Origin of the sequence: Collimonas sp. OK242, assembly GCF_900107095.1 — a bacterium.
Classification (GTDB): domain Bacteria; phylum Pseudomonadota; class Gammaproteobacteria; order Burkholderiales; family Burkholderiaceae_D; genus Collimonas.
In genome coordinates this window covers 170,151-224,762 of record NZ_FNOR01000009.1, presented here as the reverse complement: position 1 = coordinate 224,762, position 54,612 = coordinate 170,151, and the positions used below count along the sequence as shown (strand labels likewise).

General features: G+C 55.6%; 64 protein-coding genes (2 of these 64 running past the window's edge). 49 read left to right on the top strand and 15 right to left on the bottom strand.

The window, feature by feature from the left end; all coding sequences use genetic code 11:
* The 28 genes from rplB to BLV81_RS12150 all read left to right on the top strand — a co-directional run.
* Positions 1–433, top strand: the 3' portion of a protein-coding gene (rplB, locus tag BLV81_RS12285) for a 50S ribosomal protein L2 (protein WP_092356328.1). It extends 395 nt beyond the left edge of the window; the window shows 433 of its 828 coding nt (coding positions 396–828); its start codon lies off the left edge, out of view; the stop codon is at positions 431–433.
* 10 nt (positions 434–443) lie between these two features.
* Complete coding sequence (gene rpsS, locus BLV81_RS12280) at positions 444–719, top strand: 30S ribosomal protein S19 (RefSeq protein WP_014004397.1); 276 nt, start codon at positions 444–446, stop codon at positions 717–719.
* Between the two features lie 6 nt (positions 720–725).
* Complete coding sequence (gene rplV, locus BLV81_RS12275; protein ID WP_014004398.1) at positions 726–1,058, top strand: 50S ribosomal protein L22; 333 nt, start codon at positions 726–728, stop codon at positions 1,056–1,058.
* 9 nt (positions 1,059–1,067) lie between these two features.
* Entirely contained in the window at positions 1,068–1,922 is an 855-nt protein-coding gene (gene rpsC / locus BLV81_RS12270) for a 30S ribosomal protein S3 (protein ID WP_092356325.1), read from the top strand.
* A 2-nt stretch (positions 1,923–1,924) separates the two neighbouring features.
* Positions 1,925–2,344: a 50S ribosomal protein L16 gene (gene rplP, locus BLV81_RS12265; protein WP_092356322.1), complete on the top strand. Its 420-nt coding sequence runs from the start codon at positions 1,925–1,927 to the stop codon at positions 2,342–2,344.
* A gap of 12 nt (positions 2,345–2,356) precedes the next feature.
* Positions 2,357–2,548, top strand: a complete 192-nt coding sequence (rpmC, locus tag BLV81_RS12260) for a 50S ribosomal protein L29 (protein WP_014004401.1) — start codon at positions 2,357–2,359, stop codon at positions 2,546–2,548.
* Positions 2,548–2,820 carry a 30S ribosomal protein S17 gene (rpsQ, locus tag BLV81_RS12255; protein WP_014004402.1) on the top strand — a complete coding sequence of 91 codons (273 nt, stop codon included), beginning with the start codon at positions 2,548–2,550 and terminating at the stop codon, positions 2,818–2,820. The genes rpmC and rpsQ overlap by 1 nt, the downstream gene beginning before the upstream one ends.
* A 223-nt stretch (positions 2,821–3,043) precedes the next feature.
* A complete protein-coding gene (gene rplN, locus BLV81_RS12250) occupies positions 3,044–3,412 on the top strand; it encodes a 50S ribosomal protein L14 (protein ID WP_014004403.1) in 369 nt (122 codons plus the stop codon).
* Between the two features lie 9 nt (positions 3,413–3,421).
* Complete coding sequence (gene rplX / locus BLV81_RS12245) at positions 3,422–3,736, top strand: 50S ribosomal protein L24 (protein ID WP_061538669.1); 315 nt, start codon at positions 3,422–3,424, stop codon at positions 3,734–3,736.
* 6 nt (positions 3,737–3,742) lie between these two features.
* Entirely contained in the window at positions 3,743–4,282 is a 540-nt protein-coding gene (rplE, locus tag BLV81_RS12240) for a 50S ribosomal protein L5 (RefSeq protein WP_061936382.1), read from the top strand.
* A gap of 7 nt (positions 4,283–4,289) precedes the next feature.
* Positions 4,290–4,595: a 30S ribosomal protein S14 gene (rpsN, locus tag BLV81_RS12235; RefSeq protein WP_014004406.1), complete on the top strand. Its 306-nt coding sequence runs from the start codon at positions 4,290–4,292 to the stop codon at positions 4,593–4,595.
* A 14-nt stretch (positions 4,596–4,609) separates the two neighbouring features.
* Positions 4,610–5,005 carry a 30S ribosomal protein S8 gene (gene rpsH / locus BLV81_RS12230; RefSeq protein ID WP_092356317.1) on the top strand — a complete coding sequence of 132 codons (396 nt, stop codon included), beginning with the start codon at positions 4,610–4,612 and terminating at the stop codon, positions 5,003–5,005.
* 10 nt (positions 5,006–5,015) lie between these two features.
* Positions 5,016–5,549, top strand: coding sequence for a 50S ribosomal protein L6 (rplF, locus tag BLV81_RS12225; RefSeq protein ID WP_061936388.1), 534 nt, complete (start codon positions 5,016–5,018; stop codon positions 5,547–5,549).
* A gap of 12 nt (positions 5,550–5,561) precedes the next feature.
* The gene (gene rplR, locus BLV81_RS12220; RefSeq protein WP_041741098.1) at positions 5,562–5,924 is read left to right on the top strand and encodes a 50S ribosomal protein L18; all 363 of its coding nucleotides are present in this window, start codon (positions 5,562–5,564) and stop codon (positions 5,922–5,924) included.
* A 12-nt stretch (positions 5,925–5,936) separates the two neighbouring features.
* Positions 5,937–6,455, top strand: a complete 519-nt coding sequence (rpsE, locus tag BLV81_RS12215; protein WP_014004410.1) for a 30S ribosomal protein S5 — start codon at positions 5,937–5,939, stop codon at positions 6,453–6,455.
* A 10-nt stretch (positions 6,456–6,465) separates the two neighbouring features.
* Entirely contained in the window at positions 6,466–6,645 is a 180-nt protein-coding gene (gene rpmD, locus BLV81_RS12210) for a 50S ribosomal protein L30 (protein WP_041742931.1), read from the top strand.
* 26 nt (positions 6,646–6,671) lie between these two features.
* Positions 6,672–7,103: a 50S ribosomal protein L15 gene (gene rplO, locus BLV81_RS12205; RefSeq protein WP_092356311.1), complete on the top strand. Its 432-nt coding sequence runs from the start codon at positions 6,672–6,674 to the stop codon at positions 7,101–7,103.
* 34 nt (positions 7,104–7,137) lie between these two features.
* Positions 7,138–8,469: a preprotein translocase subunit SecY gene (secY, locus tag BLV81_RS12200; protein ID WP_092356307.1), complete on the top strand. Its 1,332-nt coding sequence runs from the start codon at positions 7,138–7,140 to the stop codon at positions 8,467–8,469.
* A 35-nt stretch (positions 8,470–8,504) separates the two neighbouring features.
* The gene (infA, locus tag BLV81_RS12195) at positions 8,505–8,723 is read left to right on the top strand and encodes a translation initiation factor IF-1 (protein ID WP_014004414.1); all 219 of its coding nucleotides are present in this window, start codon (positions 8,505–8,507) and stop codon (positions 8,721–8,723) included.
* A 25-nt stretch (positions 8,724–8,748) separates the two neighbouring features.
* Positions 8,749–8,862, top strand: coding sequence for a 50S ribosomal protein L36 (gene rpmJ, locus BLV81_RS12190; protein ID WP_014004415.1), 114 nt, complete (start codon positions 8,749–8,751; stop codon positions 8,860–8,862).
* A 27-nt stretch (positions 8,863–8,889) separates the two neighbouring features.
* Positions 8,890–9,255, top strand: a complete 366-nt coding sequence (gene rpsM, locus BLV81_RS12185) for a 30S ribosomal protein S13 (RefSeq protein ID WP_014004416.1) — start codon at positions 8,890–8,892, stop codon at positions 9,253–9,255.
* A 66-nt stretch (positions 9,256–9,321) separates the two neighbouring features.
* The gene (rpsK, locus tag BLV81_RS12180; RefSeq protein WP_014004417.1) at positions 9,322–9,726 is read left to right on the top strand and encodes a 30S ribosomal protein S11; all 405 of its coding nucleotides are present in this window, start codon (positions 9,322–9,324) and stop codon (positions 9,724–9,726) included.
* A 179-nt stretch (positions 9,727–9,905) separates the two neighbouring features.
* Positions 9,906–10,529: a 30S ribosomal protein S4 gene (rpsD, locus tag BLV81_RS12175; protein ID WP_092356384.1), complete on the top strand. Its 624-nt coding sequence runs from the start codon at positions 9,906–9,908 to the stop codon at positions 10,527–10,529.
* Between the two features lie 142 nt (positions 10,530–10,671).
* Complete coding sequence (rpoA, locus tag BLV81_RS12170) at positions 10,672–11,649, top strand: DNA-directed RNA polymerase subunit alpha (protein ID WP_014004419.1); 978 nt, start codon at positions 10,672–10,674, stop codon at positions 11,647–11,649.
* Positions 11,650–11,846: 197 nt separating this feature from the next.
* A complete protein-coding gene (rplQ, locus tag BLV81_RS12165; protein WP_092356304.1) occupies positions 11,847–12,242 on the top strand; it encodes a 50S ribosomal protein L17 in 396 nt (131 codons plus the stop codon).
* 172 nt (positions 12,243–12,414) lie between these two features.
* A complete protein-coding gene (gene cutA / locus BLV81_RS12160; RefSeq protein WP_092356301.1) occupies positions 12,415–12,747 on the top strand; it encodes a divalent-cation tolerance protein CutA in 333 nt (110 codons plus the stop codon).
* Complete coding sequence (gene dsbD / locus BLV81_RS12155) at positions 12,740–14,614, top strand: protein-disulfide reductase DsbD (RefSeq protein ID WP_092356298.1); 1,875 nt, start codon at positions 12,740–12,742, stop codon at positions 14,612–14,614. Before cutA ends, dsbD begins: the two co-directional genes overlap by 8 nt.
* A gap of 120 nt (positions 14,615–14,734) precedes the next feature.
* On the top strand, positions 14,735–15,376 hold the full coding sequence (locus BLV81_RS12150) for a peroxiredoxin (protein ID WP_092356295.1): 642 nt from the start codon (positions 14,735–14,737) through the stop codon (positions 15,374–15,376).
* A gap of 101 nt (positions 15,377–15,477) precedes the next feature.
* Here BLV81_RS12150 and BLV81_RS12145 read toward each other — a convergent pair whose 3' ends face one another.
* The 4 genes from BLV81_RS12145 to yihA all read right to left on the bottom strand — a co-directional run bounded on the left by BLV81_RS12145 (position 15,478) and on the right by yihA (position 20,063).
* Complete coding sequence (locus BLV81_RS12145; protein ID WP_092356292.1) at positions 15,478–16,656, bottom strand: magnesium transporter CorA family protein; 1,179 nt, start codon at positions 16,654–16,656, stop codon at positions 15,478–15,480.
* The gene (locus tag BLV81_RS12140; RefSeq protein ID WP_255365155.1) at positions 16,634–17,890 is read right to left on the bottom strand and encodes a sterol desaturase family protein; all 1,257 of its coding nucleotides are present in this window, start codon (positions 17,888–17,890) and stop codon (positions 16,634–16,636) included. Before BLV81_RS12140 ends, BLV81_RS12145 begins: the two co-directional genes overlap by 23 nt.
* A gap of 196 nt (positions 17,891–18,086) precedes the next feature.
* Positions 18,087–19,100, bottom strand: coding sequence for a porphobilinogen synthase (gene hemB / locus BLV81_RS12135; RefSeq protein ID WP_092356290.1), 1,014 nt, complete (start codon positions 19,098–19,100; stop codon positions 18,087–18,089).
* A 234-nt stretch (positions 19,101–19,334) separates the two neighbouring features.
* Entirely contained in the window at positions 19,335–20,063 is a 729-nt protein-coding gene (gene yihA, locus BLV81_RS12130) for a ribosome biogenesis GTP-binding protein YihA/YsxC (protein ID WP_092356287.1), read from the bottom strand.
* A gap of 198 nt (positions 20,064–20,261) precedes the next feature.
* Here yihA and BLV81_RS12125 point away from each other — a divergent pair, with 198 nt between their 5' ends.
* The 6 genes from BLV81_RS12125 to BLV81_RS12100 all read left to right on the top strand — a co-directional run bounded on the left by BLV81_RS12125 (position 20,262) and on the right by BLV81_RS12100 (position 26,815).
* Complete coding sequence (locus BLV81_RS12125) at positions 20,262–20,927, top strand: c-type cytochrome (protein WP_092356284.1); 666 nt, start codon at positions 20,262–20,264, stop codon at positions 20,925–20,927.
* A gap of 75 nt (positions 20,928–21,002) precedes the next feature.
* Entirely contained in the window at positions 21,003–23,165 is a 2,163-nt protein-coding gene (locus BLV81_RS12120) for a cytochrome c biogenesis protein ResB (protein ID WP_092356281.1), read from the top strand.
* Between the two features lie 82 nt (positions 23,166–23,247).
* Complete coding sequence (ccsB, locus tag BLV81_RS12115; RefSeq protein WP_092356278.1) at positions 23,248–24,393, top strand: c-type cytochrome biogenesis protein CcsB; 1,146 nt, start codon at positions 23,248–23,250, stop codon at positions 24,391–24,393.
* A gap of 4 nt (positions 24,394–24,397) precedes the next feature.
* Positions 24,398–25,069, top strand: a complete 672-nt coding sequence (locus BLV81_RS12110) for an HAD family hydrolase (RefSeq protein WP_092356275.1) — start codon at positions 24,398–24,400, stop codon at positions 25,067–25,069.
* 74 nt (positions 25,070–25,143) lie between these two features.
* A complete protein-coding gene (msrP, locus tag BLV81_RS12105; protein ID WP_092356272.1) occupies positions 25,144–26,130 on the top strand; it encodes a protein-methionine-sulfoxide reductase catalytic subunit MsrP in 987 nt (328 codons plus the stop codon).
* Between the two features lie 16 nt (positions 26,131–26,146).
* Positions 26,147–26,815: a protein-methionine-sulfoxide reductase heme-binding subunit MsrQ gene (locus BLV81_RS12100; protein ID WP_092356381.1), complete on the top strand. Its 669-nt coding sequence runs from the start codon at positions 26,147–26,149 to the stop codon at positions 26,813–26,815.
* Here the strand turns inward: BLV81_RS12100 and BLV81_RS12095 are convergent.
* From BLV81_RS12095 to BLV81_RS12085, 3 genes are read right to left on the bottom strand one after another with little or no spacing between them, the layout of a single operon-like run.
* Entirely contained in the window at positions 26,782–27,549 is a 768-nt protein-coding gene (locus BLV81_RS12095) for a transporter (protein ID WP_092356269.1), read from the bottom strand. The two genes, BLV81_RS12100 and BLV81_RS12095, sit on opposite strands and share 34 nt — an antisense overlap.
* Before the next feature lie 19 nt (positions 27,550–27,568).
* Positions 27,569–28,855 (bottom strand): diaminopimelate decarboxylase, encoded by a 1,287-nt coding sequence (gene lysA, locus BLV81_RS12090; protein WP_092356266.1) that lies wholly within the window; start codon positions 28,853–28,855, stop codon positions 27,569–27,571.
* An 8-nt stretch (positions 28,856–28,863) separates the two neighbouring features.
* On the bottom strand, positions 28,864–29,121 hold the full coding sequence (locus BLV81_RS12085) for an LPS translocon maturation chaperone LptM (protein WP_255365153.1): 258 nt from the start codon (positions 29,119–29,121) through the stop codon (positions 28,864–28,866).
* Positions 29,122–29,162: 41 nt separating this feature from the next.
* Here BLV81_RS12085 and cyaY point away from each other — a divergent pair, with 41 nt between their 5' ends.
* From cyaY to BLV81_RS12060, 5 genes are all read left to right on the top strand, one after another.
* Complete coding sequence (gene cyaY / locus BLV81_RS12080) at positions 29,163–29,489, top strand: iron donor protein CyaY (RefSeq protein ID WP_092356263.1); 327 nt, start codon at positions 29,163–29,165, stop codon at positions 29,487–29,489.
* A 334-nt stretch (positions 29,490–29,823) separates the two neighbouring features.
* Complete coding sequence (locus BLV81_RS12075; RefSeq protein WP_176992826.1) at positions 29,824–30,357, top strand: hypothetical protein; 534 nt, start codon at positions 29,824–29,826, stop codon at positions 30,355–30,357.
* A gap of 52 nt (positions 30,358–30,409) precedes the next feature.
* Positions 30,410–31,549: a DUF2827 domain-containing protein gene (locus BLV81_RS12070; RefSeq protein ID WP_092356260.1), complete on the top strand. Its 1,140-nt coding sequence runs from the start codon at positions 30,410–30,412 to the stop codon at positions 31,547–31,549.
* 37 nt (positions 31,550–31,586) lie between these two features.
* Positions 31,587–32,732, top strand: coding sequence for a DUF2827 domain-containing protein (locus BLV81_RS12065; protein ID WP_092356257.1), 1,146 nt, complete (start codon positions 31,587–31,589; stop codon positions 32,730–32,732).
* Positions 32,729–33,865, top strand: a complete 1,137-nt coding sequence (locus BLV81_RS12060; protein WP_092356254.1) for a DUF2827 domain-containing protein — start codon at positions 32,729–32,731, stop codon at positions 33,863–33,865. Before BLV81_RS12065 ends, BLV81_RS12060 begins: the two co-directional genes overlap by 4 nt.
* 85 nt (positions 33,866–33,950) lie before the next feature.
* On the opposite strand, the gene BLV81_RS12055 is transcribed toward BLV81_RS12060, so the two are convergent.
* Positions 33,951–36,323, bottom strand: coding sequence for a penicillin-binding protein 1A (locus tag BLV81_RS12055; RefSeq protein ID WP_092356251.1), 2,373 nt, complete (start codon positions 36,321–36,323; stop codon positions 33,951–33,953).
* A 429-nt stretch (positions 36,324–36,752) separates the two neighbouring features.
* Here BLV81_RS12055 and BLV81_RS12050 point away from each other — a divergent pair, with 429 nt between their 5' ends.
* From BLV81_RS12050 to BLV81_RS12015, 8 genes are all read left to right on the top strand, one after another.
* Entirely contained in the window at positions 36,753–37,832 is a 1,080-nt protein-coding gene (locus BLV81_RS12050) for a pilus assembly protein PilM (protein WP_255365152.1), read from the top strand.
* Complete coding sequence (locus BLV81_RS12045; RefSeq protein ID WP_092356245.1) at positions 37,832–38,506, top strand: PilN domain-containing protein; 675 nt, start codon at positions 37,832–37,834, stop codon at positions 38,504–38,506. Before BLV81_RS12050 ends, BLV81_RS12045 begins: the two co-directional genes overlap by 1 nt.
* Positions 38,503–39,162 carry a type IV pilus inner membrane component PilO gene (locus tag BLV81_RS12040; RefSeq protein ID WP_092356242.1) on the top strand — a complete coding sequence of 220 codons (660 nt, stop codon included), beginning with the start codon at positions 38,503–38,505 and terminating at the stop codon, positions 39,160–39,162. The genes BLV81_RS12045 and BLV81_RS12040 overlap by 4 nt, the downstream gene beginning before the upstream one ends.
* Positions 39,159–39,707 carry a pilus assembly protein PilP gene (locus BLV81_RS12035; RefSeq protein ID WP_092356239.1) on the top strand — a complete coding sequence of 183 codons (549 nt, stop codon included), beginning with the start codon at positions 39,159–39,161 and terminating at the stop codon, positions 39,705–39,707. Before BLV81_RS12040 ends, BLV81_RS12035 begins: the two co-directional genes overlap by 4 nt.
* Entirely contained in the window at positions 39,704–41,884 is a 2,181-nt protein-coding gene (gene pilQ / locus BLV81_RS12030) for a type IV pilus secretin PilQ family protein (protein ID WP_255365151.1), read from the top strand. Before BLV81_RS12035 ends, pilQ begins: the two co-directional genes overlap by 4 nt.
* A gap of 63 nt (positions 41,885–41,947) precedes the next feature.
* Complete coding sequence (gene aroKB, locus BLV81_RS12025; protein WP_092356233.1) at positions 41,948–43,690, top strand: bifunctional shikimate kinase/3-dehydroquinate synthase AroKB; 1,743 nt, start codon at positions 41,948–41,950, stop codon at positions 43,688–43,690.
* Positions 43,687–44,829 carry a deoxyguanosinetriphosphate triphosphohydrolase gene (locus BLV81_RS12020; RefSeq protein WP_092356230.1) on the top strand — a complete coding sequence of 381 codons (1,143 nt, stop codon included), beginning with the start codon at positions 43,687–43,689 and terminating at the stop codon, positions 44,827–44,829. Before aroKB ends, BLV81_RS12020 begins: the two co-directional genes overlap by 4 nt.
* A 94-nt stretch (positions 44,830–44,923) precedes the next feature.
* A complete protein-coding gene (locus tag BLV81_RS12015; protein ID WP_092356227.1) occupies positions 44,924–45,613 on the top strand; it encodes a DUF4197 domain-containing protein in 690 nt (229 codons plus the stop codon).
* Positions 45,614–45,745: 132 nt separating this feature from the next.
* Here the strand turns inward: BLV81_RS12015 and hpf are convergent, their stop codons facing one another.
* The 7 genes from hpf to BLV81_RS11980 form a co-directional block, all read right to left on the bottom strand.
* Positions 45,746–46,096: a ribosome hibernation-promoting factor, HPF/YfiA family gene (hpf, locus tag BLV81_RS12010; RefSeq protein ID WP_092356224.1), complete on the bottom strand. Its 351-nt coding sequence runs from the start codon at positions 46,094–46,096 to the stop codon at positions 45,746–45,748.
* 167 nt (positions 46,097–46,263) lie between these two features.
* Positions 46,264–47,754, bottom strand: a complete 1,491-nt coding sequence (locus BLV81_RS12005; RefSeq protein WP_092356221.1) for an RNA polymerase factor sigma-54 — start codon at positions 47,752–47,754, stop codon at positions 46,264–46,266.
* 110 nt (positions 47,755–47,864) lie between these two features.
* Positions 47,865–48,611, bottom strand: coding sequence for an LPS export ABC transporter ATP-binding protein (gene lptB, locus BLV81_RS12000; RefSeq protein ID WP_092356218.1), 747 nt, complete (start codon positions 48,609–48,611; stop codon positions 47,865–47,867).
* Positions 48,608–49,162: a lipopolysaccharide transport periplasmic protein LptA gene (gene lptA, locus BLV81_RS11995; protein ID WP_176992825.1), complete on the bottom strand. Its 555-nt coding sequence runs from the start codon at positions 49,160–49,162 to the stop codon at positions 48,608–48,610. The genes lptB and lptA overlap by 4 nt, the downstream gene beginning before the upstream one ends.
* A gap of 80 nt (positions 49,163–49,242) precedes the next feature.
* A complete protein-coding gene (gene lptC / locus BLV81_RS11990) occupies positions 49,243–49,836 on the bottom strand; it encodes an LPS export ABC transporter periplasmic protein LptC (RefSeq protein WP_092356212.1) in 594 nt (197 codons plus the stop codon).
* Entirely contained in the window at positions 49,833–50,417 is a 585-nt protein-coding gene (locus BLV81_RS11985) for a KdsC family phosphatase (protein ID WP_092356209.1), read from the bottom strand. The genes lptC and BLV81_RS11985 overlap by 4 nt, the downstream gene beginning before the upstream one ends.
* On the bottom strand, positions 50,417–51,448 hold the full coding sequence (locus BLV81_RS11980; RefSeq protein WP_092356206.1) for a KpsF/GutQ family sugar-phosphate isomerase: 1,032 nt from the start codon (positions 51,446–51,448) through the stop codon (positions 50,417–50,419). Before BLV81_RS11980 ends, BLV81_RS11985 begins: the two co-directional genes overlap by 1 nt.
* A gap of 134 nt (positions 51,449–51,582) precedes the next feature.
* Between BLV81_RS11980 and BLV81_RS11975 the strand changes: the two genes are divergently transcribed.
* Both BLV81_RS11975 and BLV81_RS11970 read left to right on the top strand, forming a co-directional pair.
* A complete protein-coding gene (locus tag BLV81_RS11975) occupies positions 51,583–53,607 on the top strand; it encodes a monovalent cation:proton antiporter family protein (protein ID WP_092356203.1) in 2,025 nt (674 codons plus the stop codon).
* A 71-nt stretch (positions 53,608–53,678) separates the two neighbouring features.
* On the top strand, positions 53,679–54,612 hold the 5' portion of the coding sequence (locus BLV81_RS11970; protein WP_143036324.1) for a PepSY-associated TM helix domain-containing protein. Its footprint extends 242 nt past the window's final position; only the first 934 of its 1,176 coding nucleotides appear in the window; the start codon lies at positions 53,679–53,681; its stop codon lies beyond the right edge, outside the window.

Sequence of the window (54,612 nt, the reverse complement as noted above, 5' to 3'; positions counted from 1 at the left end):
CCGCAACATTCCGGTTGGCACGATTCTGCATTGCGTTGAAATGCTGCCAGGTAAGGGCGCCCAAATGGCCCGTACCGCCGGTGCCGGCGTGGTGTTGATGGCTCGTGAAGGTACTTACGCTCAAATTCGTTTGCGTTCCGGTGAAGTTCGCCGCGTTCACATCGAGTGCCGCGCTACCGTAGGTGAAGTCGGCAATGCCGAACACAGCCTGCGCAAGATCGGTAAAGCGGGTGCGATGCGTTGGCGTGGTGTTCGTCCTACCGTTCGCGGTGTGGTCATGAACCCGGTCGACCATCCTCACGGTGGTGGTGAAGGTAAGACCGCAGCTGGTCGTCATCCAGTTTCGCCATGGGGTCAACAGACTAAGGGTAAGAAGACACGCAGCAACAAGCGTACTACTTCCATGATCGTCTCGCGCCGTGGCAAGAAATAAGGGGTAACACATGACACGTTCATTGAAAAAAGGGCCGTTCTGCGACGCCCATCTGGTGAAAAAAGTTGAAACTGCGCAAGCAGTCAAAGACAAGAAGCCAATCAAGACTTGGTCCCGTCGCTCGACCATCATGCCGGATTTTATCGGTCTGACGATTGCTGTGCATAACGGCAAACAACACGTCCCGGTATATGTGTCCGAGAACATGGTTGGTCACAAGCTCGGCGAATTCGCGCTGACCCGTACGTTCAAGGGTCATGCCGCTGATAAGAAGGCTAAGAAATAAGGTCCGATGATGGAAACTAAAGCTACCCTCCGCGGTGTGCGCCTGTCGGCCCAAAAGGGCCGTCTGGTCGCCGACCTGATTCGCGGCAAAAAAATTGATCAAGCACTTAACATCCTGGCCTTCAGCCCGAAAAAAGGTGCAGCTATCATCAAACGTGTTCTGGAATCTGCAATTGCGAATGCAGAACACAATGACGGTGCTGATATCGACGAGCTGAAAGTCACGACGATATATGTGGAAAAAGGTTCGGTCCTCAAGCGCTTCACAGCGCGTGCTAAAGGCCGTGGCGATCGTATCTCGAAGCAATCCTGTCACATTTACGTGACTGTCGGAAACTAAGGAGTCACGATGGGACAGAAGATTCATCCAACCGGTTTCCGTCTTGCGGTTACACGTAACTGGGGATCCCGCTGGTATGCCGGCAATAGCAATTTTGCCCAAATGCTCGGCGAAGATTTGAAAGTACGCGCTTTCCTCAAGAAGAAACTGAAGAACGCATCGGTCGGCCGCGTTGTTATCGAGCGTCCTGCAAAGAACGCACGCATCACGATTTACAGCTCGCGTCCTGGTGTCGTTATCGGTAAAAAAGGCGAAGACATCGAAGTATTGAAGTCGGCGCTGACCAAGCTGATGGGTGTGCCGGTTCACGTTAATATCGAAGAAATTCGTAAACCTGAAATCGACGCACAACTGATCGCTGATTCGATCGCGCAACAGCTCGAAAAACGTATTATGTTCCGCCGCGCGATGAAACGTGCGATGCAGAACGCAATGCGTCTGGGCGCGCAAGGGATCAAGATCATGTCGTCCGGTCGTTTGAATGGTATCGAAATCGCACGTACCGAATGGTACCGCGAAGGTCGCGTGCCACTTCACACACTGCGCGCTGACATCGACTACGGTTTCGGCGAAGCTGAAACCACCTACGGCATTATCGGCATCAAGGTCTGGGTTTACAAGGGCGATCGTCTGGCTAACGGCGAAGCGCCGGTAATCGACGTACCTAACGACGACGACAAGAAACGCCGTGGTCCACGTCGCGATGATGGCAAGCCATCTAGCCGTCCACGTCCTAAAACTACGGCAACTGCCGGTGCGCCTGGTGCGCGTCCTGCACGTGCCAAGAAGCCGGATGGCGCTGCTGATGGTGTTGTAACTGCAGTTGCTGCAGTTGCTGCGCCGGCCGAGAAAGCAGGAGAATAATCATGCTGCAACCAGCACGCAGAAAATATCGTAAAGAGCAAAAGGGCCGCAACAAAGGCATTTCGCATTCGCGCGGCACTGCCGTGTCGTTCGGCGAATTTGGCTTGAAGGCGATTGGCCGCGGTCGTATCACTGCGCGTCAAATTGAAGCAGCTCGTCGCGCAATGACCCGTCATATCAAACGGGGTGGTCGTATCTGGATTCGTATTTTCCCAGATAAGCCAATTTCGCAAAAGCCTGCCGAAGTCCGGATGGGTAACGGTAAGGGTAATCCCGAGTACTACGTGGCTGAAATTCAGCCGGGTAAAGTGCTGTACGAGATGGATGGCGTCGACGAAGCTCTGGCGCGTGAGGCATTCCGTTTGGCTGCAGCTAAATTGCCGCTTTTGACCACGTTCGTCGTGCGTCAAGTTGGCCAATAATTGGAGTGAATCATGAAAGCATCTGAACTCCGCGACAAAGATCAAGCGGCCTTGACGAAAGAGCTGAACGAGTTGCTGAAGGCGCAGTTTAGCCTTCGCATGCAAATCGCTACTCAGCAATTGAGCAATACGTCGCAATTGAAGAAAGTTCGTCGCGATATAGCACGGGTCAAGACCGTCATCAATTCGAAGGGCGCCCTGTAATGAACGATCAAGTGAAACAAGCGCTCAAGCGCACGCTGGTTGGTAAAGTTGTGTCCGATAAAATGGACAAGACTGTTACCGTCCTGATCGAACGCCACGTCAAACATCCTCTGTATGGCAAAATCATTGTGCGTACTAATAAGTACCATGCACATGACGAAACCAACCAGGCCAAGGAAGGCGACGTAGTCGAGATCCAAGAAGGCCGTCCGATTTCCAAGACTAAAGCTTGGAGCGTGACACGTGTGGTACAAGTAGCACAGGTATTATAAGTATTTGTTGCGAGCCAAGCATTTTGATGTAATAATGCTTGGCTTCGCTCCTGTTGGCTTCCGACAAGAGCGATAGCAGTAGAAAACACCCTGCAGTATCTAGCAAGAAGTTTTGGAAGTCGTCCACCTAAGCAGTGCGCTCAGCAGAGTTGCCCTGACAGGACCAAGACTGACCGTAAATCCGCATCGTGCGGCAGCGAGTTAAGTTGGGAAAGAAAATATTATGATTCAAACGGAAAGCCGGCTCGAAGTAGCCGACAACACTGGTGCACGCGAAGTTATGTGTATCAAAGTTCTGGGTGGTTCCAAGCGTCGCTATGCCAGCATTGGTGATGTGATCAAGGTTACCGTCAAAGTGGCAGCGCCACGTGGTCGCGTCAAAAAAGGCGAGATCTATAACGCCGTTGTCGTACGGACCGCTAAAGGTGTTCGTCGTCAAGATGGTTCGTTGGTCAAGTTCGATGGCAATGCAGCAGTGCTGCTGAACGCGAAGCTTGAGCCAATTGGTACGCGTATTTTTGGACCAGTCACTCGTGAATTGCGCACTGAGCGCTTCATGAAGATTGTGTCGCTCGCGCCTGAAGTGCTGTAAGGAGTCGAGATGGATAAGATTCGGAAAAGCGACGAGGTAATCGTCCTGACTGGTAAAGACAAGGGCAAGCGCGGTGTTGTTAAGCAACGCGTTGATGCTAACCACGTTGTCGTAGAAGGCATTAACGTTGCTAAAAAAGCAACCAAGCCAAACCCGATGACTGGTGTAACTGGTGGCATCATTGACAAGTTGATGCCAATTCACGTGTCAAATGTTGCGTTGTTCAATGCAGCAACTGGCAAGGCAGATCGCGTTGGTTTTAAAGATGTGGATGGCAAGAAAGTCCGCGTTTTCAAGTCCAGCGGCGAAGTTGTTAAGGTTTAAGAGATCATGGCCCGTCTCCAAGAATTCTATAAAGAAAAAGTCGTTGCCGACTTGACAGCGAAATACGCTTACAAGTCCGTGATGGAAGTGCCGCGCATCCTGAAGATCACCCTGAACATGGGTCTGTCGGAAGCGATTGCGGACAAGAAGATCATTGAACACGCTGTTGGCGATTTGACCAAGATTGCAGGTCAGAAGCCAGTCGTGACCAAGGCGCGGAAAGCTATTGCGGGTTTTAAAATCCGTGAAGGCTATCCAATCGGTTGCATGGTTACACTGCGTGGCGCTCATATGTACGAGTTCCTGGATCGCCTGGTTACCGTCGCGCTGCCGCGCGTTCGTGACTTCCGTGGCGTCTCCGGTCGTGCATTTGACGGTCGTGGTAACTACAATATCGGTGTGAAAGAGCAGATCATTTTCCCCGAAATTGAATACGACAAGATTGATGTGTTGCGTGGTATGAATATCAGTATCACGACGACTGCAAAGACCGACGACGAAGCAAAATCGCTTCTCGCCGCATTTAAATTTCCGTTCAGAAACTGAGGTTGCCATGGCAAAACTGGCACTGATTAACCGTGAACAAAAGCGCGCTGACCTGGTGAAGAAATACGCCGGCAAGCGTGCCGAGTTAAAGGCAATCATTGATGACCAATCGAAGTCGGAAGAAGAGCGCTACGAAGCTCGCTTGAAATTGCAAGCGCTGCCACGTAACTCGGCTCCGACCCGTCAACGTAATCGTTGCTCCCTGACTGGTCGTCCACGTGGCACTTTCCGCAAGTTCGGTCTGGGCCGTATTAAGCTCCGTGAAATCGCCATGCGTGGCGAAATTCCGGGTATGACTAAAGCCAGCTGGTAATAGGAGAATATGCAATGAGTATGAGCGATCCTATCGCCGATATGCTGACCCGTATCCGCAATGCGCAAGTAGTTCACAAGACAACCGTGGCAATGCCATCGTCGAAGGTCAAGATTGCGATTGCCAACGTCCTCAAGGACGAGGGTTACATTGAAGATTTCGCTGTCGCAGAAGAAGGCGGCAAAGCGGAACTCAAAATCGGTTTGAAGTATTACGCCGGCCGTCCTGTTATCGAACGTCTTGATCGTGTATCCCGTCCAGGGCTGCGGATCTACAAGGGCAAAGATGACATCCCTAACGTGATGAACGGCTTAGGTGTGGCAATTATTTCGACACCTTCTGGTGTCATGACGGACCGCAAAGCGCGCGCAACCGGTGTCGGTGGCGAAGTTATTTGCTACGTCGCCTAAGGAGTGCAACATGTCACGTGTAGGTAAAATGCCGATTGCACTGCCAACTGGCGCGGAAGCGACCATTACAGCAGCGCAGATCACAGTTAAGGGCCCATTGGGCTCGCTTTCCCAGGCTTTGAATGGCCTGGTAAAAATCGAAAACAACAACGGCACGCTGAATTTCGCTGCCGCTGACGACAGCCGTGAAGCCAATGCGATGTCAGGCACCTTGCGTGCCCTGGTCAACAACATGGTCAATGGTGTCACCAAAGGCTTTGAAAAGAAGCTGAACCTGGTTGGCGTTGGTTTTCGTGCGCAAGCACAAGGTGATAAGTTGAACCTGTCGCTCGGTTTCTCGCATCCTGTTGTGCACCAAATGCCGGAAGGCGTTACCGTGGCAACACCGACGCAGACCGAAATCCTGATCAAGGGTATCGACAAGCAACGTGTTGGTCAGGTTGCTGCTGAAGTTCGTGCTTACCGCGAACCTGAGCCTTATAAGGGCAAGGGCGTTCGTTACTCGGACGAAGTGGTAATCCTTAAAGAAACCAAGAAGAAGTAATAGGGGTTGACGATGGATAAGAAACAATCACGTCTGCGCCGTTCACGCCAAACGCGTGCCAAGATCGCAGAGTTAAAGGTGAACCGCCTGGCAGTGCATCGTACCAACTTGCACATTTACGCCAGCATCATCGGCCCTGACGCTAAAGTGCTGGCTTCGGCCTCCACACTGGAAGCTGAAGTACGTGCGGAACTGGCCGGCAAGTCCGGTGCAGGCGGCAATACAGCAGCTGCATCTCTGGTTGGCAAGCGCGTTGCCGAGAAGGCACTGAAAGCAGGAGTTACCGAAGTTGCGTTTGATCGCTCCGGTTTCCGTTACCACGGCCGCGTCAAGGTGCTGGCAGATGCCGCCCGTGAAGCCGGTCTGAAGTTCTAAGGAAGAATCGTCATGGCAAAAATGCAATCAAAAATGCAAAGCGATAAGCCGGATGATGGCATGCGCGAAAAAATGATCGCGGTCAACCGTGTGACCAAAGTGGTCAAGGGTGGTCGTATCATGGGTTTCGCAGCATTGGCTGTTGTTGGTGATGGCGATGGCCGTATCGGCATGGGCAAGGGCAAGTCGAAAGAAGTGCCGGTTGCCGTGCAGAAGGCTATGGAAGAAGCCCGTCGCAAGATGATCAAGGTAACGCTGAAGAACGGTACATTGCAACATGCAATCTCCGGCAAGCACGGTGCTTCATCGGTGCTGATGTTGCCAGCTAAAGACGGTACCGGCGTTATCGCCGGCGGTCCAATGCGCGCAATCTTCGAAGTACTGGGTGTGACGAACGTTGTGGCCAAGTCCACCGGTTCGACCAATCCGTACAACATGGTTCGTGCTACTTTGAACGGCTTGTCTAAGATGAACACACCATCGGAAATCGCGGCAAAACGCGGCAAGTCCGTTGAAGAAATCCTGGGCTAAGGTGATCAAAATGACAAAAACTGTAAAAGTACAATTGATCAAGGGTTTGATCGGCACGCGCGAAACTCATCGCGCGACAGTTCGCGGTTTGGGCCTGCGTCGCGTCAATTCGGTTTCCGAATTGCAAGACACTCCGTCTGTGCGCGGCATGATCAATAAAGTGTCCTATCTTGTGAAAGTGGTGTCGTAAGCTTAGGCTTGCGAACGGAGCAAATTATGGAATTGAATACTATTCAACCTGCAGATGGCGCCAAGCATTACAAGCGTCGCGTTGGTCGTGGTATCGGCTCAGGTATCGGTAAGACAGCCGGCCGCGGTCACAAGGGTCAAAAATCGCGTTCGGGCGGTTTCCACAAAGTAGGTTTTGAAGGCGGTCAGATGCCTTTGCAACGTCGTTTGCCAAAGCGTGGCTTCAAGTCGATGGCAACCCCGTTCAAAGCTGAAGTTCGTTTGTCGGACCTGGAAAACCTGCCGGTAACTGAAGTAGATATCCTGGTGTTGAAGCAAGCTGGCGTGATCGGCGAACTGGCGCGCGTAGTACGCGTGATCCTGTCCGGCGAACTGACCAAAAAGGTAACGCTCAAAGGTTTGATCGCTACTAAAGGTGCAAAAGCTGCGATTGAAGCGGCTGGCGGATCGGTTGCTTGATTTGTCGTTCTAACTCGTAGCAATGGAGCAATAAGTGGCGACTTCTCCCCAACTTGCAAAGAGTGCTGCGAGCGGCTTCCCTTGGGGCCGTCTGTGGTTCTTGCTTGCTGCATTGGTTGTATATCGTATTGGTGCGCACATTCCCGTACCGGGAATTGACCCATCGCAGTTGGCACAATTGTTTAAGCAGCACCAGGGCGGCATTTTGGGCATGTTCAACATGTTCTCTGGTGGCGCGTTGTCGCGCTTCACCGTGTTTGCGCTGGGAATCATGCCGTATATCTCGGCATCGATCGTGATGCAATTGATGTCGATTGTGTCGCCTCAGCTGGAAGCGTTGAAGAAAGAGGGCGAATCAGGTCGCCGCAAGATTACCCAATACACCCGTTACGGTACGCTGCTGCTGGCGACGTTTCAGGCTCTGGGGATCGCGGTAGCACTGGAATCGCAGCCTGGCCTGGTGTTGGATGCAGGCTTGGCTTTCCGCTTCACGACAGTTGTGACGCTGGTAACTGGAACAATGTTTTTGATGTGGCTGGGCGAACAGATTACCGAGCGTGGTCTGGGTAATGGCATCTCGATCATCATTTTTGCAGGTATCGCGGCTGGTTTGCCGAATGCGGTAGGTGGTTTGTTCGGACAGGTAAGTACCGGTTCCATGAGTCCCGTGTCGGCGATTGTGATTTGTTTGATCGCTGCCGGCGTGACATTCCTGGTGGTATTTATCGAACGCGGCCAGCGCAAGATCTTGGTGAATTATGCCAAGCGCCAGGTAGGAAACAAGATTTATGGCGGTCAAAGCAGTCATTTGCCGTTGAAGCTGAATATGGCTGGTGTAATTCCTCCAATCTTTGCTTCCTCGATCATCTTGTTTCCTGCGACAATCACGAGTTGGTTTACTTCCGGTGATTCAACCAATCCGGTAGTCAACTTTCTGAAGGATATGGCGGCTTCTTTGGCGCCAGGCGAGCCGATACATGCTTTGCTGTATGCGATTGCAATTGTTTTCTTCTGCTTCTTCTACACCGCATTGGTGTTCAACAGCAAGGAAACAGCTGACAACCTGAAGAAGAGCGGCGCGTTTGTGCCAGGGATTCGTCCAGGTGAGCAGACTGCACGTTATATCGACAAGATTCTGATGCGTTTGACTCTGGTTGGCGCGGTCTATATTACGGTTGTGTGTCTGGTTCCGGAATTCTTGATTGCTCGCTGGAAGGTACCGTTTTATTTTGGTGGCACATCGCTGTTGATTATCGTAGTGGTTACCATGGACTTCATGGCGCAAGTACAGAATTACGTGATGTCGCAGCAATATGATTCGCTGCTGCGTAAGGCAAATTTCAAGGGCGGCGTTTCGACGCGGTAAGTTGAAATGAACGACCAGAGGAACCAGTAGACCGAATGGCAAAAGACGACGTTATCCAGATGCAAGGCGAGATTCTTGAGAATCTCCCCAATGCAACATTTAGAGTCAAGTTGGAAAACGGACATATCGTCCTCGGTCATATTTCTGGCAAGATGCGCATGAACTATATTCGCATCCTCCCAGGAGATAAGGTGACGGTAGAATTGACACCTTATGATTTAAGCCGGGCACGGATTGTGTTCCGTACCAAGTAACTTTTAGTATAGAAAGAAGACGAAAATGAAAGTGCTCGCATCAGTCAAGCGCATCTGCCGCAACTGTAAGATCATTAAGCGCAAAGGCGTGGTTCGCGTCATTTGTACAGAGCCGCGCCATAAACAGCGCCAAGGTTAATTAACGTTATTGATCGAGGAATAACGAATGGCACGTATTGCAGGGGTAAACATCCCCAATCATCAGCACACCGTCATCGGCTTGACAGCCATCTACGGTGTTGGCCGCCCACGCGCACAAGAAATTTGCGACAGCACGGGTATTTTGACTACGAAGAAGATCAAAGATCTCGACGATAACGAGCTGGAAAAGCTGCGCGACGAAATTGCAAAATTCGTCGTCGAAGGTGACCTGCGTCGTGAACTGTCGATGAACATCAAGCGTTTGATGGATCTGGGTTGCTATCGTGGTATGCGTCATCGCAAAGGCTTGCCTTGCCGTGGCCAACGTACTCGTACTAATGCACGTACCCGCAAGGGCCCGCGCAAAGCCGCTCAATCGCTGAAGAAATAATTAAGGTGCCACGCTCCCGTGGCAACTGATTGTTTCATTTAGGTAGTCGGATTCAAGGAAATTATTATGGCAAAGTCCCCAAATAACGCCGCAGCAGCACGTGTGCGTAAAAAAGTTAAAAAGAACGTTGCTGAAGGTATCGCGCATATCCACGCGTCTTTCAACAACACCATCATCACGATTACCGATCGTCAAGGTAATGCGTTGTCGTGGGCGACATCTGGTGGCGCTGGCTTTAAAGGCTCCCGCAAGTCGACTCCATTTGCAGCGCAGGTTGCAGCCGAAGCCGCTGGTAAAGTGGCTGTGGAATGTGGCGTGAAGAACTTGGAAGTGCGCATCAAGGGCCCAGGCCCAGGTCGTGAATCCGCTGTTCGTGCATTGAACAACCTGGGTATCAAGATCACCCAGATTCAAGATGTGACACCAGTGCCACATAACGGTTGCCGTCCACCTAAGCGCCGTCGTATCTAAATCGATTCTGATTGTCGCTACCGTCCTGCGGTAGCGATTGCAAGTTGCCCGCCAATGACCTTGGCGGGTTTTGTTCTTAAGCCCACCGTCTGATTGAAAGCAAATCAGACTAGCGTCGTGCCGTCGGCAACCCTGGTTGCTGGTTGCAGCTCGGCGTCATATTTTTAAAAGGAAGCATCGTGGCACGTTATATCGGACCTAAAGCAAAACTTTCCCGCCGTGAAGGTACGGACCTGTTCCTGAAGAGCGCCCGCCGCTCGCTGGATTCCAAGTGCAAACTGGATTCCAAGCCAGGTCAGCATGGCCGCACATCTGGCGCACGTACCTCCGACTACGGTAACCAATTGCGCGAAAAGCAAAAAGTTAAGCGTATGTACGGCATTCTGGAACGTCAGTTCCGTCGTTATTTCGCTGAAGCCGACCGCCGCAAGGGCAACACCGGCGAAACGCTGCTGCGTTTGCTGGAAGCGCGTCTGGACAACGTCGTATACCGTATGGGTTTCGGTTCGACTCGTGCTGAAGGCCGTCAGTTGGTCTCGCACAAGGCGTTCACCGTCAACGGTAACGTGGTCAACATCGCTTCCTATCAAGTGAAGCCAGGCGACGTAGTTGCCGTTCGCGAAAAAGCCAAGAAGCAAGTACGTATCGTTGAAGCTCTGTCGCTGGCAGAACAAGGCGGCATGCCATCGTGGGTTTCGGTTGATGCGAAGAAAATGGAAGGTACTTTCAAGTCCCTGCCAGACCGCAACGAAATCGCTAACGATGTCAACGAATCGCTGATCGTCGAACTGTACTCGCGTTAATTTTAGTTTTTTCCGGCCCGGCCTTTTTAGGTTGGGCTTTTTCATCTGGGTGCCGCCGGCAATCTTCTGGATTGCCGGCGGCACCCTTAATGCCATCAGCCTTATCGGTGTAATGAGCCGAGGGTATTGAAAAGGACATTTCATGCAAAACAGCTTGTTGAAGCCACGTATTATCGAAGTAGAAGCACTGGGTGCCGGCCACGCTAAAGTCGTGATGGAACCGTTTGAACGTGGTTACGGCCACACCCTGGGCAATGCGCTGCGTCGCGTGCTGCTGTCGTCGATGGTTGGCTACGCGCCGACTGAAGTGACGATCGCTGGCGTGGTGCACGAATATTCGTCGCTCGATGGCGTGCAAGAAGACGTAGTCGATATTCTTCTGAACCTGAAGGGTGTCGTATTCAAGCTGCATAACCGTGACGAAGTCACGCTGACTCTGAAAAAAGATGGCGAAGGCGCCGTGCTGGCTTCCGACATCGATCTGCCGCATGACGTCGAACTGGTTAATCCGGATCACGTGATTGCCCACCTGACAGCTGGCGGCGCACTCGACATGCAGATCAAGGTTGAAAAAGGCCGTGGCTACGTGCCAGGCAACGTCCGTCGTCTGACGGAAGATGCCAACAAGACTATCGGCCGTATCATTCTGGACGCATCGTTCTCGCCAGTACGCCGTGTTTCCTACGCTGTCGAATCGGCGCGTGTGGAACAACGTACCGACCTGGACAAGCTGGTCATCAACATTGAAACCAATGGCGTGATCACTCCGGAAGAAGCGATCCGCCAATCGGCACGCGTGCTGGTTGACCAGCTGAACGTGTTCGCTGCGCTGGAAGGCACCGAAGCTGCTGCTGAAGCGCCATCGCGTGCACCGCAAGTCGATCCTATCCTGTTGCGTCCGGTCGACGACCTGGAGCTGACAGTACGTTCGGCAAACTGCCTGAAAGCAGAAAACATTTACTACATCGGCGATCTGATCCAGCGTAGCGAAAATGAACTGCTGAAGACGCCAAACCTGGGCCGCAAGTCCTTGAATGAAATCAAGGAAGTTCTGGCGTCCCGTGGTTTGACACTGGGCATGAAGCTGGAAAACTGGCCGCCTGCAGGCCTGGAAAAGTAATATTTGTTGTTCGGCCCGGGGTGGGATAGAATCTCGCCCTTGGGTCACGCCCTTGGGCCTCGCTCCTGGGCTTGTTTTACCGCTTGACCCTTGTTGTACTCATTGTTGTATCTAATTTCAACCGGCCCGCGGCCAAGGCAATACGCCAAAGTCGATCGAAGAGCTGGATGTAAACTCAAAAACTGAAAGGAATTACCATGCGTCACCGTCACGGCCTTCGTAAATTAAATCGTACCTCTTCCCACCGCCTCGCCATGTTGCGCAACATGACTGTTTCGCTGCTGCGTCACGAAGCAATCAAGACCACATTGCCAAAGGCGAAAGAACTGCGTCGCGTGATCGAACCGATCCTGACACTGGGCAAGACCGATACACTGGCAAACAAGCGCCTGGCATTCGCCCGTCTGCGCGACCGCGAAATGGTCTTGAAGCTGTTTGCTGAACTGGGCCCACGCTACGCTAACCGTAACGGCGGCTACCTGCGCATCCTGAAAATGGGTTTCCGCGTTGGCGATAACGCTCCTATGGCTTACATCGAGCTGATGGACCGTCCGGAAATCAGCGACAGCGCTGAAGTGCCGACAGCTGACTAAGCTTGGTTAGCCAACTTAGTTAGCTAACTTAAGCAGCCAAGCTGCGTTAAAATAAAAAGCCAGGCCTAGCCTGGCTTTTTTGCATTCTGGACACCGTTCTCCGCGCAGTTCTCCTGTCATCCTGCCGCCAACGGGCGGCGACCGTTGTAAGGAATGTTCTCGGAGATCGACTATGTCAGAAGCCTTGCTCATACTTACCAACTTGCCCGACGCAGCCAGTGCCCAAGCGCTGGCACTGCAGCTGGTGGAACGTAAATTGGCTGCTTGTGTCAATATCATGCCTGCGGTGCAGGCGGTGTATCGCTGGCAGGGTGTGGTGGAACAGGCTAGCGAGGTGACTGTATTGATCAAGAGCGTCAGCAGTCGTTACGCGGAGCTGGAAAGCGCGATCAGAGCGCTCCATCCGTACGCGCTGCCGGAAATAATTGCCTTACCGATTGTGGCCGGTTTGCCGGCCTATCTGGACTGGATTACTGCAGAAACCCAAAAGGACGTGAATGTTTAAGCTTTTCAAGCAATTGTTCTTGCTGTTTGCCATGATGTTCGTGTTTTCCCTGGCGCATGCCGATGATGACGACTATCTGGCGCCGGAAGTCGCGTTCAAGTTCTCTGCCCGCATGGCCGACGCCAAGACCGCTGAAGTGAGCTATGCGATCGCCGACGGCTACTACATGTACCGAGAACGTTTCCACTTCAAGGCCGAAGGCGCTACCTTGGGCGAACCGCAAATTCCGGCCGGCACCGTCAAGTTCGACCAGACCTTCAACAAGAATGTCGAAACTTATCACCACAGCGTCACTATCCGCTTGCCGGTTCAGGCCAATGGTAATTTCACGCTGATTTCCACCGGCCAGGGCTGTGCCGACAAGGGCTTGTGCTATCCACCCATGGATACGCGCATCAGCCTGTCCACAACCGGCGGCAGCGCCGACGGGGGCTTGTTGAGTGCAATCGGACTGGCCAAAGGCAGCGGTGCAGCTATCGATACGCCGCAAGCAAACTCTGCGGTTGGTAGCAATAACAGCAATGATAGCAACGCGCCTGTCGCCGCTCAGACGTCAGACAATGCAGTTTCGTCGATTCCGGCCGACTCTGAAAGCGGCCGCATCGAATCATCGCTGAAGGGCGGCAGACTGCTGGTCATCATGCCCTTGTTCCTGTTGCTTGGGCTGGGACTGGCGTTCACCCCCTGCGTCTTGCCGATGGTGCCGATCCTGTCATCGATTATTGTCGGCGAGGGCGCCAAGGTCAGCCGCCGTCGCGGCTTCCTGCTTTCCGTCACCTATGCGTTGGGAATGGCATTGATCTACACCGCTTTAGGCATTGCGGCCGGCCTGGCTGGTGAAGGCTTGGCTGCGACCTTGCAGAATCCCTGGGTATTGTCAGCGTTTGCTTTGCTGATGGTGTTGATGTCCTTGTCCATGTTCGGCTTCTATGAGTTGCAGTTGCCCGCGGCGCTCCAAACCAAATTGACCCAGGCTTCCGGCCAGCAATCCGCCGGCAAGCTGATCGGCGTGTTTGTCATGGGGGCGATCTCGGCATTGATCGTCGGACCATGCGTGGCTGCGCCGCTGGCAGGGGCCCTGGTGTATATCAGCCAGACGCGCGACGTCGTGATCGGCGGCAGTGCTTTGTTTGCGATGGCGGTCGGCATGAGCGTGCCGCTGCTGCTGGTCGGGATTTCCGCCGGTTCCCTGCTGCCGCGTGCCGGCGCCTGGATGGAATCGGTGAAACGATTCTTCGGTGTATTGATGCTGGCGGTTGCGTTGTGGATGGTGGCGCCGGTTATACCGGTGTCGGCGCAGATGCTGGGCTGGGCTGCCTTGGGTATCGGCTATGGCGCGTTTCTGTTGTGGGGGAAATCGTCAGCATCGTCCGCCTGGTTCGCCAAAGCATTCGGCGTGGCGTTCATGGTATGTGGCGCGCTGCAGCTGGTTGGCGGAGTCACCGGCGGGCGCGATGTCTGGATGCCGCTGGCACATCTGGGCGGCGCCCGGGAAAGTGTGCACACGCAATTCGTCAAGGTCAGATCCGTGGCGGAACTGGACGCGGCATTAGCCCAGGCCAATGGTAAATCCGCAATGCTGGATTTTTATGCCGACTGGTGTGTGTCATGCAAGGAAATGGAAAAATTCACGTTCACCGACCCGCGCGTACAGACGCGCTTTGGCGAAATGATCTTGCTGCAAATCGATGTCACCGCCAACAACGCGGACGACAAAGCGATGCTCAAGCGCTTCAATCTGTTTGGGCCGCCCGGCATCATATTGTTCGACGGGCGTGGGCAGGAAGTGCCGCATGGCCGCGTCATCGGCTATCAGAAAGCCGATAAATTCCTGCAATCGCTATCGGTTCTGGGCGCAAAAACATAACTCGCTTCTAACCGCGGCTTATATCGATAGTCGATAAAATTCTTTAGGCGATTGCCGCCGCAACGCTATAGTTTTAGTTCTACGTGATTTGCAAACCCGTGCAATTTAAAGGAGCCTGAAATGACTTTACGCCTTGGCGATGTCGCCCCCGATTTTGAGCAGGATTCTTCACTCGGCAAGATCAGATTTTACGATTGGGCCGGCGCTTCGTGGGTGGTGCTGTTTTCACATCCGGCTGACTTCACGCCAGTCTGCACCACCGAGCTTGGACTGACTTCCAAATTGAAATCGCAATTCGAACGGCGCGGCGTCAAAGTGATCGCATTGTCTGTGGATCCTGCCGACAAGCATCAGGAATGGATCAAGGATATCAACGAAACACAGAACACCGTGGTCGGCTTTCCCATCATTGCCGACGCCGATCGCAAGGTGTCGGAGCTGTACGACCTGATTCATCCGAATGCCAGCGCAACGGCGACCGTGCGTTCGCTGTTCGTGATTGATCCATCCAGGAAAGTACGCTTGATCATCACCTATCCGGCCAGCACCGGCCGCAACTTCGACGAAATCCTGCGCGTCATCGATTCCCTGCAACTGACCGACAATTATTCGGTCGCCACGCCAGGAAACTGGAAGGATGGCGAGGACGTCGTGATCGTTCCGTCGTTGCAGGACCCTGAGATTCTCAAGCAGAAATTCCCCAAGGGCTACAAGGCGATCCGCCCCTATCTGCGCCTGACTCCGCAGCCTAACCGTGATTGAATTTTTTGCGGTTTGTGAGGCCGGCAGATCAACATGAAAAAGCCCCGTCAAATAACGACGGGGCTTTTTCATTGCGGCCATATCATGTTCGGCGTCCGTGTTCAGCGTCGGTCCAGCGCCTGGCTTTCCAGGTAACGCCGGCGCTGGAAAAATACCAGCATGCCGACCACGATCAGCAGCATGCTAGCCATCGTGAGCCAGAATCCGGCATTGTTTTTCAGCAGCGGCATCTCGATAAAGTTCATGCCGAAAATCCCGGTAATCAGCGTCAAGGGCATGAACAGCGCGGTAATGACGGTAAGTGTGCGCATGATTTCATTGGTGCGATGAGCGACTGCGGAAAAATGAATTTGCACCGCCGATTCAATCGAAGACTCCAGCCGGCGCGCGTGATTCAACACCCGCGTGATGTGTTCCATCACGTCATTGATGCGCACCAGCAGCAGATCCTTGGCGCGGCTGAGCTCGACGCCGTCGTCGATGTCGACGAAATAGTCGCGCAGCTCTTGCATGGCATCGTGCTGTTCCTCGCACAGGTTTTCCAGCTTGCGCAATTCGATCCGCGCATCCAGCAGAGCCATCCAATCCTTGAACGGCCGGCGCGGATCCAGTAGCGCCCGCTGCCAGCGATCCAGTTGCGTTGTCAGCGGCTGGCGCAAGTCCAGATATTGGTCGACCATGGCGTTGATCAGCCGCAGCAATAAATCTTCCGGCGATGTCGGGGGCCGCGTCGAGTGCGGCGTCTTTTCCGGTTTGTCGCACAGATCGAGCAGGCGAGTGCGCGCTGCATCGATGGTGCGGCTATAGCGCTCATGCACCGTCACCAGCGCATGCTCCATGATCAGGAAAGTTACCGGTTGTGTCGCCAGCTTGCTCAATGCCGCGGGAATCCGGCGCTTGCCGGGTTCCCTTTCGGGCGTAGCCGCTGGCGGCGCAGTATTTGTATCAGCGCTATCCGCTGCATTGTTTTCAGCTGCGCGGGAACTGCCGCTGCCGTTTCCACCACCGGCGCCGTTCAGCATCAACTTGCGAAACACCACCATGCCGTAATCCTGAGTCGAATCGAAATACGACGGGTGACTCGGATTGAGCGTATCCGTCATGTGCGGATCGTAGATCTGGACGCCGGTGGCCAGAGCAATGGCGTTGCGCCAGGCTTCCGGATCGGCGCCTACTTCTTCGTGGGTGGCGTCGATCCACAGGAAGCCTTTGACCGGTACGGTGTCGGGTACTTCCTTGCTTTGGCTGACCTGGTTGTCACTGATGAGAAAGATGTCCATGCATTGTCGATAAGCGTTTAAATATAAGCCAGAGCGCGATCATCGAAACCAGCGATACGCTGATGACTGCGCCCTGCATCAGCGGTGATAAGGATACCGCGCCGAACCAGGCTTTGCCGATTACCACGCCGGCGCTGCTTGCCGCCAGGCGTAATGCTTCCAGCGCGATGTAGCGGGGCCGCATCTCCATCAGGCCGCCGACAATCCAGAGCCCCGCCGCCAGCCAGATCGCGTAAGCCAGCCCTTGCGGCCAAGGCATGGCGACCTGTGCCGCCAGGAAGTGGGTGGTTACCAGCAACAGGATGATGAATTGCAACAAGCAATAGACCTGGGCGGCGCGACTTAGTTGCGGATGATACAGCGGCCGGGCGATGTCGAACGGCGCGCTCGGCCATTTTGCCGCAACGTCGGCAGGCCGCCAGCCTGGCGCGGCCAGCCAGACCCGCAATTTGTCTCCGAGGTTCCGCGCGCGCCAGGCATCCAGCCAGAGCACTTTGTACACTTCGAAATTGGCCCAGATCGGGTTCCAGCTGCGCAACGGACTGCGGGTGCCGTAGACCACCGGATCCTGATCGCGTTCTTCGATGAAGGTGCCGAACAGGCGATCCCACACAATCAGGATGCCGCCGTAATTCTTATCCAGGTAAATGTCGTTGACGCCGTGGTGCACGCGATGATTCGACGGTGTGACGAGCACCCGGTCGAGCCAGCCCAACTTGCCTATCTGCTGGGTGTGGACCCAGAACTGATACAGCAGATCGATCAGCGCCAACGCGGCAAACACTTCCACCGGATAGCCAAGGATGGCCAGCGGCACATAGAAAATCCAGCCCAGGAGATGGCCGCTGCTGGTCTGGCGCAGGGCGGTGGAGAGGTTGTAGTCCTCGCTTTGATGGTGCACCACGTGGGCCGCCCACAAGACGTTGACTTCATGGCCGCAGCGATGCAGCCAGTAGTAGCAGAGATCGTAGAGCAGCAAGCCGGACAGCCAGACCCAAATGCTGTCGGCCGGCAGCCTGAACAGCCCGATATGGCTCGCCAGCCAGGCATATATGCCGACCCGCAGCACTTGCATGAAAACGCCCGATACCTGGCTCAGCACGCCAAGACTGATGCTATTGATGGCATCGTTGAGGCGGTAGGTATTGCGTCGTCGCAGCAGGCCGACGATCAGCTCGATGAATATCAATAAAAAGAACACCGGCGTTGCCAGCGTAATCACCTTTTCTTGCACGTCAGTCTCCTTGTCGCCCGGAGGGCGATCGATCGTTATGTGCTTGCATGGTAACCAATGCGGGCCGCATTTGGATTAGAGCGCGGTGTCTAGTAATCCGAGGAAACAAAGCGTGCCTAGCGCCTGGCAAGAGCCGCATTCTCACGCGCTCTTGCCATTCCTTGGTATTTGCTGCTGTTGTTGCCGGAACGGCTGCTCAACCCTTTTTCAGGTGGCGGGCAATATCCAACGCGAAATAGGTCAGCACGCCGTCGGCTCCGGCACGCTTGAAAGCCATCATGGCTTCCATCATGGTCTTGTCATGATCGAGCCAGCCATTTTGAGCGGCTGCTTTGATCATCGCGTATTCGCCGCTGACCTGATAGGCAAAAGTCGGGACCTTGAATTCGTCTTTCACGCGGCGCACGATATCCAGATAGGGCATGCCCGGTTTCACCATCACCATGTCGGCGCCTTCGGCCAGGTCCAGCGCGACTTCATGCAATGCCTCGTCGCTGTTGGCCGGATCCATCTGGTAGGTGCTTTTATTGCTCTTGCCCAGCGTTGCGGAAGAACCGACAGCGTCGCGGAACGGGCCATAAAAAGCCGAGGCGTACTTGGCGGAATAAGCCATGATGCGGGTATAGATATGGTGATGCGCTTCCAGCGCGTTGCGGATCGCGCCGATGCGGCCATCCATCATGTCGGACGGCGCCACGATGTCCACCCCGGCTTCGGCCTGGGTCAGGGCTTGCTTGACCAGAATGGTGCAGGTTTCATCATTCAACACGTAGCCGTCTGCGTTCAGCACGCCGTCCTGGCCGTGGCTGGTGTAAGGGTCCAAGGCAACATCGGTCAGTATGCCGAGTTCAGGAAACCGCTGTTTGAGCTCGCGTACCGCGCGCGGAATCAATCCTTGCGGGTTGGTGGCTTCGATGCCGTCAGGGGTTTTCAGCGACGGATTGATGACAGGAAATAAAGCCATGACCGGTATTCCCAGCGCCACGCACTCTTCTGCCACATTCAGCAGCAAATCAATCGACAGGCGTTCAACTCCCGGCATCGAATTTATTTTTTCACGCTGATGCTTGCCGTCCAACACAAATACCGGATAAATCAGATCGGCAGCGGTGACGGTATTTTCCCGCATCATTGCGCGCGAGAATGCATCTTTGCGCATACGGCGCATGCGGATGGCTGGGAATTGGGCAGTTTTTTGAGAATATGGCATGGCGGTTTTTAAGATATCGGGTGAGTGGAGAGCGATCTGGTCTGCATCGCTAATATTTTCGCCGAAAAATAAAAAAATCGTGAACTTTTTCGGCCTAGTCCTTCTCCTAGCAATAGGTGCATCATTCGCCTCCCGCTTCCCTCCCTGAGCGGGGCCGTATCGCTTTTGGTGATAAGGCATTACGCCCTGGAGATATTCCCCTTTCTCCAGGGCTTTTTTATGTTTAGTTATTTACTAAACTTGTTCTCCGTCGTCGCCCGAGGCCGCTGCATCGCCAGCATCAGCCTTATCATCGGCCACGCTTGTCAGGCCCGCCAGTTCCAAAATGCGATCATTGGCTTCTTCTAGCCCATTGCGGTTCAGCGCTGAAAACAGCTGCGCGGTAAACGGCAGTTGCTGATTGTTTTCATCAACGTAACTCGCCAGGAAAGTGCGAGCCTGACGCAGGGCATTGGTCGCGTCATTGCGGTTGAGCTTGTCGGATTTGCTCAAGATGCAATGAATCGGCTTGCCGGTAGGCGCAAACCATTCCACCATCTGGACATCGAGTTCAGTGAACGGGCGGCGCGAGTCGACGATCAGCACCAGCGCCGCCAGCTGTTGGCGGCGGCGCACGTAATCGCCAAGCAACTGCTGCCAGTGCAGCTTGGCCGAACCGGACACTTCAGCATAGCCATAACCGGGCAAGTCGACTAGCAAGGCGCGAATCTCGTCGATCTTGGTTTCGTCCTTGCGATGCTGGGCGACGTGGGCGCCGCCTATGGAAAAATAGTTGATATGCTGGGTGCGGCCGGGTGTTTTAGACGCGAAAGCCAGCTTCTTCTGATTGCACAAAAGATTGATGGCGGTCGACTTGCCGGCGTTGGAACGGCCGGCGAAAGCGATCTCGGGGACTTGCAAAGTTGGCAAGTCTCGAAGATGATTAACCGTAGTAAAGAAGCGGGCTTGCCAAAGTAGGGACATGGGTTGAGCAGAAAATGCGGTAAGGGGGGCAAAAATGCCGGAAAGCTATTGTACAATAAGGGGTTATGTACTGCTGTTCTGCTTAGCTTTGCCTTATACGCAATTGATAGCCTTTGGGAGCCAGGCAATCAATTGATGGTGCTCAGCCGCTCAGCTTCGTCGCCACCGAATTCTAAAATCAAGTCTCAGGGTGTTTGAATGAACCGTGCGTTTTTTCCAGTAGTGACATCTTTCTTCGTTGCAGTGCTAGCACTTTCCTCCGTGGCCTATGCTGCGGATGCGCCAAAAGCCGGGCCTGCCAAAGCGGATCCAGCCAAGGGCGAAGCACTGTATACCAATGGCGACGCAGCGCGCAACATTACCGCTTGCGTTTCTTGCCACGGTGCAGCCGGTGCTTCGACCATCAGCACCAACCCGAAACTGGGCGGCCAGCACGCTGCGTATATCCACAAGCAGTTGACCAATTTCCAGGGCGCCGACCGGAACAATCCGATCATGTCGCCGCTGGCCAAGCTGTTGACCGACGATGAAATGAAAAACATCGCTGCCTACCTGGATGCGCAAGCGGCCAAACCCGGCGCCGCCAGGAATAAGGATACGCTGGACCTGGGCAAAAAGATCTATCGCGGCGGGATTGCCGAAAAGAGCGTTCCGGCTTGTGCCGGTTGCCACAGCCCGAACGGCGCCGGCATCCCGGCCCAGTTTCCGCGCATCGGCGGCCAGCATCAGGACTACACCGTGGCTGAGTTGACCAATTTCCGCAGCGGCGTCCGCAAGAACGGGCCGATGATGACGACGATCGCCAAGGACATGTCTGATGATGAAATCAAAGCTGTAGCTGACTATATCGCCGGCCTGAAGTAAAAATAATAATAATAAAACATGTATTCAGGGGTGGCCTAGGCCACCCCTTTTTCTTTTCAAAAAGATGAATCGGCTATGAGCAAAAGTAACAACGAAATCAAGGATGGCGAGATTACGACGGCAGGCATACAGCTGAAAACCAGCCGGCGCTGGCTGGCGGACGGAGTTGAATTATTGTCATCGATGCGGTTCGCCATCAGTTTGTTGACGATTATCGCCATCGCCTCCGTGATCGGCACGGTGCTCAAGCAAAACGAACCCATGCCGAACTACGTCAATCAGTTCGGTCCGTTCTGGTTTGAAATCTTCAGCAAGCTGGGTTTGTACGCAGTGTATTCGTCCTGGTGGTTTTTGCTCATCATGACCTTCCTGGTGATTTCGACCTCATTGTGCATCGCGCGCAACGCCCCGAAGATGTTGAAGGACATGCGCAGCTGGCGCGAAAATGTGCGCGAACAATCGCTGCGCAATTTTCACCACAAGGCCGAGTGGACTTCCGTCACGGCGCCTGCCGTGCTGACGCAGCAACTGGTCGCACGGATTGCCGCCAAGGGCTACAAGACCAGGCTGGTGGCGAAAGACAATGCCACCTTGATTACGGCCAAGCAAGGCGCCGCCAATAAATGGGGCTACATCTTCGCCCATAGCGCGATCGTGATCATCTGTGTCGGCGGTTTGCTGGACTCCGACATGCCGATACGCGCGCAGCAATGGTTCTATGGCAAAACGCCATTTAACGGCAACGGCATCATCGCTGAAATCCCGGAAGAACATCGTTTGGGACTTGGCAATCCTACATTCCGCGGCAATACCCTGATTCCGGAAGGCTCCGCCAGCAGCACAGCCATCATTCCGCAAAAAGACGGCGTGATGATCCAGGACTTGCCATTCACGATCCAGCTGAAAAAATTCATCATCGACTTTTATAGCACCGGCATGCCGAAGCTGTTCGCCAGTGAAGTCGTGATCCGGGATAACGCCGACGGCCATACTTTCGCGGCAACCATCAAAGTCAACCAGCCGTTGATTTACAAGGGGATCGCGGTCTATCAATCGAGTTTCGAAGACGGCGGCAGCAAACTCAGGCTGACGGCCTATCCGATGGCCGGCAGCAGCGAAACCAGCTTTCCGGTGACTGGCGAAGTCAATGGCAGCACCTCCCTGGCCAATCCCGCTTTAGCCAATAACGGTAATAGCGACTATACGATTGAATGGTCTGGTTTCCGCCCATTCAACGTGGAAAATATGGCTCAGTCAGGTGACGATCTGCGCGCCGTGACCAAGGCCAAGAGCCTCGATCAACGCTTGAGCGACGATTTGAGCAATCATCTTGGCAATGCGGCAAAAAGCGCCAACAAGAAAGACCTGAAGAATGTCGGGCCTAGCGTGCAATATAAATTGCGCGACAAGACAGGCCAGGCGCGCGAGTTCAGCAACTACATGCAATCGATCAAGGTTGACGATGCCTACGTGTTCCTGGCCGGGGTGCGCGATACGCCGGACGAGCCGTTCCGTTATTTGCGGATTCCCGCCGATGACAACGATTCGGTGCAAGAGTGGATGCGCATGCGGGCGGCCTTGTTGAATCCGGAATTGCGCGCAGCAGCGGCACATCGCTATGCGCAACGCGCGATTCCCGAAAGCCGCGAAGGCATCGCCGTCTTGCGCGTCCAGCTGGAGCAATCGGCCCTGCGCGGTTTGTCCCTGTTTGCCGGCAATGGTAAAGAAGCCGGCTACATGGCGATTTCCAGATTCCTGGAACAAGTGCCGCCGCAAGAGCAGGAAAAGGCGGCAGACATTTTCATGAAGATCCTGAACGGCAGCATGTGGGATCTGTGGCAGGTTGCACGTGAGAAAGACGGATTGAAGGAAATGCCGGCCGATGAAAAGCGTGCCCGCTTCTTGCAATTGAGTACCAATGCACTGTCGGATGCAAGCTTCTATAATGCGCCTGTATACCTGCAAATGACCGGTTTCGACGAGATCAAGGCATCGGTGTTCCAGGTCACCCGTTCACCGGGCAAGAAGGTGGTGTATCTGGGCTGCCTGTTGTTGGTGCTGGGCGTGTTTTCGATGCTGTACGTGCGTGAGCGCAGGTTGTGGGTGTGGATACGCCCGGACAAGAATGCGGAAGGGCAGTCGCATGCGCTGATGGCGATGAGTTCGCAGCGTAAGACGATGGACTTTGAAAAAGAATTTGAAGTATTGAAAACACAATTAAAGCAGCCGGAAGCATAGATTGACGGTCGAGCTGCAAGGCTAGCAAAGCAAGCGTGCCGTTGCGCCTCCGGCGCAGTAGCGGAACGATATGGAGAAGATGATGGAACTGACGCAAACGTATTCCCCCCCCAGCAGCTTTATCAAGCGCCTGTCTGTGATCGACTGGCTGTTTGCCGTCGCGCTGGTGGCCGCTTCGCTGTTCGCCCTGAACCGCTATGGCAGCCACATGGATTATTACGAAAAAGGTGTGCTGCTGCTAGCTGCGCCGACTTTCTCCTGGCTCGGCTGGCACTGGAAACCGGTACGCTGGCTGATGGCTTTGCTGGCCGTGTTGTCGCTGTCGGCAATCGCCATGTATGGCGGCGTGCTGGATATGGCCAGCCAGAAATTCTTTCTGAAGTACCTGCTCTCCAGCCAGTCCGCGATTCTGTGGATGAGCACGCTGTTTTTCCTGTCGACCTTGTTTTTCTGGGGCGGCTTGATCACGCGCTCCGATTTTGGCGCATCGATCGGTTCCAAGCTGTGCTGGGCTGCGGTGGTGATGGGCTTCACCGGGATGCTGGTGCGCTGGTACGAGTCATACCTGATCGGCGCTGACATCGGCCATATTCCTATTTCCAACCTGTATGAAGTATTTGTTCTGTTCAGCCTGATTACCGCCCTGTTCTACCTGTACTACGAACACCATTACCGTACCCGCCAGCTCGGCGCTTTCGTCTTGCTGGTCATCTCGGCCGCGGTAGGATTCCTGCTGTGGTACATGGTGTCGCGCGATGCCGCGGAAATCCAGCCGCTGGTGCCGGCGCTGCAAAGCTGGTGGATGAAGATTCATGTGCCGGCCAACTTCATCGGCTACGGCACGTTCGCCCTGTCGGCGATGGTGGCGATGGCGTATCTGCTGAAATCGCATGGCTACCTGGCCGATCGCCTGCCGACGCTGGAAGTACTGGACGATGTGATGTACAAGGCGATCGCCGTCGGCTTCACCTTTTTCACCATCGCCACCATTCTCGGCGCGCTGTGGGCGGCAGAAGCCTGGGGCGGCTACTGGTCGTGGGATCCGAAGGAAACCTGGGCGCTGATTGTCTGGCTCAACTACGCAGCGTGGCTGCATATGCGCCTGATGAAGGGATTGCGCGGGCGGGTCGGGGCATGGTGGGCGCTGATCGGCTTGCTGGTGACGACGTTTGCCTTCCTTGGCGTCAACATGTTCCTGTCCGGCCTGCATTCTTACGGAGAACTGTGATCCGATGGTAAATGCAAAAGCGGAGGCAGACCCGGTTCCAGTGGACTTGGTGATTTTCGATTGCGACGGCACTCTGGTCGACAGCGAGACGGTCGCCACCGATGTGATGGTCGGCTATCTGGCGGAGCTGGGCATGCAATTGTCGGCCGACGAAGCACTAGCGCGCTTCAAGGGCGGCCGGATGGCGGATTGCGTGACTGAACTGGAACGGATGTTCAGCCGGGCTCTGCCGGTCGATTTCGCTAAAATCCTGCGCGACCGTATCGCCCCCGTTTTGTACCAGCGCCTGCAACCGATCGATGGCGCGCTCGAGTTGGTGCGATCCCTCAGAGTGCCGTTTTGCATGGCGTCCAACGGGCCGTTGCACCAGATTAAAGTGTCGCTCAGCGTCACCGGCTTGTGGCCTTATTTCGAAGGCCGTATCTTCAGCGCCTACGAAGTCTCGTCCTGGAAGCCGGCGCCGGACCTGTTCTTGCATGCCGCCAAAACCATGGGCGTCGAACCTTCCCGCTGCGCTGTAGTCGAAGATAGCCTGCCTGGCGTGCAAGCCGGCGTTGCTGCCGGCATGCAGGTATTTGCGTTGCAGCCTGAGCAGCTTGAAGCGCAGTTTCCCACTCAGGCAAAAATCATTTCCCGATTGGCGCAGCTGCACGACCATATCAATATCGCCGGATAAGCGATTTTTCTGCGGTCCTGTAAGGAATCGTCAGCCCAAGTGACTAAGTTCTATCTACCTCACAGGAGAGCCGTATGCCGCTGTATCGTCGCCCCAACGGAATCGATCTGCCGTTCGCTTCCGACATTACCCCGCAAGCAGTATTTGAATCCCGCCGCAGCTTTATCAAGCAAATTGCCGTAGGCGCAGTCGGCGCCGGCGCATTGCTGGAGCTGACTGCCGGCGATGCTTTCGCCCAGGGGAACGCGGGCGCCGGGCAGAAATTGGCGGCGAAGGCGAATCCGGCTTATGTCGTGATGGACAAGGCGACGCCTTATAAAGACGCCACCACCTACAATAATTTTTATGAGTTCGGCACCGAAAAATCCGATCCTGCCGAAAAAGCCGGCAGCCTCAAACCACGGCCCTGGACGATAGCGATTGAAGGTGAAGTCAAGAAGCCGATGATGCTGGATATCGACAGCCTGCTGAAACTGGCGCCGCTGGAAGAACGTATCTACCGGCTGCGCTGCGTTGAGGGGTGGTCGATGGTGATTCCCTGGATCGGCTACTCCTTGTCCGAGCTGATCAAGAAAGTGGAGCCGACCGGCAACGCCAGGTATCTTGAATTCACGACCCTAGCCGATAACCGCCAGATGCCGGGTTTGCGCAATCCGGTGCTGGAATGGCCGTATGTCGAAGGCTTACGCATGGATGAGGCGATGCACCCGCTGGCCTTGCTGACGGTGGGCATGTACGGCCAGGTATTGCCGAACCAGAGCGGGGCCCCGGTGCGCATGGTGCTGCCCTGGAAATACGGTTTCAAATCGGCCAAGTCGATCGTCAAGATTCGCTTCGTCAAAGATCAGCCGCGGACGGCATGGAATATTGCAGCGGCGCGCGAGTACGGGTTTTATGCGAATGTGAATCCGGACGTCGATCATCCGCGCTGGTCGCAGGCGACCGAGCGCCGCATCGGCGAAGACGGTTTCTTCACCAGGAAGCGCAAGACCTTGATGTTCAACGGCTACAACGAGGTTGCCTCGCTGTATACGGGCATGGACTTGAAGAAGTACTTCTAGATCTGGAATGCGCAGCATGTTCAATCCGACCCCCAGGCAATTCAAGTTCCTCAAAATCGCCCTGTTTGCGCTGGCCTTGCTGCCGGCCGCGCGACTGCTGCTGTTTGGCCTTAGCGATCGGCTGGGCGCCAACCCGATCGAATTCATCACGCGCAGCAGCGGCGACTGGACTCTTTATTTTCTCTGCATCACCTTGGCCGTCACGCCCTTGCGGCGGTTCACCAACTGGAGCTGGCTCATCAAGTTACGGCGCATGCTGGGTTTGTTCGCCTTCTTTTATGCCAGCCTGCATTTCACGACATTTCTCTGGTTCGATCATTTCTTCGATGTTGCGGAGATGCTCAAAGACGTAGTCAAACGCCGCTTCATTACGGTCGGCTTCATCGCCTTCGTCCTGCTGATACCGTTGGCCCTGACCAGCACCAAGGGCATGATCCGCCGCCTTGGCGGCAAGCGCTGGCAATGGCTGCATCGCAGCTTGTATGCAATTGCCATGCTGGGGATCTTGCATTTCTGGTGGATGCGCGCCGGCAAGCATAATTTCGAAAAGCCGATTCTGTTTGGAGCTATCGTCGGCGTGCTGCTGCTGGTGCGGGTCTGGTTTGCCTGGCGCAATCGCGGCGACGGCGCTGCAAGATCGCGTGCCGCCGTTCAGAAGCGCCAAGTCGCCCCGACGCCGACCTGACGATGGGTTTGGGCTGCGCAAGGACCGCAGCCGATGCCGAATTTCAGCCCCAGGTCGAGGTCCAGATTCGGCGTCGGCGAATAGATTATTCCGGTCAGGAGATAGCCCGGATTGCTACTCGAATGCATGTCGCCGCTGGTGTCGCCGGCGCGCTCGGTATTGCTCAGGATGCCGCCGTCCAGGGCCAGGCTCAACTTGGGACTAAACTCATACAGCGCATAAGCCGATAAACGCCACTGCATGGTGCGGTTGGCTTGCTGATCGCTGGTCAGGCGGTACCGGTTGTAATACGCGGCCAGGTTGCCGCTGAAAGCCCAGTCGCCGCTTTGATAGCTGCCGAGCAGCGTCAGCGACATGCTGGCGGCGCCATGTCCCAGGCCGCGGTTGGGATCTCCGCTCGGAAACGTTATCTCGGGCTTAACGCCGAGGCTAAAGTCATCGTGTTCCAGCAGCCGCCATTTCACACCCAGTGCAATGTCATTGATACCCGAAGGCTGTGACAGGGTTGCCGGCGGATTGACATAGATATCGAGATTTTTCAGCAAGCCGTAGCTGTAGGTGAAATTCGCCACGTGGCTGTGCGTATCATTCTGGCGCAGCCAGTCGGTGTTCAGTTCAAGCTGATGGTTGCCGCTATCCTGGGTGCCGGTGTCGTCGGTCACCAACGGATGATTGGCATATGCGGCCTGCATCAGAAAACAGGAAGATAGGGCAGTGAGCAAGAGCTGTCGCATGGTCTTCCAGTTTCTTTGCTTAAGGCGATATGAGTGATTCCAGAGTAAACAGATCAGCTGGATTCTCGCGTTGACGAATCAGGTGCACTTGTGCGCCGTCCACCATGACTTCGGCGGCGCGGCCGCGTGTGTTGTAGTTGGAAGCCATCGTCATGCCGTAAGCGCCTGCTGACATCAGCGCCAGCAAATCGCCTGCTTCGATCGCCAGCGAACGGGAGCGCGCCAGCCAATCGCCCGACTCGCACACCGGGCCGACCACGTCGTAGGTCTGCGCCGCAGCGTCGCGCTGGATGACAGTCTGCACGCCATGCCAGGCTTGGTACATTGCCGGCCGCATCAAGTCGTTCATGGCGGCATCGACCACCGCAAAATTCTTCGCTTCCGAATGTTTCAGGTACTGAACCTCGGTAAGGAGAATGCCGGCATTGCCGACAATTGAACGGCCCGGTTCAAACATCACCTTGATCGGCGCGCCCTGGTATTTTTGCTGGCGCCAGGCGTCGATACGGGCAAACAAACGGCCCAGGTAATCGCCGATGGCGACCGGCTGTTCGTCATCATAGGTAATGCCGATGCCGCCGCCGATGTCCAGGTGATGCAGGTGGATGCCTTCGCTCGCCAGCTGGTCGATCAGTTCAATCAACTTGTCCAATGCTTCCAGCATGGGAGCGTCGTCCAGCAACTGCGAACCGATATGGCAATCAATCCCGGCCACATCGATATGCGGCAGCGCCGCCGCGGTCCGGTAGCAGGACAAGGCATCCTCATAGGCTACCCCGAATTTGTTTTCCTTGAGGCCGGTCGAGATGTAAGGATGGGTTTTGGCATCGACGTTGGGATTGACGCGCAGCGAAATGGCAGCACGCTTGCCCATGGCGCCGGCAACTTCGTTCAGGCGATGCAGTTCCGGAATCGATTCAACGTTGAAGCAAAGAATGTCATGCGACAAGGCCAGGCGCATTTCTTCACGCGATTTGCCGACGCCGGAAAAAATTACCTTGGCCGGATCGCCGCCGGCGGCGATTACACGTAATAATTCGCCTCCCGAGACGATATCGAAACCAGAACCAAGCTGGCTCAGCAATTGCAGCACGGCCAGATTGGAATTGGATTTGACCGAGTAACAGATGAGCGTGCCATCCGGTTCACGGCTGTGTTGTTTGCAAGCATCGGCGTAAGCTGAAAAATTGGCGACCAGTGCGGCTTTTGAATAGACGTAAGTGGGGCTGCCAAATTGCTGCGAAATTGCGCTGAGCGCGACGTTTTCAGCGTGCAGGACGCCATTTTTGTATGAAAAATACGACATAGGGCAGCTTATTTGGGTGCGGATGTTGTTGGAGTGACTATGGTTTTCGGTTGCGCCGCGGGTGTCGGAGCGGCGGATTCGTCAGATGCCTCTGGGGCAACATTGGGCTGAGCCGGCGCCGGCGCAGTTCTGACGATAGGCGGCGGCAGCTTGGCTGGCATGAACAGCGGGCCTTTTTGGCCGCATCCCGCCAGGCTGAGCGTAACCGGGATCATGGCGATCATGGCGACCGTGGTGATACGCGACAAATCAAAAATGGGTTTCACGGATTAGAATCACAGTTTAACGAAACGGATTGGAGTGTAGCATGACAGAATCAGAATTCCTGGCTGCGGCGGAGGTTGCCTTGGGCAAGATCGAGACGGCGCTTGAGCATGCCGCAGATAATACCGATCTGGATGTTGAGTGCAGCCGTAGCGGCAACGTGCTGGAGATCGAGTTCGTCGGCAATGGCAGCAAGATTATCGTCAATAGCCAGGCACCGATGCAGGAATTGTGGATTGCCGCAAAATCCGGTGGTTTCCACTACAAGCAAAAGGGCGATATCTGGGTCAATACACGCGACGGTTCAGAATTCTTTGCGGCCTTGTCGGCGATGATCAGTTCCCAGGGGGGCGTAGCGATAGCGCTATAAATTTTTCTTGCCGGCACAGCCTGGCCAGGGATTTCTCAAGGTGCATCTGTCGTAATATATGAGCAATGCGATGTTGTTTTGATACGTTCATTTGCCGGCAGCGCCTGACGCCAAGCCTGCAGTCGTACCAGAGGCGGCGCCGGTCAGCTAGGATTCCGGGCATGATGCAGCACTCAATTTAAAACGGATCCAGCTGATGAAGTTTGCACCACATATTTTTGAAACAAGCGGACAAGGCAATTCAACAGGTTTCACCGCATCAAGCACATCCAGCGGATACCGGCAGCCATGGCGAATATTGCGGGTGTTGCTCGGCGTTGTTCTTGCATCGTGGATGATGTCCGTCGCGCACGGACAAATGAAAGCCGACCTGCCCGGCGCCAAGGCTGCCGCACCGAAAAACCTGTTGGCAGAAGCAGCGCGCAGCGTCGGCGTCAAACAGTGCCAGCCAGCGATTACACGTTTGTCGGCGCTTGCCATCAATGGCACCGGGGCGCACGACGTGCTGGTCGATTGGGACCGCGCCCATCCTGATCGCGGCCCGTTCTTTTCGCTGACCGGCATCGAATATGCAGGGGCGTCAGCGGCGGTATCCATCACCGCCGTGCCGCAGGGCGGCGGCGCATGTTCGGTTGCCGCCGAGCGCATTTCCATCGCGCCGTATTCATGCAAGAGTATTGCCGACACTGAGTTGAAAGGGTATGGCGCGACACCGTTGCTGCCGACTTTCACGGTATATGTATCGCCGGACGAGCCGGGCGGTTCGGTCTCGCTGGTGGATTCACCGCCGGGCTGTCTGATTATCCGGCGCTACGTGCAGTACAACTGGACCGAGCAGACGAACATGGCGGCGCCGGTGCGCAAATGACGTGTAAATAATAGTGACTATGCATCCCTTACTTTAGATTTGAATCCAAGACATGAGTTCTTCAACCGGCAGCTTGCGTATCGGCATTACTATTGGTTTACACCAGGAAAACGAATCGCTATGGAATAACGGCATCAAGCAAAATGCCGTGTACCTGGCAGAGGCTTTAAAACATTGCCCGAGCGTGGCGTCGGTGCATCTGGTGAATACCACTGCGATCGCCATCACCGCGGCTCTGCCGTGGGATCAGGCGCGCTGGCCGACGGTGAGCTTCGAGCAAGCCAAGGACAACCTGGATGTGCTGATTGAACTAGGCGGCCAGATCGACGCCAATCAAACTGCTTACCTGAAGACACGCGGCTGTCGCCTGATATCCTACTGTTGCGGGTTCGAGTATGTGCATGTGATGCAATCGGTATTATTCAACCGGCCGCTATGGGGCTACGATCTGTTCGTCAACCAGCGTTACGATGCGATCTGGATGGTGCCGCAGGTTGCCACCAACAGCCAATCCTATTTCGAGACTTTACGCCGTCGGCCGGCGCAGGTGGTGCCGTTTATCTGGGATCCGATTTTCGTCAACCAGCGCAGCCAGGGTTTTGCGCATCAAGGCGAATATCGTCCTCACCCGGGCCCCAAGCGGCTGACCGTGATGGAGCCGAATAACGATATTGTGAAATTCTGCATGTACCCGGCATTCATCGCGGAAGAAGCCTATCGGCGGCGGCCGCAAGACATCGAGATTTTGCAGGTCACCAATGCCGATCGGCTGGCGCGCGAGAGCAAGGAATTCATTGCGGTGATGAACCAGCTGGATATCGTCCGTCAGCACAAGGCGGTATTTCTGGGGCGTTTCGACACGCCGCAGTTCCTGAGCCAGATGACTGACGTGGTGATTTCCCATCAAATCGAGAATGCGTTGAACTATTTTTATTTCGACGTTTGCTGGCAAGGTTATCCGCTGGTGCATAACGCTCATATGTGCAGCGATCTCGGTTATTACTACGAGGGAAATGACGTGCAGGCCGGCTGCGGAAGATTGCTCGAAGTGCTGTCCACGCACGATGGCAGTTGGCAAGATTACCTGACGCGCCAGCGGCAAGTGTTGAGCCGCTATCTGCCAGGCTGTGCGCAAGTCACCGCGGAGTATGAGCGCTTATTGGCGGCATTGCTGCAACAGCCAACAGTGTGAGAAGTGTGAAAAAACGATTTTCAATCTTTCCTAATCCATGAAAAAAATCAATGTAGGCATCTCGATCTTTCCGGTTCATGGTGCGCAGCTTTGGTCCAACGGCCTTAACCAGAATCTGGCGTTCCTGGTGCTGTTGTTGCAGCACAGCCCGCAAGTCGGCCGCGTGTTCTTGTTAAACGGCGGAGCCCTTGACCATTTGCCTGAGGCGATGGGGCTGAGCGGCCTCGATGTACCTCTGGTGAAACCTGAGGATGTCACCTTCGAGCTAGACGTCGTGATTGAAATGGGGGCGCAGCTGCCGCTGGAATGGTTGCGTCACGTGCGTGCTTTGGGCGTCAAGATCATTACTTTCTTTGTCGGCCACACTTATGCTGATAATGCCGAAGCGCCGATGTTCGACCGCCCCAGCGGCCAGATTTTCAATGGCACGCCGTGGCATGAAATATGGATACTGCCGCAATTCATGAAAAGCAGCGGACCTTTGTTGCGCACCGTGTCGCGGGTGCCGGTGTTTGCCGTGCCGCATATCTGGTCGCCGCTGTTTATCCAGGCGCATGTCGATGTGGTCGAAAAAAACGGTCATCAATTCGGCTATCAGGCCAGCACCGGCGCCGATAGGCCGGGTTGGCGCACTGCGATTTTCGAACCGAATATCTCGGTCGGTAAGACTTGCTTTATTCCGATGCTGGTATGCGAGCAGGCATACCGTCTGGATCAGCGTTCGGTGAGCATGATGATGGTCATGAACACGATGCACATGAAAGAACATCCCACCTTCAATCGTTTCGCCATCAATCTCGATCTGACCAGGCAGCATAAGGCCAGTTACGAGCCGCGCGTGGCATTTGTCGAATGCATGGCGCAGCAAAAGATGGATGCGGTGGTCTCGCATCATTGGGAATGGGGCTTGAATTACCTGTACTACGATGCGCTGTATGGCGGTTATCCGCTGGTACACAATTCGGAATATCTGAAAGCCGGCGGCGTCGGTATCTATTATCCGGGTTTCGAAGCCAGCGCCGGCGGCCATGCCTTGCTGGATGCCTGGCGCCAGGAGCCGGAATTCTGGGATGACTATAAAAAGGCGGGTGCGGCTTACCTGAGCAAGCTTGATCCGATACACCCTGAAAATGTGGAAGCGTTTGTGAAAAGACTGCAGCACACCGTGGAGGGCCAGGTATGAACCACCCGCTGCCGCAACGCAAATTGCGCGTAGGCGTCACCCTGTTTGTGCGGGGCGGGGCGCAATCGATCTGGGAAAACGGCATATTTCAGAATTGCGCGTTCCTGGTGCAATTGTTCAACCGGTCGCCGGCGGTCGAACGCGCGGTGCTGGTGCTGGACGGCGCGGCCGACCAGGTCAACGACGCCATGATGATGGGCGATCTGGGAATCGACATGATCGGCCTGGAGCAGGCCATGGAGACCCTGGACGTTGTGATCGAGATGAGTGCCCAGTTGAATGAAGATTGGGTAAGAAGGTTTCGTCAGCGCGGCGGACGTTACGCCTGGATGCGGGTCGGAAACGACTATGTGATCGACGTCGAACGCGCCATATTCAATAAGCCGCATGGCGGCCTGTGCAGCGATAAGCCCTACGATGCGGTGTGGACCTTGCCGGAATATCTGCACAGCTGCAAGGACTACTTTAGCCTTACGGCGCGGGCGCCCGTGCATATCGTGCCGCATTTGTGGACCCCGCTGTTTTTCGCCAAAGGCATAGCTAGCTTGCCGGATCACCTCAGTTACGGTTACCAGCCTGGCAAACCGCGCTGGCGGGTGTGCAGTTTCGAACCCAATGTCTGCATGGTGAAAACCTCGCTACTGCCGATGCTGGCCTGCGAAGAGGCGTATCGCGCGCAGCCGGCATTCCTGGAGTACCTGCGTGTCTGCAATACCCTGCATTTGAAAGAGCACCTGAAATTCTCGCAATTTGCGCGGGCGCTTGATGTCGTCAATCACGGCCTGGCATCTTTTGAAGGACGCTTTGCAGTGTATGAATTCATGGCCAGTTATGGCGACTGCATCATTTCGCACCACTGGGAAAATGGCCAGAATTACCTGTACTACGAAGCCTTGTACGGTGCTTATCCGCTGATCCACAATTCGGAATTCATCAAGGACTACGGCTACTATTATCCGGAGTTCGATTCTTTCGCCGGCGGCCAGGCAGTGCTGCGGGCATTTGCCACGCATGATGCGCAGCTCGACGATTATCGGCGCAACGCGCAGACATTGCTGCGCACGCTGGATGTGAGCTTGCCGGAGAATATTGAAATCTATACCCGGCGCCTGCTGGATCTGTATTCGAATTAAAACCTGGCATGGGTACGCGTGCCCAGGCGGAAACTATCTCGGTAAGGCGTGGGCAAACAAGCTTGCCCACGCCTACGCATATCGATCAGAACAATTCGTTCTTGACCTCGTCCCTGGCTTTCTCTTCTTCTGTCGGTGCGATGTTGCCGCCGCCAAGGCTTTGGGTGGCGATGCCCGGCGGGTATTCAGCGTAATAATATTCGCCGCCGGAATGCACCAAGCCTTCCGGCACCACGCGGTCTTCCGTCGGCACGCCTTTCAACGCCTGTTGCATGAAGCTGATCCAGATCGGCAGCGCCAGGCCGCCGCCGGTTTCCTTGTCGCCCAGACTGCGCGGCTGATCGTAACCCATCCAGCCGACTGCCACCAGCGACGGCTGATAACCGGCAAACCAGGCATCCAGCGAGTCGTTGGTGGTGCCGGTCTTGCCGGCCAGATCGGTACGGTTGAGCGACAGCGCCTTGACCGCGGTGCCGTAGCGCACGACGTCGCGCATCATGCTATCCATCATGAAGGCATTGCGCGGATCGATGATGCGATTGGCTTCATCGCCAGCGATCTCCGGATGGACTTGCGACAAGACATTGCCGTCGGCATCGGTAATCTTGCTGATGATGTAGGGACTGATCTTATAACCGCCGTTGGCAAAGACTGCGTAGCCGCCCACCATTTGCAGCGGCGTCACTGCGCCGGCGCCCAGGGCCAGTGTCAGGTATGGCGGATTTTTGTCAGCATCGAAGCCAAAACGCGTCACATATTCCTGCCCGTATTGGGCGCCGATCTTATCCAGGATGCGCACCGAGACCACGTTCTTCGACTTGGTCAGCGCACGGCGCATGCTCATCGGACCCTCGTACTTGTTGCCGTAGTTCTTCGGTTGCCAGATCTGGCCGCCGGTCTGGCCGCCGCCGTAGGTAAGCGGCGCATCATTGATGATGGTGGCCGGCGACAAGCCCTTTTCCAGCGAGGCGGAATAGATGAATGGCTTGAATGACGAACCCGGCTGGCGCCAGGCTTGCGTGACGTGATTGAATTTGTTGCGGTTGAAGTCGAAACCGCCTATCAAGGCGCGGATGGCGCCATCCTTGGTGTCGGCTGCGACAAAGGCCGATTCCACTGCCGGCATCTGCGTGATGCTCCAGTTTTTTCCCTCCAGCATGACGCGGATGATGGCGCCGCGCTTGACTTTACGTTGCGGCGGCGCTTTGTCGCTTAACAGATTGGTGGCGATGCCCAGGCCGGCGCCGCTGATATCGATTTCCTGGCCCGACGACAGTAGCGCACGGACCAGTTTCGGGTTCGCCTCCAGTACCACCGCCGCCACGATTTCATCGCTGTCGGGATGGTCCGCCAGCTCTACTTCGATCGCGTCTTCGGCTTCTTCCTTGGTGCCGTCCGGGATGTCCATATAGCCCTCCGGGCCACGATAGCCGCGCCGCTTCTCGTAATCCATGACGCCGCGGCGCAGCGCTATATACGCCGCGTCCTGGTCGGCCTTGGTGATGGTGGTGAAGACGTTGAGGCCGCGCGTGTAGGTATTTTCCTTGAACTGCTCGTACACCAGCTGGCGCGCCATTTCAGCGACGAATTCGGCATGCACGCCAAACTCGCTGGCGCCGCTCTTGATGTGCAGGGTTTCGTTCTTGGCTTGTTCGTACTGCGCTTCGGTGAGGTAACCCAGTTGCAGCATGCGCAGCAAAATATATTGCTGGCGCACGGTCGCCCGTTTCGGATTGACGACTGGATTGTTGGCTGACGGCGCTTTTGGCAAACCGGCCAGCATCGCCGCTTCGGCGGTGGTGATGTCTTGCAGTTTCTTGCCGAAATAGATCTGCGCTGCCGAAGCAAAGCCGTAGGCACGCTGGCCCAGATAAATCTGGTTCATGTAGACCTCAAGAATCTGGTCCTTGCTCAGGTTGCGTTCGATTTTCCATGCCAGCGGAATTTCATAGAGAAATTTGCGCGACGCTTTCTGGAAGAAGGTCGGCTCGTTGCTGGTCAGGAAAAAATTGCGGGCGACTTGCTGCGTGATCGTACTGGCGCCGCCGCCGCCGCCGGTCAGGTTGGAAAAACTGGCGCGCAGGATGCCTTGGTAGTCGACCCCGCCATGTTGGTAAAAACGATCGTCTTCAATCGCCAGCACAGCCTTCTTCATCACGTCGGGAATTTCGTTGATGCGCACCAGGCTGCGCCGCTCTTCACCGAATTCGCCGATCAGGACGCCGTCGGCCGAGAAAATGCGCAACGGAATCTTGGGTTTGTAGTCGGTCAGCGAATCGAGCTCCGGCAAATTCGGGTAAGCCATCGCCAGCATCAGGAAAAAAGTTAGACAGCCGATAACCAGCAAACCGACAATAATCCCGAAAAAGCCGAGTATCAGCCGCAGAAGCAGCGGTAAGCGATGGTGCGGAGGAGGAGAGGATTGCTGGGTGTCGCTGGCTGTATCTGGAGGCGTCATGCGATGTGTTTTATGAAAGATGGATGCCACGCATTATAGCGGCACAGCGTCTGGCACCCGTCAGGTAATGCGCAGAACTTTGCCCGAATTGCCTCCGAATACCCCCTTGGCTCAAAACTTGCTCTGCATCATGCGTTCTTGATGAACAGCAAGCTACGTTGCGTAATTCAGACAGAAATTGTCGGTGAAAAACAAATTTATATGAATGGAGTCACGGTGGGGCTGATTTCAGTGTCACTTTAACAATTGCCATGTGGAAATTTCTTTACAGCACCACACTCTTATTGCTACGATTTCACCTTATAAAATTTAACATTGCTGTAAGCCCTGTTTTACAGGTTTTTCCTAACTTCGAGACGGAATCCCGTTAATGGGATCGCCTTGCAGGCAGAATGTTCCCCAAATAATACATACTCGGGAGAAATGCTCTTGGCATTAGATCTTGGATCGCTGATCGGTAAAAAGAACCCGCCTCTGGTGGGGATTGATATTAGTACGTCGGGCGTCAGGCTGGTTGAGTTGTCCGAGACGGGCAAGGATCAATTGCGTCTTGACCGCTTCGCCTCGGAACCATTGCCGCGTGGCGCAGTGGTGGACGGCAACATTGAAAATATCGAGCAAGTCACGGAGGTAGTGCGGCGGCTGTGGAAAAAAAGCGGCTCCAGCACCAAGCTGGTGGCTTTAGGCATGCCGCCGGCATCGGTGATTACCAAAAAGATCATTCTGGCCAGCGGCATGCTGGAAGAAGAGCTAGAGATGCAGGTCGAATCCGAAGCGAGCCAATATATTCCGTTTGCGCTGGATGAGGTGAGTCTGGATTTTGACGTCATCGGCCCGGCGCAGCATTCGCCGGACGACGTCGAAGTGCTGCTGGCGGCCACCCGTAAGGAAAAGGTCGAAGACCGTGTGGCGGTGGCAGAGGCGGCTGGCCTCAAGCCTACCGTGATGGACATCGAGTCCTACGCAGCGCGCGCGGCGATTAACCGCATCATCGGACAATTGCCGAAAGCCGGGCAAGGGCAGATTGTCGGCCTGTTTCAAATCGGCACGCAAACCACGCACGTATCGGCTTTGCTGGACGGCCAGCTGATTTATGAGCGCGAGCAGCCGTTTGGCGGCAATCAGCTGACTCAGGATATCGTGCGCGCCTATGGCTTGTCGTACGAAGAGGCGGATGCCAAAAAGCGCAGCGGCGATCTGCCTGAGGGCTATCAACAAGAGGTGCTCAACCCGTTCCTGGAGAGCGCTGCGCTGGAAGTCACGCGGGCGATCCAGTTCTTCTTTACCTCGACGCCGTACACCCGCATCGACCAGCTGTTCCTGGCTGGCGGCTGCGCCACTATTCCCGGCCTGGTTGAGGTGGTGGCCGGACGCGCCAAGATTTCCACCTCGGTTGTCAGTCCGTTTACCGGCATGCAACTGGGGCCGAACGTGAGGGAAAAACAATTGCGCATGGATGCACCGTCTTACCTGGTTGCCTGCGGTCTTGCCATGCGGAGGTTTGGCTGATGATTAAGATTAACTTACTGCCGCACCGTGAAGCCAAGCGCAAACAGCGCAAGAATGCTTATTTCGCCATGCTGGCATTGTCCGCAGTTATCGGCTTGGTAACGGTGCTGGTGGTCGGCGCATTTATCGCCAGCAGTATTGCTAACCAGGCTGAGCGCAACCGTTTCATTACGGCAGAAAACAAGCGTCTGGACGGCGAAATCAAGGAAGTTGCCACTCTTAAGCAGGAAATCGAGGCATTGAAGGCGCGCCAGCAAGCTGTGGAAGATCTGCAGAGCGATCGCAACCAGCCTGTGTATCTGATGGATGAATTGGTCAAACAGGTGCCGGAAGGCGTCTATCTGAATTCCTTCAAGCAGGAAGGGCAGCGGGTAGCGTTGAACGGTTATGCGCAGTCGAATGAGCGGGTGTCTGAATTGCTGCGCAATTTGGGTAACAACTCGGCCTGGCTGGAGCACCCCGACCTGATCGAGATCCGTTCCGCCAATATCGGTACCGGCCGCGATAGCAAGCATGTGTTCTCTTTCACCGTCAATGTCGGCATCAAACGGCCGTCTGACAAGGACGCTAAAGATACCGCTGCAACGCCGAAAACTGCGGCAGCCGGGGCGGCTACTTCAGCTGCCGGCGGCGCTGCGGCTGCACCAAAAGCAACTTTGAAAGACGCCAAATGACGGATCTGAATAATTTGGGCGCCTCGCTGAGCGCGCAGTTTCGCGGATTGAATGGCCGCCATCCTGGTCAATGGCCGATAGTTCCTCGTGTTTTATCCGGGGTCGGGGTATTCCTGCTGGTGCTGCTGGTGGGTTGGTTTTTTTATTGGAGCGATCAAAAAGATGAGCTCAGCGCTGGCGAACAGCAGGAAGTGCAGCTGAAAGATCAGTACAAGTCGAAAATCCAGCAAGCCATCAATCTGGAAGCATTGCAAAAGCAAAAGCTGCAGGTAGCCGATTACGTCGCCACCTTGGAAAAGCAATTGCCGAGCAAGGCGGAGATGGATGCGCTGCTGTCCGATATCAATCAGGCCGGGCTGGGACGCGGGCTGCAGTTTGAATTGTTCAAGCCAGGCCAGGTGGTGGTGAAGAATTACTACGCCGAACTGCCGATCAATATCAAGGTAACTGGCAATTATCACGATGTCGGTTCGTTCGCCAGCGACATCGCCAACCTGCCGCGCATCGTAACCCTGAATAACATGAGCCTGGTAACCGGCAAAGATGGCACGCTGAGCCTGGATGCGATTGCCAAGACCTTCCGGTACCTGGATAAGGACGAAGTGGTGGCGCAGCGCAAGGCCACCGATGAAGCTAAGCAGAAAGGTCAAAAATGACGTTTTTTCGCATTGGGCGTCTGACCCAGGTGACATTTTTTGTCGTATTCATCTCAACTTTGTCAGGTTGCGGTGACAGCGGCGTGCCGGAATTGAAAGAGTGGATGGCCGATGTCAAGAGCCATACCAAGGTCGGGATTCCTAAGCTGACCGAACCGAAAAAGTTCATCCCTTTCACGTATGCCAGCGCGACCAGCGTCGATCCATACAACCCCAACAAGTTGCTGGTGGCGCTGGCCAAATTGCGCGGCAATTCAACCGGCTTGAAGCCGAACCTGGATCGCCGCCGTGAAACGCTGGAAAACTATCCGCTGGATACGATCAAGATGGTCGGAACCTTGCAAAAAGTGGGTTTGAGCTATGGCTTGCTGCAAGTCGACAAGACCGTGTTCCAAGCCAAGGTGGGGAATTACGTGGGACAGAATTTCGGCATGGTTACCAAGATCACTGAGTCCGAAGTAATTTTGAAAGAAATCGTACAAGATGCGTCCGGCGAATGGGTCGAGCGCGAAGCCAAGTTAGCGTTGCAGGAGAGCACAAAATGATTGCAGCAGGAAAAAAATTCGTTAACCTGAGCGTAAGCCGGCTGAGCGTGATGCGACAGAAGGTATTGATGTTTGTTGCGCTGGTGTGTTTACTGGCAAGCGGAACATCGGTAATGGCGGCCGAAGATAATGCCATTACATCCATCAATGCCAATCAGCAGGGCGCCAACGTCATCGTCAAGATTAGTTTCAAGCGTCCTTTAAATGCACAGCCGACGGCGTTTTCGGTGATCAGTCCAGCCCGCATCGCTTTTGATTTTATCGGCGTCGGCAACGCCACCGGCAAAACCTCGCAAGACATCAGTCTGGGCGATGTACGTAATGTGGTCGTGGCGCAAGCTGACGATCGCTCGCGTTTGGTATTCAACCTGAAACGCACTTTGTCGTATGCCACCGCGATGGACGGCAATGCCTTGATCGTCACTATCGACGGTTCCGGCGGTCTGGCAACCCCGGTCAATGCTGTTGGCATCCCGGTGCGTCCAGCGGCGGCGACTGCGGCGGTAGCCGGAGCCGGGGCAGCAGCGCCGGCACCCTTGTTAAACGGCAAACCGGCCCTGCGCGATATCGATTTCCGTCGCGGCACTGCGGGTGAAGGCCGGGTCGTGATTGATTTGCCGAACACTCAGGTCGGCGTCGATGTGCGCCAGCAAGGCCAGACGATCGTGGTGGATTTCCTGAAGACCAGTTTGCCGGATGTCTTGCGCCGCAAGCTTGATGTCGGTGATTTCGGTACGCCGGTCAAAACCATCACGACTGTGACCCAGGGTGAAAATGTACGCATGATCATCGAGCCGAAAGGTCTTTGGGAACAAAGCGCTTATCAAAGCGACAGCCAGCTGGTGATCGAAGTCAAGCCGCTCAAGGAAGACCCGAACAAGCTGGCGCAAGGTACGCAAGGTTATCACGGCGACAAGCTGTCCCTGAATTTCCAGAACGTGGAAGTGCGCTCGGTGTTGCAGGTGATTGCCGACTTTACCGGTCTGAACATCATTACCAGCGATACCGTCGGCGGCAATCTGACCTTGCGCCTGAAAGACGTTCCTTGGGATCAGGCTTTGGATATCGTGATGCAAGCCAAGGGCCTGGATATGCGTAAAAACGGTTCGGTCATCTGGATCGCGCCGAAAGACGAATTATTGACCAAGGAAAAGCTGGAGCTTGAGCAGCGTTCGCAAATTGCGGAACTGGAGCCACTGCGTACCGAGTCATTCCAGCTGAATTATCAGAAAGCCGAAGCCTTCAAGAAAGTATTCGGGATCGATGATGCCGGCGGCGGGGCTGCCGGCAAGAAGAAGAATTCCATCTTGTCTAGTCGCGGCAGCGCCGTGATCGACCCGCGCACCAATCAATTGTTCGTGACCGATACGCCGACTACCTTGCAGAACATTCGCAATCTGATTCAAAAAATCGATGTCGCCTCGCGGCAAGTCTTGATCGAGGCACGTATGGTCGAAGCGAATGATGGCTTCAGCCGCGATCTTGGCGCCAAGCTTGGATTTGGCTTCAACAGCAAGAACGTCTCCTCCGGAGGCTCGCAAAATGCGACAACAACGACTGGCACAGTTCCCCTAACTTCAGGGAATTCGGTGAACCTGCCCGCCAGTCCTAGTACCGGTACAGCTGGTTCGGTGGCTCTGACCTTGTTTAATTCGGCCGCGTCGAAATTCATCAGCCTGGAGTTGTCGGCACTGGAAGCGGAAGGGCAAGGCAAGATCATCTCCAGCCCACGTGTGGTTACGGCGGATCAGCAAAAGGCCTTGATTGAACAAGGTACTGAAATCCCTTACCAAAATGCAACCAGTAGCGGCGCTACCTCCGTAGAGTTCAAGAAGGCTAACCTGAAGCTGGAAGTGACCCCGCAGATTACCCCGGACGGCAATGTCATTTTGACAGTGGATGTAACCAACGACAGTGTGGGCCAGGTCGTTCCTGGCGGCGTTTCGATCAATACCAAGCATGTCCAGACCCAGGTGCAGGTTGAAAATGGCGGCACGGTGGTGATTGGCGGCATCTTTACCCAGCAAATTTCAAATAATGTTGATAAAGTGCCGCTACTTGGAGATATTCCGGTTCTGGGTTATCTTTTCAAGAAAACGGCAATTGTTAACAAGCGAACTGAATTATTGATTTTCCTGACACCGAAGATTGTCATCGACCGTATCTCTGGGCAGTAATTGCACAGAAGGCACCGGTTAGACGCCGGTGTCAGCATTTTGAGCAAAAGGTTGAGTGGTGAAATGGTGCGGTACACAGGCAATATCTTTCTGGTAGGCCTGATGGGCGCGGGCAAGACTACGGTTGGCCGTGCCCTGGCAAAAAAACTCAACAAGCTATTCATTGATTCGGATCACGAAATCGAGGCGCGTACCGGCGTCTCGATTCCTTTGATTTTCGAAATAGAAGGCGAAGAGAGCTTCCGTCAGCGCGAGACGGAGGTGATACGTGACCTGAGCGGCCGGCGCGGCATCGTGCTGGCCACTGGCGGCGGCGCCGTCATGCGGCCTGAAAATCGCGAATATCTTAAAAGCCGCGGCACCGTGATTTACCTGCGTGCCAGCATTCATAACATCCTGCAACGCACCAGCCGCGATAAAAACCGGCCGCTATTGCAAACTGCCGATCCGCGCCGACGCCTTGAAGAACTGTCGCGCCAGAGAGAGCCCTATTATCGCGAGGTGGCCGACATTGTCATCGACACCGGCCGACCTAACGTACAATTCCTGGTGCACAGCATTTTGAGCCAGCTGGAATTGTTGCCAAACCAGTTGCCAGACCAGCTTGAACAAGAACCGCAAGCGGGTACACTTAGCCAGGCTGGCGCCAGCGTCCCTATTTCATCAAATTTTTCTATGAATCAACCGTCGACCCTCCCGGCCTCAGCGCCAACCGTCACGCTCCAGGTAGAACTGGGCGAACGCAGCTATCCGATCGAGATCGGGCCGTCGCTGTTGAACGACCGCGAGCGCATCGCCCGCCTGATCACGGGCAAGCAGGTCGCCGTGGTGACCAACACCACCGTCGCACCCTTGTATCTGCAAGGTTTTAGCCAGGCATTGAAAGATGCCGGCAAGAGCGTGCTGGAAATCGTGTTGCCGGACGGCGAAGAAGAAAAGAACTGGGCTAGCCTGATGCAGATCTTCGATCGCCTGCTGAGCGCGAAATGCGATCGCAAGACCACCCTGATCGCCTTGGGCGGCGGGGTGATCGGCGATCTTACCGGTTTCGCTGCTTCGGCCTACATGCGCGGCGTGCCATTCGTGCAAATTCCGACTACCCTGCTGGCGCAGGTCGATTCTTCCGTGGGCGGGAAAACCGGCATCAATCATCCGCTGGGCAAGAACATGATCGGCGCTTTCTATCAGCCGCAAGCCGTGATCGCCGATACCATGACCTTGCATACCCTGCCGGAGCGCGAGCTGTCGGCCGGGCTGGCGGAGGTGATTAAATACGGGGCTGTGATCGACGCCGCATTTTTCAAATGGATAGAGGACAACATCGGCAAGCTGATGGCGCGCGATAACGCCGCCCTGGCTTATGCCATCCGCCGTTCCTGCGAACTGAAAGCTGACGTCGTCAGGCAAGACGAGCGCGAGGGCGGTTTGCGCGCGATCCTGAATTTCGGCCACACCTTCGGCCACGCGATTGAGTCCGGCCTGGGCTACGGTAAATGGCTGCATGGCGAAGCGGTCGGTTGCGGCATGGTGATGGCGGCGGATCTGTCGCATCGATTGGGACATATCAGCGCCATCGACAAGGAACGGGTTTGCGCACTGGTGCGCGCCGCCGGTTTGCCGACCGAAGCGCCCAACCTGGGCGCCCAGCGCTGGCTGGAACTGATGCAGATCGATAAGAAGAACGAAGACGGCCAGATAAAGTTCATTTTGATGAAACCCCTGGGCGGTCATCTGATCGCCACCGCACCGCAAGATGCGTTGCTGGCGACATTGCGACAACTAGCTTCCGGAGACATGCCGCGATGAACCAGGAAACGTCTCTCGCAACCTATGCCGCACATTCTGCGCTGTCGCGAGGACGTTTGTTCGAGGAAGCGCCGCCTAGCGCACGCAGCGAGTTTCAGCGTGACCGTGACCGTATCATCCATTGCACCGCATTCCGCCGGCTGGAATACAAGACTCAGGTATTCGTCAATCACGAGGGAGATCTGTTCCGCACGCGTTTGACGCACAGCATCGAAGTGGCGCAAATCGCCCGTTCGATTGCGCGCAACCTGCGCTTGAACGAAGATCTGGTGGAAGCCATTTCACTGGCCCACGATCTGGGGCACACGCCATTCGGCCATGCCGGCCAGGATGCCTTGAATGACTGCATGGAAGCCCACGGCGGCTTCGAACACAATTTGCAAAGCCTGCGTGTGGTCGATCAGCTGGAACAGCGCTACGGCGCTTTTGACGGCTTGAACCTGATGTTCGAAACCCGCGAGGGTATTCTGAAACATTGTTCGCTGGCCAATGCCAAGAAACTGGGCGATATCGGCGAGCGCTTCATTCAACGCAAGCAACCGACGCTGGAAGCGCAAGTCGCCAATCTGGCAGATGAGATCGCTTATAACAACCACGATGTCGACGACGGTTTGCGCTCAGGCTTGCTGACGCTGGAGCAGATGAACCAGATTGAGTTCTATGCCACGCACAGCCGCCAGGTCGAGTCGCTGTTCCCGGGTCTGAGCGGGCGCCGTGCGATCAATGAAACGGTGCGGCGCATGATCAATGCCTTGATCACCGACCTGATCCAGACATCGCAACAACGCATCCTGGATGCGCGTCTGCAAAGCGTCGACGATGTACGTAATGCGCCACCCTTGATCGCATTTTCCGATGGCATGGCGCAGCAAGCCGCTTTGCTGAAACGCTTCTTGCGCGAAAATCTTTACCGCCACTATCTGGTCAACCGGATGACCGCCAAGGCGCGCCGCATCGTAGCCGAATTGTATGCATGTTTCAGCGCCGAGCCGAATCTGCTGCCGCCCGACTATCAGCTCGGGCAGAGCAATCCGCAGCAGCAAGCGCGCGCGATTGCCGATTACATCGCCGGCATGACCGACCGCTATGCGATACGTGAGCACCGGCGTTTGTTTCTGGTGGACGAAGGACATCTTTAACCTTCGCACCGCAGTGATTTTGAGTAATCGCAAGCAGTTGCGTTAGACTTTGCGGGTATTCGTCCAACTCCGTCCAACTTCATGAGGATCAATTATGCGTCGCGCATACCAAACAGCATTGACAGTCGCTCTGGCGGTAACTGCATCAGCCGCGCTGGCTTTATCGATAAGCGACCTGAGTAACCAGGACGCCAGCAGCGGCCTGAAAGCTGCGCTGCAAAAAGGCGCGGATGTTGCGGTGTCCAAGCTAGGCGTCGAAAATGGCTTCCTGAATAATGACAAGGTCAAGATCGGCTTGCCCAGCGTGCTCGATAAAGCCATGCCTCTGTTGAGGATGACTGGCCAGGGACAGAAACTGGACGATCTGGTGGTGTCGATGAATCATGCGGCGGAACAGGCAGTACCATTGGCCAAGCCCTTGCTGTTGAATGCGGTCAAATCGATGTCGGTGACAGATGCAAAAAATATCCTGACCGGCGGCGATACGTCGGTGACCGATTTTTTCAAACAAAAGACGTCGGCGCAATTGGGACAGAAATTCCTGCCTATCGTCAAAGGCGTGACCGATCGCAACGGCCTGTCGGCGCAATATAACGCGGTCATGGGACAAGTCGGTAAAACCGGCATGGTGCCGGCTCAGCAAAGCACCGTGGAGGGCTATGTTACCCAACGCGCGCTGGATGGCTTGTACACTGTAATCGGCGAGGAAGAGAAAGCGATTCGCCAGGATCCTGTCGGTGCGGGCAGTGCGATTATCGGCAAGGTCTTTGGTGCGCTTAAGTAGGCGCGGAAGAGCACTTCAACAATAATAATATGATTTATTAATAATCAGCTTGACCAATAACAAAGGGCGCATTGACTGCGCCCTTGTTCATTGATTGGCGTGAGCTATGCAGCGCGCGCTCGGCGACCGGGTTCAGGTCGCGGCGGGGAGTTCTTCCGGCAGATGCTTGATAGCATCGTGCTGATGGTCCTGCATCTTGTCCTTGTATTTGATCACCTGGCGATCGAGCTTGTCGACCAGTGCATCAATGGCGGCATAAAGATCGTGAGCAATACTTTCAGCATGCAAATCTTTTCCTTTTACGCGCAGATTAATTTCCGCTTTTTGGCGCTTTTCTTTTTCAGTGATTTTGTCGACGGTCAGAATCACGCTGATATCGATGACCTGGTCGAAGTGGCGTTTGATACGCTCTAGTTTGCTTTGTACATATTCGCGAATGGCGGGGGTTAATTCGAGGTGATGCCCACTGATGGTGAAGTTCATACAGCGCTCCTATCAAGAATATTGCTGGCGGTCCGGAACAGAATAGGCTGAATCTTTAGGCGAACGGTTCAAGAGGAACTGTCCTGGCAAGAATCAACTAAAACTCAATGAAACCCGCTTGATCCAAACACAGCAAGGGTAAGCTTTACAATCAAACCAGAAAAAAACTACAAAGCCTTGCGAAGATTAACAGACGGAATTTTCAGAGCTTCGCGATATTTTGCGACGGTGCGGCGGGCGACCACCATACCTTGTTCCGCAAGCATGTCGGCAATCTTGCTGTCAGAGAAAGGATTTTTTGAATCTTCCGCTCCTATCAATTGCTTAATGAGTGCCCTGATTGCCGTTGAGGAAGCCTCTCCACCTGCCTCAGTAGCAACATGGCTGCCGAAGAAATACTTCAGTTCAAACATCCCATGGGGAGTAAGCATGTATTTCTGTGTGGTTACACGAGAAATAGTGCTCTCGTGTAGTCCCAGTGTATCAGCTATTTCACGCAACACAAGCGGCCTCATCGCGACCGCCCCATGAGAAAAGAAGTTCCTCTGGCGCTCCACTATCGCTTGCGCCACGCGCAAGATGGTGTCGAAGCGCTGACGCATATTCTTGATCAGCCACTTGGCTTCCTGCAGTTGTGAAGTGAGCGCACCGTCGCCCTTGCTTTGCTTCAGAATATTGGCATACATGACATTCACCCTCAACCTTGGCATGACGTCATTATTCAGCATTACCTGCCAGCCTTGCTTGCTGCGCCTGACGATCACATCCGGCACCACATAGTCTGAAGTGTTGGCGGCGAAGGGCGCGCCGGGATGGGGATTGCATTGTTTGATGACGGCCTGCGCCTCACGCAGATCCTCGTCGTCGCAATCGAGCGCTTTCTTGATTCTGTTGAAATCACGTTGCGCAAAAAGCATCAGGTGATCTTGTACAATCGCCAATGCCAGGCGGCGCGTGACAAATGGCACTTTGATAAAACGCTTGATCTGCAAGCTCAGGCATTCCGCCGCGTTACGTGCGCCGACGCCTGCCGGGTCGAAGCTTTGCACCATTTTCAGCGCCATCGACAACTCTTCGATAGCGATCTCCAACTCGGGTGGCAGACGCTCCAGAATTTCTTCCAGCGTTTCTTCCAGGTAGCCATTATCGTCCAACGCATCGATGGTCAGTTCGACCAATGCCCGATCGCGTATGTCGTGCAGCGTTTCGCGCATTTGCTGCAGCAGATGTTCACGCAAGGTCAACTCGTGGGCTCCCAGCTGCGGCCGCGCATCCTCGTCGTCCGAGGTTTTTGAGCTGCGTGCGATATCGTCAAAACTCCATTCGCTATCGCCGCTATCACCGTTTTCGGGGCTGCCATCCGCCGCCGCCGGCGTATCTAAACTGGCTTCGCTTTCGCTGGGCGAGCTGCTGACCTCACTATCGCCTACCGGCGCATCCATGGTTGACGTACTGCCGCTGATGGCGCCGTCCGCCAGCAGGCGTACGGAATTATCGAGCGGGTCGTCGACCCTCTCCAGCAGCGGATTGTCCGACAAGATCTGTTCCAGTTCCTGATGCAGTTCGAGCGTAGACAGTTGCAACAGTCGTATCGACTGCTGCAGCTGAGGCGTCAGCGCAAGATGCTGGGAAGTGCGAAGCTGGAGTGATTGTTTCATGGCTACCGTGCGGACAATTCACTTCTATTATTTGTTGTAAGGAGTTTAAGCGCAGCCGTGGTGCGGCGAATTACGCTGCCTGCAATTACATCGTTCTCACGTTCGTGACGTTACATGCGGAAATGCTCACCGAGATATACGCGCCGTACCGACTCGTCGGCGATGATGTCGTCCGGACTGCCGCTGGCCAGCACGCTGCCCTGATTGATGATGTAGGCGCGATCGCAAATGCCCAAGGTTTCGCGCACATTGTGATCGGTAATCAACACGCCTATGCCGCGCTCCTTGAGGAAGCGGACGATGCGCTGGATCTCGATCACGGCAATCGGATCGATCCCGGCAAACGGTTCATCCAGCAGGACGAAGCGCGGATTGGTCGCCAGCGCGCGGGCAATTTCGACACGCCGACGTTCGCCGCCGGAGAGCGACAAGGCCTGGCTTTCACGCAGTTTTTCGATTTGCAATTCGTGCAACAGCTTATGTAACTGCTCGTCGATCTCAGCCTTGGTGAGCGCCTTGCCATTGGGGCGCTGCAATTCCAGTACGGCGCGGATATTGTCTTCTACGGTCAGCTTGCGGAATACCGATGCTTCCTGCGGCAGATACGACAGGCCAAGCACTGCGCGCCGATGGATCGGCAGGCGCGAGATGTCGACGCCGTCCAGATCGATCTCGCCGCCATCCGATGGCACCAGGCCGACGATCATATAGAAGGAAGTGGTTTTGCCGGCGCCGTTCGGCCCCAGCAGACCGACCACTTCGCCGCACCGGACTTCCAGCGACACGTCATGCACCACCTGGCGCGCGCCATAACTTTTTTGCAAACCTTTGGCGATCAGGGTGCTAGGCGCGGTCATGGCGCCGCCTTCGGACGTGGCTGGATCACTGCGCGTATGCGTCCGGCGCCAGACTGGCTAGTGCCGTTGACCGTATTGTTGACTGAATAGAATTCAGTGCGGCTGTCGTAGGAAATGAATTCGCCGTTCACTTCGTCAGTCGGCTTGTCGCCTTGCAGGCGTCGCATTTGGGCCTTCGAAAACAGCTTGGTGACTTCGGTCTTGCCGTCGTATTCAATACGCTCGGCGTGGCCGTCGATCCACAGGTCCGGACCGCCGTCGCGCTTTTGACGGAACGTCGCCAGCTTGCCCGGATCCGCATACAAGGTAGCGAATTGATAGCCCGACGGGTCGGTGGTCACCACTACGCGATCGGCTTTCATCAGCAGCGTGCCACGCGTCAGGACCACATTACCGGTGGCGACGTTGACTTGCTTGACGTCGTCATAAGTAAGCTGGTCGGAATCGATCAGCGTCGGTTTCTCGGAGTCTGCTTTTTCCGCATGCGCCACGCCGGCGGCGCCGACGCTGACGCCGAGTAATAGCAGAGATATGAAAAAGATTCGTTTCATGAAAAATCCTGAATAAAGGATAGAGCTGTATGCATAAAATGGGTCGCGCTGGATTGCAATGGGTGCATATTCGTCGTCGCTCAACGCGGTGTCGGCGGAAACACGCCATGCACCTTGCTAAACAGTTTCAGTACGCGCGTGGAATTGTTGAAATCCATGCCGGTGCCGTGCAATACCGATTGCCCCAGCGTGAGTTCCACCGGTTTGTCTGATTGCATGACATCGTCGTCTGGCAATAGCAGCAGATACTCGGATTTCAGGTGAAAATTATCTGCCTTCGGCGTCTTGGGCCGATCCGCGTTAACGTCGCCGTATAAATGCACCTTGCTATTGTTGTCTTCAATCTTGCCGCTGTTCGCGCGCAGGTTCATCGGCGGCTTTTCTTTATCCAGGCTATGGATCAGCGGCTTTTGTACATCAAACGAATCGTCCACCGGATTGTGCGTCAGCAGATCGCCGGAGATGTTGTAGCGCGGCAGTCCGCTGGGCGACATTTGTACATAGTTGAAATGCTCGACGAAGTAATCCGGCTCGCTGCGCGCCGCCTTCGGCTGCGAGTCCTCGGTATGTTTGTTCATCACCTGCACCAGCCAGAAACTGCCGAGCGCCAGCAAGATGAGCAATATCAGCAACAGCAGGAAGCGAAAGCGATAGGCGGTGCGCAGATTTTTCATGCTGTACCTGGCGGAGTTGCACGCAAAGTAACGTGCAGATACGATGCCAATGCACCGGCATAAGTATTTTGTGCAAGCATGATCAGGTCGCAGATTTCACGCGCGGCACCGTGGCCGCCGCCGGCCTGGGTGACGTAGTGTACGCGACTTCTGACGTCTGGATGGCCGTTCGGCACGCTGGCGGCAAAACCGACTTGCGACAGGATCGGCAAGTCGATCACATCGTCGCCGATGAATCCGCATGCGTCCGGCGTCAGCTGCAGTTGCGCCAGCAACGCTGCAAAAGCTGCGTGCTTGTCATGCACACCTTGATGCACATGGGCGATGCCGAGGTCGCTGGCGCGACGGCTGACAATCGCCGACTGGCGTGCGCTGATGATCGCAGTGGCGACGCCGCTTTGCTGCAGCTGTTTGATGCCATGCCCATCGAGCACGTTAAAGCGTTTGAGTTGTTCGCCGTCGGCGCCATACAGCAGGCCGCCGTCGGTCAGGATGCCGTCGACATCAAAAATCATCAGGCGAACCCGCGCGGCACGCGCTGTCAGATCGGTGCTTTCGCCATGGCTAGCCAGGGTCGTCATCAGATCACCTTGGCGCGGGTCAGGTCATGGATATGCAGCGCGCCGACCAGCTTGCCGGCGGCATCGCTTACCAGCAGCTGATTGATGCGGAACTGCTCCATCATATGCACCGCATCGACCGCCAGTTGATCGGGGCCTATGGTGCGCGGATTGGCGTGCATCACGTCGGCGATCGTCAGCTTGGTGAAATCTTGCACCTGCTCGATCAGGCGCCGCAGATCGCCATCGGTAAACACGCCGATGGCATGGAAATGTTCGTCCACCACGGCGGTCATGGCGATCCCCTTGCGGGTGATCTCAAGCAAGGCCATCGACAGCGATACATCCGCAGTCACCGCCGGGATTGCTTCGCCGCTGCGCATGACGTCACGCACATGGGTCAGCAGACGGCGTCCAAGTGCGCCGCCAGGATGGGAGCGGGCGAAATCTTCCTCGCGGAAGCCACGCGCATCCAGCAGCGCTACCGCCAAGGCGTCGCCCATCGCCAAGGTGGCGGTGGTGCTGGCGGTGGGGGCCAGATTCAAGGGGCAGGCTTCCTGGTCCACCTTGACATTCAGGTGCACGTTGGCGAGTTGCGCCAATGCCGAGCCGTCATTGCCGGTCATCGCGATCAGGCTGGCGCCCATGCGTTTGATGATCGGCACGATCGCCATCAGCTCGGCGGTTTCGCCTGAATTGGAGATGGCAATGAAGGCATCGTCCTCGGTCACCATGCCAAGATCGCCATGCGCGGCTTCGGCAGGATGGATGAACAGCGCCGGGGTGCCGGTAGAGGCTAGCGTCGCGGCGATCTTGCGGGCAATGTGGCCGGATTTTCCTATGCCGGACACGACTACCCGGCCGTTGCAATTGAGCAGCAAGCCAATTGCCTGGGCGAAGGGATCGTTGAGGTTGTCCGAGATCCGGTTTTTCAATGCAATAATGGCATCGGCTTCGATTTGCAGGGTGCTGCGGGCAAGCTCTAGCGCACGGCCGGCATCGAATGACCTGGACAGGGAGTGTGGCAAATTTTTGGTATCGGATAGACTCATCCCGAAAGTATAAACGAAATCCTAAAGCAAAAAACTTGCCAGTCTTCATCGGCTTCAATTAATCTGTCTTCAGCCCTTTTCGATTTAGCGTTGCCGCAACATAATGTTGATATTGAATTAATTGATTGCCAATAATGCTTTCCGGACTTGAACTGACAATCTTGTTGCTTGGCTCCGCCGTACTTGGGGTGGTAGCTTTTCGCAGCTTCCATTTGCCACCCATGCTGGGCTATCTGGTGGTGGGGATCCTGATCGGCCCGCATGCGCTGGGCTTTGCAGAAGATAACGCCACCACCCACGCGCTGGCCGAATTTGGCGTGGTGTTTTTGATGTTTTCCATCGGACTCGAATTTTCGCTGCCGAAATTGACGGCCATGCGGCATATCGTGTTCGGACTGGGCATGGCGCAGGTGCTGCTGACCATCGGCGCCACCATGCTTTTCGGCTGGCTGATGGCGATCGTCCTGCCGCAATTCACCAATATCAGCTGGCAGGCGGCGTTCGCCCTGGGCGGCGCGCTGACCATGTCGTCCACCGCCATCGTCTCCAAGTTGCTGACGGAAAGAATGGAGCTGGAAACCGAGCACGGGCGCCGCATCATCGGCATTCTGCTGTTTCAGGACCTGGCGCTGGTGCCGCTGCTGATTATCGTGCCGGCGCTCAGCGAGCATTCCGGCAATTTGCTGGCGACGCTGGCCTGGGCTAGCGGCAAAGCGGTGCTGCTGCTGGCGCTGCTGCTGTTCTTCGGCCAGAAACTGATGCGGCGCTGGTTCCAGATCGTGGTACGGCGCCGCTCGCAAGAGCTGTTCATGCTGAATCTGCTGTTGATCACGCTGGCGTCCGCATGGATTACCGAACGCGCCGGTTTGTCGCTGGCGCTGGGCGCATTTATTGCAGGCATGCTGATTTCCGAAACCGAATACAAGCATCAGGTGGAAGAAGACATCAAATCGTTTCGCGACGTCTTGCTGGGTTTGTTCTTCATCACCGTCGGCATGTTGCTCAATCTGCGCCTGGTAATGGAACACTGGTGGCTGGTATTGCTGTTGCTGATAGGGCCCGTGTTTCTCAAGTTCGTATTGATCGCCTTGCTGGCAAAAGTCTTTCGCTCTTCCACCGGCGTGGCGCTGCGCACCGGCTTGGCGCTGGCGCAGGCAGGGGAGTTCGGCTTCGTGCTGCTGAATCAGGCCGGCGGCCTGCAACTGATCGATCCTTTGCTGATCCAGCTGATCCTGGCGTCCATGGTGCTGTCGATGCTGGCCGCGCCGTTCGTCCTGGCCAAATCGGACGCGATCGTGATGAAACTGTCTTCCAGCGAATGGATGATGCAGTCGCTGGCCCTGACCCAGATTGCAACGCGCACCATGGCAACCAAGAAGCATGTGATCATCGCCGGCTTCGGCCGCAGCGGCCAGAGCCTGGCCAAGCTGCTGAAGGAAGAAGGCATCGATTACCACGCGCTGGATCTCGATCCGGATCGCGTGCGCGACGCACGCGCTGCCGGCGCCCAGGTTTCTTATGGCGACGCCTCGCGCCGCGAGAGCCTGGTAGCAGCGGGCGTGCATCGCGCCGCCGCCCTGGTGATCACCTATGCCAGCACGCCGTCCGCCCTGAAAGTGCTGCACCATGTGAGCGAACTGGCGCCGACGCTGCCGGTGATCGTGCGCAGCTACGACGATACCGATCTCGACCAGTTGCGCGCCGCCGGCGCCACCGAAGTGGTGCCGGAAGCCATGGAAGGCAGCCTGATGCTGGCCTCGCATGCGCTGGTCTTGCTGGGAGTGCCCTTGCGCCGCGTGGTGCACCGGGTGCAGGCTACGCGTGATGAACGCTATGCCACCTTGCGCGGATTTTTCCACGGCATCGACGATGCGCCGGATGCCGCCGATCATTTGCAAGTGCGCTTGCATTCAGTGGCTTTGCCGCCAGGCGCTCGCGCCATCGGCCGCTCGCTGGCCTGGCTGGGCCTGCCGGAAATGGGCGCTGAGATCACCGCTTTGCGGCGCGGCCGCAACGGTATTGCCATCACCCCGGAGGCGGTGTTGCAGGCAGGAGACATTGTCGTCCTGCGTGGTGCGGCAGATGCCATCTCCCGGGCCGAAGGGCGCTTGCTGCAAGCGTGGGCCAGCAGCAGCCATCACAGTGACGAAGATTTTTGAGAATAATACCCATTCTCATTCAATCGAGATTTACAATACTCGCTTTATGTAAGGTGTAAGCGAGTTTGATTGTGAAAAAAGCAATGCGTCATTGGCTGGTTAAATTACATCGCTACAGCGGTTTGTTGCTGTCCCTGTTTCTTGTCATGGCTGGCCTGACCGGCGCAGCGCTGGCGTTTAACGATGACATCGATGCCTGGCTGAATCCGCAGTTCTACCATCTCGCCGTCCCCGCCAGCGCCACAAGCAGCCGGCAGCCTGTCGATGTGCTGGCAGCCCGGATTGAACACGATTATCCGCATGCGCGGCTGGCTTTTTTTGCCATGGGGCAGGACGCCGCCGCGCCGCTCCAGGCAAAACTGCGTTCGCGCAAACCGAACGGCGAGCTGCCGGTGGATACGGTATTTATCGATCCGTTCAGCGCTACCGTAGTCGGTGAACGCAATACCAAAGCGGTCGGCCTGGCGCCGCAAAACCTGATGCCGTTTCTATTCCGCTTGCATCGCTATCTGTTGCTGGACAAGCCCGGTGCCATCATCTCCGGCAGCCTCGGTTTGTTGTGGGTAGCGACGCTATTGATCGGCTTTGCACTGGCCTGGCCCAAGCATCGCAATGGCTGGGGCAAGGCACTGTCGATCAAACGCGGCGCCGGCAGTTTTCGCCTGATGTACGACCTGCATCGCACGGTAGGCCTGGTCGCTGGAATATTGCTGGTGATAACGGCCTTTACCGGCGCTGTGATGAATTTGCCGGACGTCGCCCGTCCGCTGGTTTCCAGCCTGTCGGTGCTGACGCCGCCGCCCAAGGGCTCGGCCGCTGAAAGCCAGCCGAAAGTCCTGCAAATCAATTGGCAGCAAGCGCTGGCTGCGGCACAGGCAAGCATGCCGCTCGCTACGCCGGCGCGCATCGCGCGTGACGAGAAGCGCGGCATCTACCAAGTCCGTTTGCGCAAGCCGGATGACATCCAGGATGGCGGCAGTGTGCGGGTATTTATCGATGCCGCGG

What these genes read in the sequence shown, in the direction of transcription:
- BLV81_RS12075 (WP_176992826.1), top strand. Translation starts at nt 29,824, where the DNA reads ATGATGTCCGTCGCGCACGGACAAATGAAAGCCGACCTGCCCGGCGCC.
- BLV81_RS12125 (WP_092356284.1), top strand. Translation starts at nt 20,262, where the DNA reads ATGAACCGTGCGTTTTTTCCAGTAGTGACATCTTTCTTCGTTGCAGTG.
- BLV81_RS12020 (WP_092356230.1), top strand. Translation starts at nt 43,687, where the DNA reads ATGAACCAGGAAACGTCTCTCGCAACCTATGCCGCACATTCTGCGCTG.
- cyaY (WP_092356263.1), top strand. Translation starts at nt 29,163, where the DNA reads ATGACAGAATCAGAATTCCTGGCTGCGGCGGAGGTTGCCTTGGGCAAG.
- BLV81_RS11980 (WP_092356206.1), bottom strand. Translation starts at nt 51,448, where the DNA reads ATGAGTCTATCCGATACCAAAAATTTGCCACACTCCCTGTCCAGGTCA.
- rplV (WP_014004398.1), top strand. Translation starts at nt 726, where the DNA reads ATGATGGAAACTAAAGCTACCCTCCGCGGTGTGCGCCTGTCGGCCCAA.
- BLV81_RS12145 (WP_092356292.1), bottom strand. Translation starts at nt 16,656, where the DNA reads ATGGACATCTTTCTCATCAGTGACAACCAGGTCAGCCAAAGCAAGGAA.
- rplP (WP_092356322.1), top strand. Translation starts at nt 1,925, where the DNA reads ATGCTGCAACCAGCACGCAGAAAATATCGTAAAGAGCAAAAGGGCCGC.
- lptC (WP_092356212.1), bottom strand. Translation starts at nt 49,836, where the DNA reads ATGAAAAATCTGCGCACCGCCTATCGCTTTCGCTTCCTGCTGTTGCTG.
- rpsE (WP_014004410.1), top strand. Translation starts at nt 5,937, where the DNA reads ATGGCAAAAATGCAATCAAAAATGCAAAGCGATAAGCCGGATGATGGC.
- ccsB (WP_092356278.1), top strand. Translation starts at nt 23,248, where the DNA reads ATGGAACTGACGCAAACGTATTCCCCCCCCAGCAGCTTTATCAAGCGC.
- BLV81_RS12005 (WP_092356221.1), bottom strand. Translation starts at nt 47,754, where the DNA reads ATGAAACAATCACTCCAGCTTCGCACTTCCCAGCATCTTGCGCTGACG.
- lptB (WP_092356218.1), bottom strand. Translation starts at nt 48,611, where the DNA reads ATGACCGCGCCTAGCACCCTGATCGCCAAAGGTTTGCAAAAAAGTTAT.
- BLV81_RS12015 (WP_092356227.1), top strand. Translation starts at nt 44,924, where the DNA reads ATGCGTCGCGCATACCAAACAGCATTGACAGTCGCTCTGGCGGTAACT.
- rplQ (WP_092356304.1), top strand. Translation starts at nt 11,847, where the DNA reads ATGCGTCACCGTCACGGCCTTCGTAAATTAAATCGTACCTCTTCCCAC.
- rpsN (WP_014004406.1), top strand. Translation starts at nt 4,290, where the DNA reads ATGGCAAAACTGGCACTGATTAACCGTGAACAAAAGCGCGCTGACCTG.
- BLV81_RS12120 (WP_092356281.1), top strand. Translation starts at nt 21,003, where the DNA reads ATGAGCAAAAGTAACAACGAAATCAAGGATGGCGAGATTACGACGGCA.
- rplE (WP_061936382.1), top strand. Translation starts at nt 3,743, where the DNA reads ATGGCCCGTCTCCAAGAATTCTATAAAGAAAAAGTCGTTGCCGACTTG.
- BLV81_RS12055 (WP_092356251.1), bottom strand. Translation starts at nt 36,323, where the DNA reads ATGACGCCTCCAGATACAGCCAGCGACACCCAGCAATCCTCTCCTCCT.
- BLV81_RS12040 (WP_092356242.1), top strand. Translation starts at nt 38,503, where the DNA reads ATGACGGATCTGAATAATTTGGGCGCCTCGCTGAGCGCGCAGTTTCGC.
- rplO (WP_092356311.1), top strand. Translation starts at nt 6,672, where the DNA reads ATGGAATTGAATACTATTCAACCTGCAGATGGCGCCAAGCATTACAAG.
- BLV81_RS12065 (WP_092356257.1), top strand. Translation starts at nt 31,587, where the DNA reads ATGAAAAAAATCAATGTAGGCATCTCGATCTTTCCGGTTCATGGTGCG.
- BLV81_RS12110 (WP_092356275.1), top strand. Translation starts at nt 24,398, where the DNA reads ATGGTAAATGCAAAAGCGGAGGCAGACCCGGTTCCAGTGGACTTGGTG.
- rpsM (WP_014004416.1), top strand. Translation starts at nt 8,890, where the DNA reads ATGGCACGTATTGCAGGGGTAAACATCCCCAATCATCAGCACACCGTC.
- infA (WP_014004414.1), top strand. Translation starts at nt 8,505, where the DNA reads ATGGCAAAAGACGACGTTATCCAGATGCAAGGCGAGATTCTTGAGAAT.
- lptA (WP_176992825.1), bottom strand. Translation starts at nt 49,162, where the DNA reads ATGAAACGAATCTTTTTCATATCTCTGCTATTACTCGGCGTCAGCGTC.
- rplN (WP_014004403.1), top strand. Translation starts at nt 3,044, where the DNA reads ATGATTCAAACGGAAAGCCGGCTCGAAGTAGCCGACAACACTGGTGCA.
- BLV81_RS12095 (WP_092356269.1), bottom strand. Translation starts at nt 27,549, where the DNA reads ATGCGACAGCTCTTGCTCACTGCCCTATCTTCCTGTTTTCTGATGCAG.
- rpsH (WP_092356317.1), top strand. Translation starts at nt 4,610, where the DNA reads ATGAGTATGAGCGATCCTATCGCCGATATGCTGACCCGTATCCGCAAT.
- cutA (WP_092356301.1), top strand. Translation starts at nt 12,415, where the DNA reads ATGTCAGAAGCCTTGCTCATACTTACCAACTTGCCCGACGCAGCCAGT.
- hpf (WP_092356224.1), bottom strand. Translation starts at nt 46,096, where the DNA reads ATGAACTTCACCATCAGTGGGCATCACCTCGAATTAACCCCCGCCATT.
- BLV81_RS12045 (WP_092356245.1), top strand. Translation starts at nt 37,832, where the DNA reads ATGATTAAGATTAACTTACTGCCGCACCGTGAAGCCAAGCGCAAACAG.
- rpsS (WP_014004397.1), top strand. Translation starts at nt 444, where the DNA reads ATGACACGTTCATTGAAAAAAGGGCCGTTCTGCGACGCCCATCTGGTG.
- BLV81_RS12035 (WP_092356239.1), top strand. Translation starts at nt 39,159, where the DNA reads ATGACGTTTTTTCGCATTGGGCGTCTGACCCAGGTGACATTTTTTGTC.
- rplF (WP_061936388.1), top strand. Translation starts at nt 5,016, where the DNA reads ATGTCACGTGTAGGTAAAATGCCGATTGCACTGCCAACTGGCGCGGAA.
- dsbD (WP_092356298.1), top strand. Translation starts at nt 12,740, where the DNA reads ATGTTTAAGCTTTTCAAGCAATTGTTCTTGCTGTTTGCCATGATGTTC.
- BLV81_RS11975 (WP_092356203.1), top strand. Translation starts at nt 51,583, where the DNA reads ATGCTTTCCGGACTTGAACTGACAATCTTGTTGCTTGGCTCCGCCGTA.
- rpmD (WP_041742931.1), top strand. Translation starts at nt 6,466, where the DNA reads ATGACAAAAACTGTAAAAGTACAATTGATCAAGGGTTTGATCGGCACG.
- BLV81_RS12100 (WP_092356381.1), top strand. Translation starts at nt 26,147, where the DNA reads ATGTTCAATCCGACCCCCAGGCAATTCAAGTTCCTCAAAATCGCCCTG.
- rplX (WP_061538669.1), top strand. Translation starts at nt 3,422, where the DNA reads ATGGATAAGATTCGGAAAAGCGACGAGGTAATCGTCCTGACTGGTAAA.
- rpsQ (WP_014004402.1), top strand. Translation starts at nt 2,548, where the DNA reads ATGAACGATCAAGTGAAACAAGCGCTCAAGCGCACGCTGGTTGGTAAA.
- BLV81_RS12060 (WP_092356254.1), top strand. Translation starts at nt 32,729, where the DNA reads ATGAACCACCCGCTGCCGCAACGCAAATTGCGCGTAGGCGTCACCCTG.
- BLV81_RS12070 (WP_092356260.1), top strand. Translation starts at nt 30,410, where the DNA reads ATGAGTTCTTCAACCGGCAGCTTGCGTATCGGCATTACTATTGGTTTA.
- rpmC (WP_014004401.1), top strand. Translation starts at nt 2,357, where the DNA reads ATGAAAGCATCTGAACTCCGCGACAAAGATCAAGCGGCCTTGACGAAA.
- hemB (WP_092356290.1), bottom strand. Translation starts at nt 19,100, where the DNA reads ATGCCATATTCTCAAAAAACTGCCCAATTCCCAGCCATCCGCATGCGC.
- lysA (WP_092356266.1), bottom strand. Translation starts at nt 28,855, where the DNA reads ATGTCGTATTTTTCATACAAAAATGGCGTCCTGCACGCTGAAAACGTC.
- BLV81_RS12150 (WP_092356295.1), top strand. Translation starts at nt 14,735, where the DNA reads ATGACTTTACGCCTTGGCGATGTCGCCCCCGATTTTGAGCAGGATTCT.
- yihA (WP_092356287.1), bottom strand. Translation starts at nt 20,063, where the DNA reads ATGTCCCTACTTTGGCAAGCCCGCTTCTTTACTACGGTTAATCATCTT.
- msrP (WP_092356272.1), top strand. Translation starts at nt 25,144, where the DNA reads ATGCCGCTGTATCGTCGCCCCAACGGAATCGATCTGCCGTTCGCTTCC.
- rpsC (WP_092356325.1), top strand. Translation starts at nt 1,068, where the DNA reads ATGGGACAGAAGATTCATCCAACCGGTTTCCGTCTTGCGGTTACACGT.
- rplR (WP_041741098.1), top strand. Translation starts at nt 5,562, where the DNA reads ATGGATAAGAAACAATCACGTCTGCGCCGTTCACGCCAAACGCGTGCC.
- pilQ (WP_255365151.1), top strand. Translation starts at nt 39,704, where the DNA reads ATGATTGCAGCAGGAAAAAAATTCGTTAACCTGAGCGTAAGCCGGCTG.
- aroKB (WP_092356233.1), top strand. Translation starts at nt 41,948, where the DNA reads ATGGTGCGGTACACAGGCAATATCTTTCTGGTAGGCCTGATGGGCGCG.
- rpmJ (WP_014004415.1), top strand. Translation starts at nt 8,749, where the DNA reads ATGAAAGTGCTCGCATCAGTCAAGCGCATCTGCCGCAACTGTAAGATC.
- BLV81_RS11985 (WP_092356209.1), bottom strand. Translation starts at nt 50,417, where the DNA reads ATGACGACCCTGGCTAGCCATGGCGAAAGCACCGATCTGACAGCGCGT.
- rpsK (WP_014004417.1), top strand. Translation starts at nt 9,322, where the DNA reads ATGGCAAAGTCCCCAAATAACGCCGCAGCAGCACGTGTGCGTAAAAAA.
- rpoA (WP_014004419.1), top strand. Translation starts at nt 10,672, where the DNA reads ATGCAAAACAGCTTGTTGAAGCCACGTATTATCGAAGTAGAAGCACTG.